A 55485-nucleotide genomic window follows, 5' to 3' on the forward strand; every position below is an offset into this window, starting at 1 on the left:
GCTGGCGACGGATCAAATTGATGGAGGAAGCGGGGATCATCAAAAGGCGCGTCGCGCTGGTCGATGCCAGCAAGCTGGGCTTCACAACGACCGTGTTCGTCAGCATCCGCACTCGCCGTCACGATGCCGAATGGCTTGCGGCCTTTGATAATGCGATCGCGGGAATCGAGGAAATCACAGAATGTCACCGCATGGCCGGCGACATCGACTACATGCTGAAACTGTGCGTGCGGGATATCGCAGACTATGATCGCATCTACCAGCGCTTGATCAAACGTGTGCCCGATCTGGCGGATGTGACCGCGAGCTTCTCCATGGAAGAGATGAAGAGCACGACCGCCTTTCCCAGACCCGCCTAGATCAGCAGCAGAGCTACTGCGAGTGCTGCCATGAACGAAGCCAGCGTGGCAGCAATCACCGGTACCAGCGGCCTCCACCCTGCTTCCAGCAACAATGAGAGACGCGCGCGCATTGCTGTGGCCGTCACCGCCAGCAGCAACAGGAACTTTGACGCTGCCAGGCCCGATTCCGCCAATTGGACCGGCAAGGTCACAACACTGTTCACAGCCACCAGAGCCAGAAATGCGATGATGAACCATGGCATGGAAAGCCGTCGCCAGACCGGTTTCGATTTTGCCTCGGCTCCCCCTGCCTCGCCCAACCACAAAGCGATCAGCGCGACCGCGGGCGCAAGCAAAGTTACCCGCGCAAGCTTGATGATTGTAGCCTGCGCGCCAGCCTCGTCTGATATTGCATACCCACCACCAATTGCTTGCGCGACATCGTGGATCGACGCGCCAACCAGATAGCCTGCTTGCGCGGCATCCAGCCCAAGTGACTGCGCTGCGGCAGGATAAATCGAAAGCGCCAGCGCGCTGGCTAATGCTATGCCCACAAGGGTGATCGTAAAGCGCGCCTGATCAAGGCGGTCACGCCCTATGACACTATAGATGGCCAACGCCGCCGATGCACCGCAAATTGCCGTTGCCCCGCCGGCAAGCACTCCTGCATAGCGACCTTGGCCAGAGAGCTTCGCGCCAATCAATCCAGCCCCGAAAGCCGCCATCATGATCGCGAGCAGACCCGCGAATGCTAACCAGCCAATCGCACCGATTTGCATCACAGTGACCTGCAAACCCAAGAGCACGATCCCGATCCGCAGGAAATGGCGCGCTGCGAAATCGAGGCCTGTTCCCAGCGCCGGATGGTCCGCCAGGAAATGCAGTGCCAAACCTATCAGCAACCCAAGAAGGATGGCCGGGAATCCGTAGTGCTCTGCCAGCCACATCGCGGCAAGCGCAGCAATCAGGCAGGTTAACAAGCCGGGCAGCAAACCAGCCAAAGTCTGTCGCTCGCCGGGATCAGCAATTTCAGACTGATAGACTTCGCCGAACAAATCGCCTGCGAACAGTGCTGGGTCTGGCTTTCGATCGCTCATACCGAAAATGTCACCCCGCATTGCCCCTACCAATTTGCGGCATATCGCCATGCCCTCATATAGCTTTAGCCAAAGCCGATCCGGACCGCAAAGTGAGTCCGACAATCTGCCCTTGAATGCACAGGCAGTCGGGGCCAGATCGATACAAGTTCAAACTCAGTTACCGTTGGAGTCGCCCAGTCTTGACCAAACTTCAGAACCTTGACCGAACTGCCCTTCGTCGTGCGTACCGGGAGGATGAACAATCCTGTGTCAAAGCGCGAGTGAAGCAGGCCGAGCCAGCGTCTGTGGTTCACGATCAAGCTGCTGATCTGGCTGGAAAACTCATTGTCGGTGCGCGCAAGGAAAAGGCGAGCGGGATCGACGCTTTCCTGCACCAGTATGGCCTGGATACCGAGGAAGGCATCGCACTGATGTGCCTGGCAGAGGCGTTGTTACGCGTCCCCGATGCGGAAACCGCTGACCTGTTGATCAGGGACAAGTTGGGCGACATCGACTGGAGCGAACATCTGGGCGAGAGTTCGTCCACGTTCGTCAACGCAGCGACATTTTCTCTGATGCTGACAGGTGAGATGCTTGATCCGCCGGAAGCCAAGCAACGCGGGATGGGCGCAACCTTGAAGCGCACCATGAACCGTCTGGGCGAACCGGTGGTGCGCAAGGCTACGCTGCAAGCGATGCGGATCCTTGGCCGACAGTTCGTCTACGGGCGCACAATCGACGAAGCCATGGATCGGGCAAAGCCCGAGCAGAAAAAGGGGCTTTCACACAGCTTCGATATGCTCGGCGAAGCGGCGATGACTTATGCTGACGCCGGGCGCTATGCGCAGGCGTATCACCTGGCGCTGGACCGGGTTGCCGCGGAGGCAACCGGACGGATCGAGGATTCTCCGGGAATTTCTGTCAAACTGTCCGCGCTGCATCCCAAATACACCTTTCTGCATGCGGATATCGCGCGCATCGGACTGGTGCCGATTGTTCGCGATCTGGCGATCAAAGCGCGCGATGCGAACATTCATTTCACCATCGATGCAGAGGAGGCTGAGCGGCTCGAGCTTTCGATGGATATCATTGAAGAATTGGCTGCGGATGACGCGCTTTTCACTCGGCCGGACGGGACAGTTTGGGAAGGTTTCGGCCTGGCGATTCAGGCGTACCAGAAACGCGGCGTGCCATTGTGTGACTGGGTAGGCAAGCTTGCTCGCCGCTATAACCGGCGCTTCTATGTTCGGCTGGTGAAGGGCGCGTATTGGGATACCGAGATCAAGCTGAGTCAGGTTGGTGGCTACGAAGATTTCCCGGTATTTACCCGCAAAGTGGCGACGGATGTCTCCTATCTTGCCTGCGCGGTGCGCCTGTTTGAGCATAGCGACGTTATCCTGCCAGCATTTGCAACGCACAACGCCTTGACCATCGGTTCGATCAAGGCATTGTCAGGCGGGAAGTCTTTCGAGTTTCAGCGGCTCCACGGCATGGGCGAGGAGGTCTATGAAGCTCTGGCCAGGCTTGAAGGCAATAATCGCACCAATGTGCGAATTTATGCCCCGGTTGGCGGGCACAAAGAGCTATTGGCGTATCTGGTGCGCCGCTTGCTCGAGAACGGCGCCAACACCAGCTTCGTCAATCGCATGGCTGATGCGGAAATCCCTGTTGAAGAGATGACAAGCGATCCGGTGGCCGAGCTCGCGGCAACCGAGCCTAAACGCAATCCGGCAATTCCCATTCCCGCGGACATATTCGGCAATCGGACAAACAGCGCCGGAGTGGATCTGGCAGATCCGCTGGTGCTTGCACCATTACAAGCGCAGCTGGCCCAAATTGCAGACAAACGCTGGTATGCCGGGCCAACATTTCCGGCCAAGGAAGCTGGTGAGGAAGCTCCGATCAATGCACCGCAAGACCTTACTCATGAAGTAGGTACCCGGCGGGATTCCACAGAGGAGGAAGTGCAAGACGCGATCACTCGCGCGCTCGCCATCCAGCCGGGCTGGGATGCTTTGGGCGGGCAAAAGCGTGCGGTAATCCTGGAAGCCGCCGCGGAACTGTTCGAAGCTCATACGGTTGAGTTTCTCTCTCTTTGCCAGCGCGAAGCGGGCAAGACGCTGGTCGATGCGGTGCTGGAACTGCGCGAAGCGGTCGATTTCCTTCGCTATTACGCCGTTGAAGCGCGACGCCAGTTTTCCGGCCCGATCACATTGCCCGGTCCTACCGGTGAAGAGAACCTGCTGCGCATGCATGGACGCGGTGTCTTCGCAACAATCAGCCCATGGAACTTCCCGCTGGCAATCTTTATCGGCCCAGCAGCAGCTGCGCTCGCCGCCGGCAATACGGTCGTCGCCAAACCAGCCGAACAAACCCCGCTGATCGCCGCGCTTGCGGTTAAGCTGTGTCATGAAGCCGGGATGCCCGAAGAAGCGTTCCAATTGCTGCCAGGCGCGGGCGACGTGGGTCAGATGATCACCAGCGATCCGCGCATTGCCGGCGTTGCTTTCACAGGCTCGACCGAAACAGCGCAGGCAATCAATCGCACGCTCGCTGCGCGCGAAGGGCCAATCGCGACATTCATCGCTGAAACCGGCGGGCAGAACGCGATGATCGTCGATAGCTCTGCCCTGCCCGAGCAGGTGGTCCGTGATGTCCTCGCCAGCGCGTTTCAGAGTGCCGGCCAACGCTGTTCCGCGCAACGCATGCTCTACATCCAGGAGGACGTCTATGACGAGATGCTGGCGATGATACGCGGTGCGTTTGATGCGTTGAATGTCGGCGATCCGGCGCTGATGCACACCGATGTCGGCCCGGTGATTGATCCTGATGCCAAAGCTGCGCTGGAACGTCACGTGGCCCGGCGCAAGAAGAGTGGTGCGGCTGTGTGGCGCCACAAATTACCTCGGGGGACGAGCAAGGGTTGCTTTGTTGCCCCGGCCATCATCGAGATTGACTCGATCCTTGATCTGAAACGTGAGAACTTCGGGCCTATCCTGCATGTCGCAAAGTTCGCTTCTGAAGATCTTGGCAAGGTGATCTCAGACATCAATGCGACCGGATACGGCCTGACGCTGGGCCTGCACAGCCGTATCGCAGCAACAAAGCGCTTTATCGAACAGCGCGCACGAGTCGGCAATTTCTACGTCAACCGCAACCAGATCGGCGCGGTAGTCGAAAGTCAGCCGTTCGGCGGCGAGGGCCTGTCAGGCACTGGCCCCAAGGCTGGCGGACCGCATTACGTTGCCCGCTTTGCTACAGAGCGTGTGACCTGCGTTGATACGACCGCTGCTGGCGGTAATGCGAGCCTGCTGGCAGGGTAGAACGGGTTGCAGCGCCGCAGAGCCGCGCTAGAACAGCGCACCATGGGGCGTATCCTCTCAATCCTGCTTGCTGTTTGCACACTCGGCTGGGCAACCCCTGCGCTGGCCGATGTCCAGCTCAGCTTTCACAGCTTCAACGGCTCGGTGTTGTTCGGGCGTTACCCACATGCGTTCATCGTTCTGGAAGGCGAGCTTGAGGAAACCGGCCAAGCCATCAATGAAAACTACGGCTTCACTGCGAAGACGGTCAGCACCCGTATCCTGAATGGCCCGGTTGAACATGATATCATGATCGAAGAGTCCAAATACATCCGTAAGACGAATCGCCACTTCACAGTGACAATCAGCGACGACCAATATCGCGAAGTAATTGCATTGATGCGGGCATGGCGTGATGCGCCAGGCGAATACTATGATCTCGACACGCGCAATTGCATCCATTTTGTCGGCGAGATCGCCAAGATTGCAGGGATCAGAATTGAGTATCCGGACAATATGCTGCGCCGCCCCAAGAAGTGGTTGAATTACATCACCAGCCTCAACCCGCAGCTGGGGGCCAATTTGATCGACTGACATGTTTAGTTCGGGGGATTAAGTCCTGCGCTTATCTTGCCCTGCACGCCGGCCTGCGGAATCACTAACTCATGGCGATTCTTTCCGACAAGTGGATTCGAGAAAAGGCTAAGAACGAAGGGATGATAGAGCCTTTCGTCGAGGCGCAGCGGCGCGATGGCGTCATTTCCTATGGCGTCAGCTCGTTTGGCTATGACGCGCGGGTCGCGGACGAATTCAAGATTTTCACCAATGTCGATTCGGCAGTAGTGGACCCGAAGAATTTTGACGGAAAATCACTGGTCGACCGGCAGACCGATGTTTGCATCATCCCGCCTAACTCGTTCGCTCTTGCACGCACCGTCGAATACTTCCGCATCCCGGACGATGTGCTGGTAATCTGTCTCGGCAAGAGCACCTATGCGCGCTGCGGGATCATCGTGAATGTCACCCCGCTGGAGCCGGGCTGGGAAGGCCATGTGACGCTGGAGTTCTCCAACACCACGCCGTTGCCTGCGAAAATCTATGCCAATGAAGGGGCGTGCCAGTTCCTGTTCCTGCAAGGTAATGAGCGGCCCGAGGTCACTTATGCCGATCGCGCGGGCAAATATATGGGCCAGCGCGGGGTCACGCTGCCTCGGCTGTGATGAGTTGCGCGCCGCTCTTTGACCAATGGCGCAGCCGCTCTCCGCATTACGATGAAACACATGAGGCGGTGTGCGACAGTGTGCGCACCTTCGTATCGCGCGAGATCATGCCGCATGTCGACACGTGGGAGCGTGACGGCGAATTGCCACGCGAGCTTCACCGGAAAGCCGCGGAAGCAGGCGTACTGGGCCTTGGGTACCCTGAGGAGTACGGCGGCAGCGGCACGCTTGAGCAGCGTGGCTTCGATATCTTTCACTCGCTTGTCCAATCTGAAGAGCTGTGTCGCCCGGGAGCAGGAGGAATACCTGCATCCTTGATGATTCACGGAATTGGTCTGCCCCCGGTGCTCGCAGCAGGCAGTGAAGATCTGAAACAACGGATCGCACCGCAAGTCCTCTCAGGCGAAAAGATCATCTGCCTCGGCATTACCGAGCCGGGTGGCGGGTCGGACGTAGCCAACCTGAAAACGCGGGCAGAACGGCGCGGCGATCATTACATCGTCAACGGAGCGAAAACACTGATCACATCGGGCATGCGCGCAGACTTTGTCAGTCTGGCCGTGCGCACCGGGGATGCGGGCATGGGCGGCGTGTCGCTGCTGCTGGTCGAGCTGGACCGCGAGGGCGTTTCGCGCACGCCGCTGGAGAAAATGGGCTGGCATTCCTCGGACACCGCGACGATTCACTTTGACGATGTAGAGGTGCCGGCTGAAAATCTGATCGGGCCGGAAAACGCAGGGTTTGGCGCGATCATGCGCAATTTCAACGGTGAGCGACTGGGCATGGCGCAGCAGGCGGCTGCTTACTCACGGCTGTGTTACGAGGATGCGCTGGATTGGGCTCGCGAGCGAGAGACATTTGGTCGCCCCCTAATCACGCGGCAGTCGATCCGTCACAAGCTGGCGCGCATGCTGCAAATGATTGGCGCGACACAGGCCATGATCGATCACGCGGCCTGGACGGTAAAGAACGGGTGTCCTTTCCCCGGTGACTTCGCACTGCTGAAAGTCCAAGCGACGCAAACCATGGAATACTGTGCGCGCGAGGCGTGCCAGATCATGGGCGGGGCCAGTTTCGTACGCGGCGGACGGGTCGAGCGTATCTATCGCGAGGTTCGCGTGATGGCGATTGGCGGCGGCTCCGAAGAGATCATGTACGATCTCGCCAGCCGTCAGTTCGGTTTCTGACTCCGGAACCGCCTGTTCCGTAGGGGCTTTGACTCTTTGAAGCGTGAAGCGCATGCAGCCACGCAAAGGAGAGCAGACATGGCCAACCCAGAATTTGACATCATCGTCTATGGCGCCACCGGATACACAGGCCGGTTGGTCGCTGAGTATCTTGACCAGCATTATGGCGGCCGGGGTGACGCCCCCAAATGGGCCATGGCAGGCCGCAGTCTGGACAAGCTGGAGTCCGTGCGTGACGAAATTGGTGCACCTGACACTACGCCGCTGGTGGTCGCTGACGCGAATGATCCAGCCAGTCTGGAGGCGATGTGCAACCGGACAAAGGTCGTTCTGACCACTGTCGGCCCGTACCAGCTGTATGGCGATGCGCTCGTTGAAGCTTGTGTCAAAACCGGCACGGACTATGCAGATTTGTGCGGCGAACCGGCATGGATGCGCGAACAGATCGACAAGCATGAGGCCGCAGCGAAGGAAAGCGGCGCGCGCATCTGTTTCTCAAGCGGTTTCGATTCGATTCCCTTCGATCTGGGTGTCCTGATGACTCAAAAGGAAGTCATCAAGCGCACCGGCAAACCATCACCGCGGATCCGCGGACGCGTGCGCGCCATGCAAGGCACATTTTCGGGCGGCACCGCAGCCAGCTTGACTGAGACGATGAAGGCGGTTGCGCGCAAGCCCGCTCTGCTCGCCGTTCTGCGTTCGTCGTTCGGCCTCACGCCAGGTTTTGAGGGGGCCGATCAGCCCTCCGGCATGATTCCGCGTCACGAGAAGGACTTGGACAAATGGGCGGCGCCTTTCGTGATGGCACCGATCAACACGAAAAATGTCCACCGAACCAATTTTCTCAGCGGTTTTCCCTATGGTGAGGACTTCCGCTATGATGAGATGATGCTCACCAGCCCGGGGGATGCGGGCAAGAAAATGGCGGAAGCGGCCGCTGAGATGATGAAGAACCCCTTCGGCGCGAAACCGCCAGAGCCCGGTGAAGGTCCGAGCAAGGAAGAGCGCGAGAACGGTTTTTATGACATTCTGTTCGTGGCCGACATGCCTGACGGTGCGTATCTGCATTACGGGGTCAAAGGCAAATATGATCCCGGTTATGGCTCCACCAGCCGGATGCTGAGCGAAACCGGCATCGCGCTCCTCTCTTGCGACAAACCGGGCGGGATTGGCACGCCGGGTTATTTTCTGGGTGAAGCGCTGGTCGACCGACTGCAAGAACATGCCGACCTGACCTTCGCTGTCGAGGGCTGAACAAGAAAGGGGAGCGGTGAACCACCACTCCCCTGATATTGATTTCCGGCTACAACGTTAGAAACTTAAGCGTACGCTGGCCTTGAAGTTGCGCCCGGCAAGCGGCACGAAATCTTTCGTAAAGCTCGCATGGCGGCGTCCGACAGTGTCGAAAACATTGTCTGCGTTAAGAACAACAGTCACATTTTCGCGGCTTGGCAGTGGGCGCCATGAGAGCGAGAAATTGACCAGGGAAAAGCTGTCCGTCGCCGTCTCAAACGCGTCGACATCGTCTTGTTTGCCGAACCATTGCACTTCGCCGCGCACATCGAATGCATCAGTCTGATATTCCAGCGCGCCCAGCAGTTCGACTGGCGGAATGCGCGGAACAGCTGTTCCATTGCTTAACTCAGCATCTACGTAAGATGCGCGCAAATCTGCCAACACCGTCGAACCGCCATCGCGGTAGAGCGGGAAGTTCAGTTCGCCTTCAAATCCGAAGTAGTCTGCATCCTGCTGCACGATCAGGAAGACAGGCAGTTCTTCTTCTTCCTCACCATTTGCGGCAAGGAAGATGTAATCGTCAAACCACTGGCGATAGATCGCGAAACTCAGGTTTGCCGCACCAACCTGGCCACGGACAAAGCCTTCGATGCCCCACGCGCTCTCCGTTTCCAGGTCCGGATCGCCGATCTCGAACTGCTGGGTGGCGATGTGCGGACCGCCGGCAAAGAGTTCTTCTGCCGATGGCGCGCGTTCGACCCGGCTCAAGTTGATGCCCGTGCGAAGTGAGGTGTCAGTCTCGTAGACAAATCCCAACGCTCCGGAAAAATTCGTGAAGTTTCTGGAAACACCCAGAACATCGGATTCGACATCGGTGAATTCCAAGCGGCCGCCAGCTTCGAGCTGGAACGGGCCCGGACCGAATTCCTGCAATCCGAAAAGGGCAATCTGGCTAGTGGTGTTAGGGGCAACGAATGCCTCTTCGCCGACAGCTGCAAAATCGCGATAGGTGTACTGCGCACCGACCGAGCCGGTTGCAGGGCCAGTCTCCGACTGTGCCAGCTCGATCCGCGCTTCAAAGCTTTCGACATCGAACACCGTGCCGGTTTCCGCGCCCTCAAATTCGGTATGGGTATAGTCAGAGTAGCCCAGACGCACCTTCAGGCGTTCGAAGAAGCCTTCGCCCAGATCGATGTCAGCCAATGCGTCTGCGCGCCATTGCTCGAGGCCGATGGTGACGATTTCTTCGCCTTCCTCTTCACCTTCTTCTTCGCCCTCTTCACCCTCTTCGCCCTCTTCGCCGTGATGATGACCAGCGCCCGGACGACCCGGTACACCATAATCGGTGTTGTAATACCCTATTGATGCGCCAAACACGCTGTCACCGGCAAAGACGCTCGCGCCTGCATTGATAGTGTAGGTTTCTGTTGCGGTGTTCGGAATGACACCGCGCTGTTCAGCGGCTTCGCGCAGCTCCTCAGCTTCTTCGAATTCGCCTTCGTCTTCTTCCTCGTCGGCTTCTTCAAGCAATTCCGCGCGCAGTTCCGGCGCGACCTGGAAGCCACCGATCTCCAGATCGTTGGTGTTCCGATAGCTGCCATCGATATGCAGCACGAAGTTCTCGGCCAGTGGTACGTCCAGAGACGCGCCGCCTGTGATCAGATCGCTAGCGGTGTCAGCCGCAAACAGCGCGTCGAGATGATACGCCTCGTCCGGGATACGGCGCGGAATGCGCTTGTCGATCACGTTTACCGCGCCGCCAATCGCCTGATTTCCGAACAGCAGTACCGCCGGACCACGCAAGACTTCGATCCGCTCAGCTGTCAGCGGGTCAATTGTCGTCGCGTGGTCAGCGGACGTATTGGAAACGTCAGCCGTGCCAAGGCCGTCGACCAGCACCCGAACACGCTCACCTTGGAAACCGCGCAGAACTGGACGAGAGGCACCGGGGGCAAAGCTGGTGGCGGAAACGCCAGGCAACTTGGCCAGCACTTCGCCCACTTGTCCGTCAAGATTGCGCTGAATATCCTCGATCTCCAGTACGGATGTGCCTGCCAGAACGTCGAGCTGCTTCAAACCAGTCGCGCTGACAATGATTTCGCCGGTCGCATCCAAACGGCGGTCGTGAAGGTCATCGTCAACGCGCTCTTGCGTTCCATCTTCGTTTGCCTGTGCTTCGGCGTTATCAGCGACCGCGGGGGCCGCGACTGCGCTGAACGCCAATGCAATCGATGAGGAAAGGTTCGGGAGGGAAAGTTTCATGTCTTGGCTCTCTATCAGTCTGATATGGCGTCAATGTAATGATGTAACATTGCGCATAACAACTCCGCGGTGGAGCGCAAGTTCCCATTTGAAAAATTCGACTAGCTGCGTTGCTGTTTGGGTTGGCGCCAACTTGGTGTCAGCGCCAGAAAATGCCAAGAATTCGAGCACCTTCGCATCTACACTCAGTAGTTATTGGCGGTACTGTTAGTTCCACAAACGACAAACGCGGCTATGATTCGTTTAAAGGGTTATGGAACCGGGCCCAGAAATGCCAATTTCGCAGGAGACGCATTCAAATAAAGAAAATGGAGCGGGCGAGGCGATTCGAACGCCCGACCCCAACCTTGGCAAGGTTGTGCTCTACCCCTGAGCTACGCCCGCTCACTGACGCTCCGCAGATTCGGCCAAAGACCATCTCTCTGCTGGGGAGGCGGCGCGATTAGCAGCGCTTTTGCGCCCCCGCAAGCGGAAAATGCGTGCCTTGCGCACTTGGCCGTCGCGCGCCTATGCCCCTCTTCACATTCGCGCGGCATACCCCACATGATAACAGCGCAACTGAGGCAGTGATTGCCTCGCTTAAATGAATTCAGGAGCAGTAACCTTGGCAAGCATGGGCCTCAATCTCGACGAGCAGAAAGCCGTCGACCGCTTCAAGACCAATGTCGTCGAACCCTCTATGACCAAGCTGGTCATTCTGGATTTCTGGGCGGAGTGGTGCGGACCGTGCAAGCAGCTGACGCCGGTTTTGGAAAAGGTCGCCGCCGATTATGCCGACAAGGGCGTGGTTCTGGTCAAAGTCAATGTCGATGAAGAGAAGTTCATCGCATCACAGTTTCAGGTCAAATCAATCCCGACAGTCTATGCCATGTTTCAAGGGCAACCGGTCGCAGATTTGACGCAGGCTCGCACAGAGGGACAGATCAAGCAGCTGCTCGATCAAATCCTGGCTCAAGTTCCGGTGCAAGCTGGTGCCGGAGATGATCAGCAGCAGCCGCAACAGGACGTTGGGCAATTCGTCGAGATGGCAGAACAGGTTCTGGCTGAGGGCGATGCCGCACGCGCTGTCACCATTTTTGCGCAAGTGGTCGAGATGGCGCCTGACAATGTCGAAGCGCACAGCGGGCTTATTCGCGCTCTGGTGATGTCAGGAGAGGCCGCCCAGGCACAGCAAGTGTTCGATGCATTGCAACCAACGATCCAGGAAGACCCAGCGATGGCACCCGCCAAGAGCGCGCTGGAACTCGCCGCGAACCAGGTTGACGACAGCGAACTTGCAAGTCTGCGCGAAGCAGCCAATGCCAATCCTGATGACATGGACGCCGGCTTCGCTTTTGCTGAGGCGGCATTCGCGGCCGGTCAGCGCGATGAAGCGGCTGATACGCTGCTCGCCATGATCGCCAAGGACATCGAATGGAATGACGGGGCGGCCAAGGCCAAGCTGCTGCAGATATTCGAAGCCGTCGGTCTGGAAGACGATTGGGTTGTCGCCAACCGCCGCAAGCTTTCACACATCCTGTTCGGCTAATAGATTGAGCACGCGGCTGTCCATCTTTCCGCTGCCTGGCGTGATCCTGTTCCCGGGATTGCAATTGCCTCTGCATATCTTCGAACCACGATATCGTGCTCTAGTGGGCGACGCGCTGGTACGAGATCGTAAGATAGCGATGATACAGCCGCAGAAGCCGGTCGACGGCGCGCCACTCTACAAAATTGGATGCGTAGGGCGGATCGGCGATATCGAAGCTATGGACGACGGACGATACAACCTCGTCCTTGAAGGACAATCTCGATACCGCATCCTGCGCGAGCTCGACGTTACGACCGCCTTCCGGCAAGTCGAGGCCGAGCTGATTGAAGAGGACGAAAGTGCAGTCTTGTCAGCTGTCGAGCGCGCCAGCTTTGAACGCGAGGCGCGCCGGTTTGCAGACAACCAAGGCTATAGCGTAGATTGGGACTCGGTCGAACGGTTGGACGACGAGTCGCTGATCAATGGTGTGTCACAGATTGCGCCATTCGATCCAGCCAGCAAGCAGGCATTGCTTGAAGCACCAGATTTGCCTGCACGTTGTGAGCTACTGATCCAGCTGATGTACTTTTACGGTCGCCGCGATGGCGACGACGATCGAGTTACCCTACAGTAAGAAGCCGAATTGCAGCCGAGCCTGAGCAAATTCTTGATGCTGGCCATTCCTGCCTGGCTATCATCGGATACCCCGAAACCCGCATTCCAGCTTTGAGCGACGCTTAGTCAGCCCCCAAATTGTCCAAGCGTTCAGAGCAGCCTGCCGGGTCGCAAACTTTTGGTGGGTGAGGGTTTCGGGGACATTCTCCCAACTACCAATCCAGAAATTGCTAGATCGCGAAACTGCCCTTTAGCCCGTCGATCACATATTGGGCGGCGAGCGCGGCCAGCAACACGCCAAGCAACCGTGTAATCACAGCTTCGACACGGTCGCCGAGCAAACGGATCAACGGACCCGCAGCGACCAGGGCCAGTGCCGTAATCAGCAACACTGCACCCAGCGCAGCCAGCACGACCAGAGTCTCCTCCATGCCGCTGGCCTCGTTCTGCAGCAACATCACCGCTGCAATCGCGCCGGGACCGGCAAGCATAGGCATTGCCATCGGGAAGACCGAGACGTCTTCGAATTCAGGCTGCGCTTTCAGCTTCTCGGCGCGTTCTTCGCGGCGCTGCTGGCGTTTCTCGAACACCATCTCAAATGCAATCCAGAACAGCATCAGACCGCCCGCGATACGAAAGCTATCGAGCTGGATATGGAGCGCGCTGAGCAGCTCTTCGCCAAACAGCGCAAAGAACAACAGAATAAGGCTGGCGATTAGGGTCGCCCGAAGTGCCATATTTCGTGCCTGCTTAGGCGGTGCATTCTTGGTCAGTCCGGCATAAATTGGTGCGCAACCGGGCGGGTCGATTACCACGAACAAGGTGATGAATGCGGAGATAAAAAGCTCTGTCATGGTGCCGGCGGCGATGTCAGCCCCTCTTCAATCGCAATCTGCCATTCGCCCTGATAAAGATAATCGGCCACGACATATTTTGTACCGTCGGTGCGGTGCTCCCAGCGCCAGCGCAGTGTTCCATCCGGCGAAACACCTCCCCCTTGCGGCACATCATCGGCAAGGGACACGGCTGGAGGAGCAGGCGAAGCTTCGCCGCGCTTGGGACAGTCGGCGATCAGTCCCCGAACGGCGTCGATCGATGTCACGACGATAGATGGGCCTTCGAATTCAGGCTCTTCGCGCTTCGGCGGTTGGGGCACATCTGGCCCGGCAACGTCATAAATCCAACGGTACTCACGGTCCGATTGCCGCTGCCAAACCGTTACATAATTGCCGACAATGCCCTCGGCGTCCTGATAGCGGCCCTGACTAACGGCGAGGGTGGCATCACAGCTGATTACTACAGCTTTCGGCTCCCATTGAACGCTCTTTTCCGGATCTGTCCCTAAGGTATCGAGCAACGTCAGCGCCGATACCGGTCCGTTGCGCCCGTGATATTTGGCGGCAGGCCCGGCGAATTCTCTGGCTGCCGTATATTGACCTCGCTCAGTTGCCGCCTGCGCATAAGCAATTTCCGCGACCACGATCTTGCTTGGTTGCGCTTCACCGGGAGCGCCAGTCAGAATGCGATCAATGACGTCCGGGCGCGGTCCGCGTGGTTTGGAGGCACAAGCGCTCAGCGCCAGCACAATCATCAAGGCAGCGACAATTCTCATAGCGCCTCCGGCACATCCAGCCCTTCGTTGCGATGCGCAGCTACCAGCGTATTCCTCAGCAGCACAGCGATGGTCATCGGACCGACACCGCCCGGCACAGGGGTAATCGCCGCCGCGACTTCGCTCGCCCCGCCAAAATCAACATCTCCCACCAAGCGCCCTTTTTCCTTACCTGGCTCTGGCGGCAAACGGTTGATGCCGACATCGATCACAGTTGCACCGTCCTTCAGCCAATCGGCCTTGACCATCTCTGGGCGGCCCACTGCGGCCACGACGATATCTGCACGCCGGACAACCGCGGGCAGATCCTTGGTGCGACTATGCGCAATCGTGACAGTGGCATTGGCGTCAAGCAGCAGCTGCGCCATCGGTTTGCCAACGATATTTGAACGGCCGATCACTACAGCCTCCAAGCCAGAGAGATCCCCCAACCTGTCAGCCAGCAGCATCATGCAGCCGAGCGGCGTACACGGCACAAACCCGCTCTGACCGACAGACAGCCGGCCTGCATTGATGACATGGAACCCGTCGACGTCTTTGTCCGGGCTGATCGCGGAAATGATTGCTTGCTCATCCAGATGATCGGGCAAAGGCAGTTGGACCAGAATTCCGTCCACCGCGGGATCATTGTTTAACTGGTCAACCAATGCAAGCAGGGCGGCTTCGCTGGTATCGGCTGGCCAACGATGCTCGAAACTGGCCATATTGGCGGCGACCGTGGCCTTGCCCTTGCTGCCGACGTAAACCTGGCTGGCCGGATCATCGCCCACCAGCACCACCGCCAGGCCTGCCTTGCGGCCTGCGGCCCTTTCAAATTTCTCTGCCAGGTCGCCGACGCGTTCGCGCAAGCCCGCGGCAAAGGCTTTTCCGTCAATGCGTGTCGCGGTCATCTGGGTCTTACCTGATCGAAGACAGGATGATCAAAACGATCTGCATCACAATGATCAAAACCAGAGGTGAAAAATCAATCGCCCCGGTTTGTGGCATCATATTGCGGATCGGCCGAAGAACAGGGTCAAGCAGGCGGTTGATCGATTCATAGACCGCGCCAAGAAACTGGTTTCCCTGATTGATTACGTTAAACGCGAACAGCAAGCCGATCACAAACTGGATGATGATCAACATCACCAGAACTCGGCTGAGCAGTCCTACGATTTGAATGATTGCGTCAAGACCGTCCATTACTCACTTCCATCTTTGCGTCCCGATATGCGTATTATATGACTAATACGCCTAAGACCAGTGTTTGGGTCCCGGTGATGTAAATTCCATGCAGCGCTAGCGGATTGCTCAGGCGCGCACCAGCGTTCCGGCCCCCCGTGCTGTGAAGAATTCAAGCAGCATCGCATGGGCAACCCGCCCATCAAGCACAACCGCAGCTTCGCAACCTGCCTCCACCGCAGAAACGCAAGTTTCCAGCTTGGGAATCATTCCACCTGATATCGTACCATCATCTTTCAGCTTCGCGATATCTGCCGGGGTAAGATCTGTCAGCAGCTGCCCCTGCTTATCGAGCACGCCTGCCACATCGGTCAGCAGGAAAAGCCGCGCCGCCCCCAATGCCGCTGCAATTGCGCCCGCCATCGTATCGGCATTGATGTTGTAGGTGTTGCCTTGTGCATCAGCGCCGATCGGTGCGATCACCGGGATCATCCCTGAGGCTACAGCAGTGTCGATAATGGTGGTATCGACATGTTCGGGCTCGCCAACAAAGCCAAGGTCAACTGCCTTTTCGATATTGCTGTCGGGGTCGCGCGTGGTGCGCTCCACCTTCTTGGCCCGGACAAGCCCGCCATCCTTGCCAGAAATCCCGATTGCCTTGCCACCGGCACCTGTCAGCCATCCGACCAACTGTTTGTTGATCGCGCCAGACAAAACCATCTCGGCAACGTCGGCAGTGGCTTTATCGGTGACACGCAATCCGTCGACGAACGTGCTTTCGACACCCAGCTTTTTGAGCATTTCGCCAATCTGCGGTCCTCCGCCATGCACGACCACTGGATTGATACCGACCGCCTTTAGCAACACGATGTCTTCAGCAAAATCGCGCGCAGCTTCTGGGTCGCCCATCGCATGACCGCCATATTTCACAACAAAGGTGCGCCCGGCATAGCGCTGAAAATAGGGCAATGCCTCTATCAGCACTTCGGCCTTCGCCAGCATATTGGGATCGCTACTCGCGCTCATCGCGCTTCTCCTGCCCGTACTTCGCTCTGAAAACGTCCGAGAGCGCTTAGCTGTTCAGACACAAAGTGAAAAGCGCGTTTCCCATATGTAACCTTTTCGACGAGAAACGCGAATTTCCCGATGTCTTCCCCATTCCGGGGGCGTCACGAAGTGAATGCCAAGGGAGCAAGAACGTGAACTCGAATCAGATCAAAGGCGGCTTTGCGGTCGCTATCGCTGCAGGTCTCGCGGCTGCATGTTCGCCGGCCGCTGAAGAATCAGGCGCGGCTGCGGACACAACCAGCATTTCCGAGGAAGCAACCGAAGTTGCGGTATCGGATATCAGCGTTGAAGGCGACGGCAAGCCGGACAAATGCTATGGTATTGCGCTTGCAGGCAAAAATGATTGCGCCGCAGGCCCAGGCACAAGCTGCGCAGGCACAAGTACAGTCGATTACCAGGGCAACGCCTGGACCTATGTGGACGATGGAACATGCCTGACAACCGACACGCCAAACGGCACCGGCTCACTGGCACCTATCGAAGCGTGACCCTGTCAAGAATTCGCGCGATCAGCGTGCTTTACAGGCCGCGGGAGCAATCCTGCGGCCTGTTCCTATTCCAGCATCGCCATGGTAGCCTCGTTGCATGCTCAAACGACGCTCTCGCAGATCGCGCAGGCAGCGCTGGTTAGGCTGGTGGGTGATCTGGCGCATACCGGTTTTGCTCATTGTCGTGATGCTTGCCTGGTGGTTCATTTACCGGCCGATAGCGGCGAGCATGGCGGATTGGGCCGAGGTACAATACGACTTTGATGTATGCGGTGAGCGTGGACGCGGCTTTGCTTGCGTATCCGACGGAGACACTGTGACATTGGGTTATGGCAGCAGCGCACGGCGCATCCGCCTGACCGGATTCAATGCGCCAGAGATCGAAGGCCAATGTCCGGCTGAAAGCGCGGCAGCACTGCGCGCGCAGGCCGAATTGCGCGCATGGCTCAATCATGGAGCATTTGAGTGGGATGGCGGATCGGAGCCTCCCCGTGATCGCTATGGCCGTGAACTACGCAGCGTGCGGCGAACTGCTCCCGATGGCTCAAGCGAAACCCTCGCCGAGCATATGATCGACGCGGATTTGGCCGAGGGACCAGGTCCCTGGCAGTACCAGAACTGGTGCAGCTAAGGCGCCGAACTACTTTTCGAGCTCAGCTGCCAATTCCGCAAAGTTCGCATGCCCAGTTACCGGCGTAACCCTCTCTGCCCACATCGCGTCAATCTGCTCAACGATCGACGCGGGAACCTGTTTCGGATCGCTGCCTTCGGCTTGAACCTTGGTTGAATCGCTATCAGCAGGGATACCGAGCTTCTGCTCCATAATCGCACACGCCATGCCGTCATCAAACCTGTCTTTGTGCGCGTACATGAATTCTCGGGTCGTCATCTTCTCGACCTCTGACACGATGTCTTCATCCGCATCGATTCCGCATAATTCGGCCAGCCGCTGGATCATTGCGCGCTTGTTCTTCACTGCCCAACGGTAACTTGTAACCAGCGAATCCGGCTCGTCGCGACGGGCATACCAGCTCAGCAAGTGCGTGAAATAATCGCATCCGCCCGGTCCGCCCGTCATCCAGAATGGCATGAAACCTTCCATCGAGACCGCGCCCGTCTCAATCCACCAGCCTTCAAAAAAGCGGTGGAAGCTCACATAGGTCTCATATGGATCGCGCAGTGTCACAACATAGCGCATTCCCGGTGGCAGCCGCTCATATTCGCGGTGAGACTTGAAACCACGCGGCTTGGCCCGCTGCTCCACATTCATATCGAAGTCGAGCATCACCGCAGTATCCTCCCACGGTGTCATCCGGCTGATATCATCGAAATCCATGTCGCCTTTGCCGGTCGCCGTAATCATCCTCAACTGATGGAACATTTGCTGCATCATGGTGGTGCCGCTCTTGCCCCAACAGGTGATGAAGACGTCGCCCGTTTGCGGCTGGTAAGGACGGAAATTTACCGGCTCATGCGCGTGCAAGGCCGCTATGTTGATCCCGAATTCTTCGATGTTGCGCGCGCGCCTGCCCAGGCCTGCAGTCATGATTGTCCCCTCAACGGCGCGACCCGTGTGATCCGACTTAGCTCAATATGGGTTGATACCAAAGCCCCGTCGTTGAAGCTCCGCGTGGGCGGCCGTACCACTGGGCGCCATTTTCACGCCGTCAAGCAGATGCGCGTTGCCGACACCGTGATATTTTGCCGCTACGCCGCACACCCAGATTTCCGCACCATAGCCGATCAGCTGTGCGATATCGTTATAGGCCTGATTGGTCTCGTCCTCATACTTCTCACCATAGCGCGCGTCATTGACGACATCGAAGACGGCAGGTCCGTGGACGACAATCGCCACCTTCACCCGCTCTGGGTCAACGCCTTCAGCTTCCATCGCGCGGATAAACCCAAGCGCGCGGCGAAATGCGGCATTTGGCTTGCCTGCTTCGCTTTCATACGCGTCAAAACTGTGCATCCATACTGCATCAGCGGGAAACTCCATACCGGACGTCACAACGACTTCTGCCGCTTCCTCCTCATGATGATGCGCAGCGGCGGGAACGCTGAAGGCCAGCGATGCTGCAGCGAGTGACAATGCTAATTTCATGGACTTCCCTTCTCTTGGATGCGGCCTGCCTTGTGACAATCTCTGGGTCTGTCAGCAAGAGCGGACTTGCAACCGGTTGGCCGGACGTTAGCATGAGCCGCAAGGGGAGATATCCATGACCAATCAACCTGCACCGGGCACCAGTGGCGGCCCGCCCGCCAAATCAAACGGTTTCGATCTTAATCGCCCAACAATCATCAGCCTGCTTTACATCCTCAGTTTTGCAACCGGCATCACCGGGGTTATCGGGATCATTATGGCCCATGTCTGGGGCAGCGAGCCGGAGGCCGAGTGGCAGAGATCGCATTATAGCTATCTAATGCGCACATTCTGGTATGGCTTCCTTGCGTCGATCATTGCTGGCGTCCTCTCGCTGGTTTTCATCGGATTGTTGATGTTCCCGCTGATCGCGGTCTGGTTTGGCGTGCGCAGTGTGATGAGCCTGGTCAAGGCACAGCGACGCGAGCCGATGCCTGATCCCGAAACGCTATGGGTGTGAGTCTTCGCGCAGGCGCGGCGCTTGCGCTCGCACTGGCGAGTTGCTCGGCGCCCGAGACGCGATCCGACACCACCGATCCGCAAGACGCATTCTGGGATACGCTGTCCAGCCATTGCGGAAACGCCTATGCGGGCGAAATCGTCAGCGAGGATGAGCGAGATGCCGACTGGCAAGGCCGCGATATGCTCGCGCATTGGGCTCAGTGCGACGAGAGGGTGATCGCGATTGCCTTCCACATGGAATACCCCGAGCGAGAGAATGGCTGGGACCGGTCGCGCACATGGGTGGTGACGCGGACCGACGCAGGATTACGCCTGAAGCATGATCATCGCCACGATGATGGCGAGCCGGATGCGGTGACCATGTATGGCGGTGATACAGCCGATGATGGCTCAGCCACGGCTCAGGATTTTCCAGTGGATCAGGAAAGTATCGCGCTGTTCACCCGCGAAGGCTTAGACGCCTCGCTCACCAATGTCTGGCGGCTGGAAGTCACACCCGTTGACAGCGAGGACCCGCATTTCGTGTACCAGCTGACGCGCAGGAATGACTCCACGCGTCGGTTCCGTGTACTCTTTGATGCGAGCAAGAAAGTGGAGCCGCCGCCACCCGCCTGGGGAAGGAAATGAGCAGGCAGGACGGCTCCAAACTTTTAATCGCCTGAGGGAAGTTCGTCCCCATCGGCGGCAGGTACATTGGTCATTTCGGTTTCGGGCAGATCAACCGGCACAGCGTTGGGATCCGGCTGTGTCACGATCAGCTCGCCACCGCTTTCATCGACAAAGTCGGTTTCGTAGCTCTTTTCTTCCTGCGCCTGGCTGCAAGCTGCAACCGCCAGCGTGGCGACCATGGCCAGCGTGATACGCGGGGGATGTTCGTCAAACTTCCTTATGCGGTGACTCCTCTCGCCTTGGTGACAATGCCTGTGATCTCGTCGAGCAGCGCCAGCCGCTGTTTCTTCAGCGTTTCCGTGCGCTCATCGCTCGCGGCTTCGGTTTCGGCCTCGATGCGGTGCACTTCACGATTGACCTCGTGATATTGATCCGCGAGCCGCGCGTAATGCGCATCTTCAGCCTTCAGGCGGGTCAGCAGATCGCGATCACGCTTGAAAATTGCGGTCAGTTCATTGGGCGTGTGCTGGGACATTTGCGTGTCTCTCCTTCGGTGGTGATGGAGGCACTATGGCGCTGAGCCGCGTACCACGCTTTGATCGGGATCAAATTCAAGCGTGCGAGGAAAGCCAAGTGAGCGGATGCGAACGTCGGCGTTTGAGGCTAAGACAAACTAATGACCAAGGTCACCGCCTGTGAAGTGCCGGAAGGCAGCTTGCTTGCCCAGTATGGCGGGCCGGGGGACTATCGCGACTGTTTCTGCCGCGAGGTGCCGGGTGAAGTGTCGTTAGCGCAATATATCGAGCGGTTCTATTCCAGCATGGCCTTCGCGCCGGAGCGGGTGATCCTTGGCCTTATCGGGAGAGGAGCAACGGCTGAGAGCATCCGCGCGCTGGCTCGCGGCGACACAGACAAAATCGCGGTGTGGCAACTGGTCAAGCGTACACCCGATCAAATTCTCTTGCTCTCCAAGGACACCAACACAGCGAGTTGGCTCTCCACTCAACCGGTGGAGGGCAATACGAAGCTTTACTTTGGATCATGGGTTGGCGGGATCGAGCAATCCGGCTGGCGCGAAATGCTCGGCGCGCATGTATGGTATTCGTGCGTGCTGCTGGGCGAGGCCTAATGGAGGTCTAAATTACGACCATACAACGTGTTTCGCGCTGAGATCTGTGCACGGAGTTGCCTTTTTAGTTCAGACAAATCTATGCCAGCTGCGCAAGTCAGCCCGATGTAAAGCGTAGGCTCCTTAGCAAAACCCTACTCCGCTGCTTCGGTATCTCCGAACATATCCGGGCCATCGTCGACAAGTTCTTCGTCGTTCGTCGCTTTCGCCTTCTGGCGTTTGTCGAAGCTCGACCACACGTCGTTCCAGTTACCCTTGGTCGCAGCCTTTGAGTATTCGGTCGCGCGGGTTTCGAAGAAGTTGGCGTGCTCCACACCATTCAGCAGCGGGGCGAGCCATGGCAGCGGGTGATCATCAACCATATAGATCGGCTGCAGCCCCAGCTGGCCCAGGCGCCAGTCCGCGATGTAGCGGATATACTTCTTGATCTCTTTCGCGGTCATGCCGGAAACCGGCCCCATCTCGAACGCGAGATCGATGAAGTTGTCTTCCAGCCGCACCGACTTCTGACAGATGTCGATGATGTCTTCCTTCACCGCCTTGGTGTAGCAATCCCGCTCACGCACGAATTCGTGGAACAGCCGCACGATGCCTTCGCAGTGCAGGCTTTCATCGCGCACTGACCAGCTGACGATCTGGCCCATGCCCTTCATCTTGTTGAAGCGCGGGAAGTTCATCAGCATGGCGAAGCTGGCGAACAGCTGCATCCCTTCGGTGAAGCCGCCGAACGCGGCTAGCGTGCGCGCGATATCTTCATCTGTGTCGACGCCGAAGACCTGAAGGTAATCGTGCTTGTCCTTCATTTCCTCATATTCAAGGAAGGCGCTGTATTCGGATTCCGGCATGCCGATCGTGTCGAGCAAGTGAGAGTAGGCCGCGATATGCACTGTCTCCATATTGGAGAACGCGGTCAGCATCATCTTCACTTCGGTCGGCTTGAACACGCGGCCGTATTTGTCGTGGTAGCAATCCTGCACCTCGACATCAGCCTGCGTGAAGAAGCGGAAAATCTGCGTCAGCAGGTTACGTTCATGCTCGGTGATTTTCTGAGCCCAGTCGCGGCAATCCTCTCCCAAAGGAACTTCCTCTGGCATCCAGTGGATCTGCTGCTGGCGTTTCCAGAACTCGTAGGCCCATGGATATTCAAAGGGCTTGTAGGTCTTACGAGCTTCGAGCAACGACATCTTGTGGTCTCCGGTTAATCAGTGCGAACGAATTATATAGGGAATCATTTCGCCGATTCGATAGCAAGCGCGCGCGATCTGCTGGGGATAGAACGTGCTTTTTTTGAGTCGAACGGGGACGAGTTGCAGCGCCTGCAATCTACAAGTTGCAAATGGGGCAAACTGCGGTGCGCGCGCCGAAGTATGAGCCAGGCAGAATCCGAAATGCGACACTGATTCGCCGTCCTTATAATCGCGTTAACCATTATTCACGGTTTGGAGCCCGATGTTAACCATCGAGACCCGCAGAAATCGTGCATTTTCGGGGCTTTAGGAGATGTTTAACGGGTCTGGCGGTAAGAATTGGGCATGGCACGTGACCCATCACCACATACCTTTGCATTGCGCGAGGAAATTGACACGGCTCTTAGAAGCACGGTCGATTTCGATTCGTGGTCGGCAGAGCTGAAAGAAGCGCAGGCGTATCATACACGCAGAGACGAATTTACCCTGCTGCGTTTCCAGTTGGTCGTCGGTCTGGTGATCAGTGCAGTGACACTGGTGTGGGACTGGTTCGCAGTGCCAGGCCAGTTCGACACCGCGATTGCATGGCGGCTGTTGACCAATGTGCCATTGGGTGTTTTTGGCCTGACTATGCTGCGCCGTGGCCAGGTCCGCGAAATGAAGATAGTCGTCTCGCTCAACCTGATCAGCCTAGGCGTACTCAGCATGTTTCTGGCGAGCTATGGTTCGGATGAAGTCATGGCACGCTATACGATGGCCGCCAGCTTTATACTGGCCTTATCTTGCTTGGCGCTGCCTTTCGCGCCGGCCGATCTGAAGCGGTATGCGCTGGCCTATGGGCTGATCACCGCGCTCGCCGGAATATGGCCGAACCCATTGCCCGTAAACGAAATGGCTCTGTTCTTGGTCTTCTCTTCGTTGCTGGGCATACCATGCTGGGTGATTGCGCGGCGCAACTGGAACCTTAGGGCGCGTGCCTTCCTGCTTGATATGCGTGACGATCTGACCCGGGCGGAGCTGGAACAGAACAACGAACTGCTGCGTCAGTTGTCAGAGCAAGACCCGCTGACCGGCATGCCCAACCGGCGTCATTTCGAACGTGTGGTTGTCGAGCGCCTTGAAGACCGCAAACCCGAACAGGTATCGTCGGGCAGGCTGGCGCTGATGATGATCGACCTTGATCACTTCAAGGCATTCAATGACCGCCACGGCCACCAGGCGGGCGATCGTTGCCTGACACTGGCCGCGTCACAGCTGCAGTCGGTCTTCCCGCAGGAATACGGAATTCTGGCGCGATACGGGGGTGAGGAATTCATCGCCGCGGTGCGCGAGAGAGTGCCAGGCGAAGCCACCAGACTGGCTGAAAACATGCGCGCTGCAATTGCGGAAATGCTGGTGCCGGTGCGTGACGACAGCAAGCCGCTAATCACGACCAGTATCGGTGTCGCGCTTGCTCCGGCAGATACCCGGCTGGAGCTGGACGATCTGATCGAGATGGCCGACGTTGCGCTCTACAGCGCGAAACGTGCGGGACGAAACCGTGTGGAAATCATCGAAACCGGTCTGGATGCAGATTTTTTAGACTTACTGATCGGGGAACAGCGCCGCGCCTGACTGTATAACTCAGACGGCCATGGCCAATACAATGGTTGCGAGAGTGGCCACGATCGGCACCACCACTGTCACCACGCCAACGTCTTTGTAAGCCTGCTTGTGAGTCAGCTGGGTGATAGTGAGCATCGCGATCACCGCGCCGCAATGCGGGAGTGAATCGAGCCCTCCGGATGCCATGGCAACCAACCGGTGCAGCTCTTCAGGTGCGATCCCCAAAGCCAGATAGTCATCTGCCAACGTAGCCATGAATATCTGTAACCCGCCGGAAGATGAGCCGGTGATCCCTGACACAGTGCTGGCAGCCGCGAACATCGACATCATAGGCGGCAAGTCCAGCCCGAGTACTGTTTCAGTAAAAAGCGTAAAGCCGCCAGTTTGCGCCACCACGCCGCCAAATCCGATAACCGCGCTGGTTGCCATCAACGGCATAATCGCATCCTGTGTGCCTTCGCCCAGAATCTGCAGCGGTTTGCGCCGGACCGCCGGGAAAATCGCGAGTGCCACGAGGCTGGCGATGAGCAATGCGAAACTGGGCCAGATAACCGGCTGCGCATTGGCAAAAGCGATTATGGCATTCTCACTATCTGCTCCGCCCAGCAGACGCGGAGCCAGTATGGTGGCAATCACCAGAGCCAGCGGCAGCACCGCAAGCGGCCATGGCGGAACGTCACGCGCAATCTCGTTGAGATCCGGAATGACATCGCGCGGGCCCGGGGCGAACCCTTCACCATTGGCGCACGCCTTTACCCGTTCCCGTTCAAGGTACACCATGCCCAGTGCGAACATCAGTGCGCCACCGAACAGCCCAAGCAAGGGGGCCGCAAACAGGTCTGTTCCCAACTTCAGCGTCGGAATGACATTGTGGATCGAGGGTGTACCGGGCAGCGCGGTAAGAGTAAACGTACCTGCGCCCAAAGCTGCCGCACCGCAGAACAGCCGCTTGGGAATGTCCGCTTCTTTAAGCAAACGCAGACCCAGCGGATACATCGCGAAAATCACTACGAATACGACCACGCCGCCATAAGTCAGCAGCGCACAGGCAAGCACAGTGATCCACAATATGCGCTCTTTCCCCATCGCGCGGACCATCGCCATCGCGACCGAAGTTGCCGCATGGCTCTCGCCCATGATCTTGCCGAACATGGCGCCTGCTGCAAACAACAGGAAGAAACGCCCTGCGAAGGTGAACGCACCCAGATCGCCAGAGAGGTATGCGCCCATCAGACTATCTGCCAGGGGCAGGGCATTGGTCACGATCACCACCAGCGCGCAAATGACCGATGCGAAGATGATGTTAACATCGCGCAGTGCCAGCCAAATGAGCAGGCCAAGCCCTGCAACCAATCCCAGTAAGCCGATCATCGCTGCACCCGCCCCGCGCTAGTCCTTGCGTCGTTTCTTTTTCGAGCTGAACCAGCTCCCACCGCCCAACACGGTGATTCCCAGAAAGAAGCCAAAGTCGTACCAGCCGCCATTATTGGGCACGGCGTAGACCGCGATGTCGGGATCGAACAGCGATCCGACCCACGCGAAAGGGAAGACAAAGCCGTGCCACAGCCCCCACAGGAAACCCGGCGTGCCGGCATCTTCTGCCACGCCCGCATCGATCTGGCTGGCACAGGCCGAAACCAGAAGAATGATGACACTGGCTGCAAGAATTCGGGTCGTCTTGGTCATGTCGATTGCTCCTAAGCGGCGGGCATGAGCTTGAGAATTATGAACCAGATGACGCCAATAAACATGGCTGCCATGATCGTGTACATCAGCATCAGACCGCGGCCCTTTTGCTGCCCACGCATAGTGAGCATCGCCTTTCCGATAATCGCCAATGCGATGAGTGTGCCGACAACGCCGATCCAGAACGGGTCCAAAAGCTTCTCCCCCTAACGCCGGCGGGTAATCAGAACATCTGAACCGCGCCTGCACTCGGCACGATAACGGTCAGAATAATATAGGCAAGCAGAGGAAGCGAGACTGATGCAAGGCTGAGCAGATTGAATAGGCGCTCGCTGATCTTACCACGCGCCAACATCATGCGGAATGCGACGAGATCGATGATCGCGACCGCCGCGAGGACGAGGGGGAGGAAAATGCCAAGGGTCATGGCTCGGGCTCCCGATTATGCATCGATTGCCATACAAACGCCAACGCAGCCCACGTTACAATCATCACAATGGTGCTCATTGCTGCAGTTTCGAAGGCCCTGTCGCCACGCAGTGGTGTGTCGACATTGACGAGCAGGAATTGCGCACCGCCCAAAGCAGCGGCTGCATGCCAGCCATTGCCGATCTTGCGTGCGGTCCAGTCGAACAGCCAAACCATCAGCCCGATATAAACCGTGAAGCCGAAGATGGGATGCAGAAATGCTTCGCCCGATCCCTCTATCTGAGAGACCGGGCGATAAAGCGTCATCACAAGGACGAGATTGGTGACTCCGAATGCGACAAATCCTGCAAGCAATCGGATCATATCATCACCTCACTGACGGGCCGAGATCACTGACAGGCCAGGCATTCCTCGTAATCGGTCTGCTGCTCGCCCAGTTCGGCCTTGAGCTCGATCTTCGACGGATCGGCGGTGTTATCCGCTTCCACGCCGCCGGCAAAGCCTGCGCGCTGGACTGACTTCGAACGCAGGTAATAGAGCGACTTGATGCCTTTCTCCCATGCCTGGAAGTGCAGCATCATCAGGTCCCACTTGTCGACGTCAGCCGGGATAAACAGGTTCAGCGACTGCGCCTGATCAACATAGGGTGCGCGGTCCGCTGCGAATTCGAGCAGCCAGCGTTGATCGATCTCGAAGCTGGTCTTGAAGGTCGCTTTCTCTTCATCGCTTAGGAAATCGAGATGCTGGACCGAACCACCCTTTTCCAAGATCGAGTTCCATACCGCGACCGAATCCTTGCTCTTCTCGCGCAGCACCTTCTCAAGATACGGGTTCTTCACGATGAAGCTGCCTGACAGCGTCTTGTGCGTGTAAATGTTCGCCGGGATCGGCTCGATACATGCGCTGGTACCGCCGCAGATAATCGAGATCGACGCGGTTGGCGCGATCGCCATCTTGCAGCTGAATCGTTCCATCGCGCCCATTTCTTCAGCGTCCGGGCATGCGCCGCGTTCCTGCGCCAGCAGCATGCTCGCTTCCGAAGCCTTGCCCTGAATATGCTTGAACATCTTCAGGTTCCAAACCTTCGCCATCGGGCTTTCAAAGCCGATCTGCTTCGACTGCAGGAAGGAGTGGAAGCCCATGACACCAAGGCCAACCGAACGCTCACGCTCGGCAGAGTATTTCGCACGGGCCATCTCGTCCGGCGCGCGGTCAATGTAATCCTGCAGAACATTATCGAGGAAACGCATGACGTCTTCGATGAAGTTCTTCTCGGTTGACCACTCGTCCCACTTCTCAAGGTTGAGCGAAGAGAGGCAGCAAACAGCCGTGCGGTCATTGCCCAGGTGGTCGATGCCGGTTGGCAGCGTAATTTCCGAGCACAGGTTTGACGTAGACACCTTCAGCCCCAGCTCTCGGTGATGCTTGGGCATCATGCGGTTCACTGTGTCTGAGAACACGATGTAGGGCTCGCCCGTTGCCAGGCGAGTTTCGACCAGTTTCTGGAACAGGCTTCGCGCATCCACCTTGCCACGCACGCTGCCGTCGCGCGGTGACTTCAGTTCGAACTCGGCGCCATCGCGCACCGCTTCCATGAATTCATCGGTCAGCAGCACACCGTGGTGCAGGTTCAGCGCCTTGCGGTTGAAGTCACCCGAAGGCTTACGGATCTCGAGGAACTCTTCGATTTCCGGGTGCGAGACGTCGAGATAGCACGCGGCCGAACCGCGGCGCAGCGAGCCTTGCGAAATCGCCAGCGTAAGCGAGTCCATCACGCGGACAAACGGGATGATACCGCTGGTCTTGCCATTAAGGCCAACCGGCTCACCAATACCGCGCACCTGCCCCCAATAGGTGCCAATGCCGCCGCCCTTCGAGGCCAGCCAGACGTTCTCGTTCCACGTGCCGACGATGCCGTCCAGACTGTCGTTTACTGAGTTGAGGTAACAGCTGATCGGCAAACCCCGCGTCGTGCCGCCATTGGACAGCACCGGCGTTGCCGGCATGAACCACAGATTAGAGATGTAATCATAAAGGCGCTGGGCATGCTCCTGATCATCAGCATAGGCGTCAGCTACGCGGGCAAATAGATCCTGATAGCTTTCGCCGGGCAGCAAATAACGATCAGTCAGGGTTTCCTTGCCGAACTCTGTCAGATTCGCATCGCGCGCATCATCGGTCACCACATTGAAGCGGCGATCATTGACCTTCTTGCTGTCACCATCAGATGCAGAACTTGCCGCCGCCGCCATCGCGCCGGCGAGTGCTTCGCCGGCCTTCTCTGCAACCAGCGCATCTGAACCCTTGTCTTCACTTTCCATTGCCACTGCCTTCTTGGCCTTATCTGTCTTGCCTGAGATCGAGGCTTTCTTCTTTGCCTTGGTCTCTGTTTCCACGGTATTGTCCGCGTCCTGATCCAGTCCCATTGCAGCCTCGTCGCCAGTCCGAAAATCCATATTTGCCCCGCCTATTCGCCCCGTGTTTTACCCTCATGCGGTGCTCGCTCTTGGATAAGCGATGTTCCGCATGTGTTCGATTCGGCGGGAAGCCTCCCACCTACCAGTTTCGTGGGGGTTATTGGGAATTAGTTTTCCCCTTTTTCCCCACAGTTCCTGTTCGATTGCACGACCCGAAAGACCCGAATCTCTCCCCGCCATCGGAGATAAGCACTCCGGAACGAATAACTAGGTCTTGTAGGTGCCCCCGCGTTCGGAACCACTAGATACTGAATCAGACGCTCGAATCGCGCAAGAGGGTAAATGCCAATTTAATGCGGGATCGGGTTCAAATGAGGAGGTGTATTATCATGCTGCAACGCAGCGACGCGTGGGAAATCCTAGGGTCTTGAGCAACGCAACCCCAAAAATGAATCTGCGAAAAAATTTTTGCGGGCAAAACGGGTGAAAGAGGCTTGTGAATCTTTCGAATCACAGTGCGCAATTTTTGAATCCTGCTTTCGTGACAGAAACGGCCCGGGCAATGCCCGGCTCTCCCGCAGATCGAGCCGGACAATGCCAGAGCCAACCACGCCGAAGCGCGGAACGCTTGCTTTGGCTCAGCGCTGAACCATCAGAGCGAGAACAACCCGGTCATTCGGCTGAGCTGCCGCAAGGCGAGCTTGCTCATCGCGGTCCAGTTTCTTGAGCAACCGGTCTCCCTGCCCTCGGGTTGTTGCGATCACGACATTGGCCTGGATAACGGTGTCTTCGGGGTAGCCTATCGATGCTAGATCAATGCCTTCAAGCCGGTTGATGGCGTTTACGGCGATGCGGTTTACTTGGCGATCCCGCGCCTTTTTGTAGAACCAGACGTCAGTCGGGTTGCCATCTTCGTCGACGTGAAAGCGAACTTGAGCGACGCCTCCATATAGCGACATCGAATTCATCCGGACGTTGCGAAGTTGATCATCAAGATCATTCGAGACATTCTCAATGAATGTATTAACAGTTGTCCTTTTCGGTTCAACGATAATGTCCTGCGATAAGGCGGGCACTACCATCAAGCTGCCGACAAAAAAGGCTGAGATCGCTTTTCTAATTGAATTTTTCATGGGATCATCCTCTCATTAGATTAGATGATCGGCCGCAGAGGGTATCGCACTCAGAGCGCGACCTCTTTCTTAATTTAAAGCGATGACGGTCATTGGTCGATCGGGTCAGCGAACGCCTGCGGGCGCATCCGTCGATAGGCGGTAGAATACGCCGATGAACGATATTGTCAAATGCGTGTTAGAATCTTGTCGCATTCTTACAATGGCGTGTCGCTCCTTGCTTGTTGCAGTAATTTTATTTGGCGGCCGCACACCAGGATTTGAACCAAAGGTAATTTTCAAACAGCTAGATGAAATCGACTCGTGAACGCTATTCACGACGGATGGCCACGCCCGGTGCACTCATACAAACAGCTTATCGCCCTTCAATGACTGTGTCAGCGTATCAATAAAGGCGCGCGCCCGCGCGTTCGGAGTTCGGCTCTCCGGATAGGCCAGATGGATTGGCAGCACGCCCCCTGTCCAACGGGGCAGTAAACGCCATAATTGTCCCCGCGAAATCGCATCCTGCACCAACCAAAGCGGCACCAGTCCGACACCCGCTCCTTCGATCAGGGCTGCAAGCATCGCCTCCGAGCTATCACTGCGTAGCCGAGCATCAGGCACAATCTCGCGAATTTCAGCGCCCCGTTCCAGCCGCCAGCTGTCATGCACCATGTCGGGACCGATAAAGACCACGGCCGGGAGATCCGATATCTGGTCAATCCGTCGCGGCGTACCGTGCCTGCGAATGAAATCGGGCGAGCCACACAAAACGAGCGGTACATCGCCTAACTTGCGCGCACGATCGCTCCGGCGGCGCGGAAAGCCGACCGATAGCGCCACGTCGATACCAGTTTCGACCAGATCGACAGGCTGGTCTGACAAAAGCAGATCGGCTTCAATGTCAGGATGTTGTTCCAGAAACCGGCACAGAAGTGGTGCCAGCACGACCCGGCCCAGCGATACTGGCGCGAAGATCCGCAAGCGCCCGCTAAGCGCTTCGGCCCGCGCGCCAACCGATTGTTCTGCATCCTCGATCAAACGCAAGACCTCGCGCGCTTTGACCAGAAACTCCTGCCCCTCATCGGTCAAGGAGAGTGAACGCGTCGTGCGGTTGATAAGCTTCGAACCAAGATAATCTTCAAGCTCTGCCAGCCGCCGACTGACTGTTGGCTGGCTCTGCTGAAGCTCGCGCGCAACCGCACTGAAGCTGCCCCGCTCTGCTAGCCGGACAAAAATACGATAGGCAGCGATAACGTCCATATCACGCTCTATTTATCCACATTTCGGATAAAAGCCAGTTGAATCATGCGGATTGGGCCGACATACAAAATAACCTACTCAAACCCTAACGGATCTGGGCGGCAATCTGGAAAGCATTTGGTAAGGTTTCAGACCTCCGCCATCACGCTCTTGGCGTGCTCGGCTATGTCATCAGCCAGCGGATGAACCAGTTCTTCTGGCAGATCGTGACCCCAGCCAGGATAGGTCTTGATCTTGGCCCCTGGGATCGCGGCAGCCGTTGCATGACCGCCCTCCACTTTGACCAACGGATCGGCCTCACCGTGCAGCACCAAAGTAGGCGCAGTGATCGATTTAAGTCGCTCTGTCCGATCGCCATCATCAATGATTGCCGCCACCTGACGGTGCAAGCCGGCCGGATAGACCGAACGGCGCACTGACTCGCGAACACGTTCGCGCTGACGCTCAGCGTCTGGTCGGAAGCCCGGACTACCGATCGCGTTCGAAATCTTGATGCCGTGCTCAATCAGCACCTCTTCATCGAGAGATGCAGGCGGATTGGTAAGCGGTTCAATCGCAGCCTTATCCGCTTGAGGCAGTTTCGCGTTCCCGGTGGTCGAGAAAACAGACGTCAGGCTTAGCAATCGATGGCCATGCTCAACCGCCATCAACTGCGCGATCATGCCACCCATTGATGCGCCAACCACATGGGCCCGATCAATGCCCAACGCATCCAGCACGCCCATTCCATCAGCTGCCATGTCCGACAGTGTGTAAGGAACGCGGGGCGGGAAACCGAAACGCTTGCGGATCACATGCCACATTACTCCAGGTGCCTTTGCCCCTTCGAACTTCTGGCTCAATCCGATGTCTCGATTGTCATATCGGATCACGTGAAATCCGCGATCCGCCAGCGCCTGAACGAACTCGATCGGCCACAGTGTCATCTGCGCGCCCAGCCCCATTACCAACAACATCGGCGGGTTAGCCGGATCGCCGTGTGTATCATATTCAATCTCGAGACCATTGGCTGTGACTTTAGGCATCTATCGCTTCCCCAGGTTTGTATGCTTGTCCTTATGTCACTGTTGTGTCGCACGACCTGCAAAGGTGCAAGCCGCAATGCAAAACGGCAGGCCCACCGGGCCTGCCGCTCGCATCAAGGTACCCTGCGGGCCCGTCGTTATCGGATGTGTTTTACAGTCCGAAGCTGATGACACTGCTTTCGCTGTCAGCGCGCGCGAAACGGGCTTGCTCTGAAGCAGTCAGCGCTTTCGCCAGTTTCTTGTGTGTGTCGGCATTGTCAGCGAAAATGATATTCGCCTGGAAAGTCTGAGATTCCGCGTCGGCAACCGGCGCGTCGGCCAGCTGCGTGAGGCCACGGACAGCGCGCTTTGCAACAAAGTCTGTACGTCCGTCACCCGAAGAATTCACCACTTCAATGTTGTGCGGCATGCCGGCACCATCGAGCGTGAAGCGAAGCTGGACAATTCCACTAACGGTGGCAGTCCGAGTCTGGCGCGCAGCGTTGACAAGACGGCGGTCAAGCGCATTGCCAACGTCCTGCTGCCATTCCTGCATTGCAGCCTGCGACTGGACGACGATTTCCTGCTCTCCAGCGAAAGCAGGAGAAGCTGCTGCGAAACTCAACGCAACTGCGATTGTAGTATTCATAAAAGTTTTCATTGGATCATCCTCTTTGTTTGTGTGGATGATCGGCCACTTTGACCAACGTCAGCGAGCACAGTCCCAACACTCGTGCCGCGGTTGAATTGGTCGATCAGGAAGCAAGGCCGCTAGGGGGTTTGCGGGGTTTGCGAGCCTCGCTTCCTGCTTATGAAGATGGCAGGGCCGCACGAATTCTCAATCCGAACTCGGCGAGCGGCCGCACATTTCGGATTGATGGCAGGATTTGCCGATGAACGGCATAATGCGTTCGATCAGTGGTCTGGCTAAGGCACCAGAACCGTATCGCGCGCCTCATCCAGCAGTTCAGGGTAATCCAGCGTATAGTGCAAGCCGCGGCTTTCCTGCCGCCTCAATGCGCTTGCGACGATCAGCTCAGCCGCTTTCAAGAGATTGCGCAGCTCAATAAGGTCAGTCGTGACAACAAAGCTGCCGTAATAATCTTCGACTTCGTCCTGCAGCAATTTGATCCGGTTCGCCGCGCGCTCAAGCCGTTTCGTGGTGCGCACGATCCCGACATAGTTCCACATGAAGCGGCGGATCTCGGTCCAGTTCTGTTTGATGACCACTTGCTCGTCGGAGTCCGAAACGCGGGTCGCATCCCAATCCTTGATTGCGGGCGGTTCTTCGAGAGCGTCCCAGTTTTCGAGAATATCCTTCGCTGCTGCTTCGCCAAAGACAAAGCACTCCAGCAAAGAGTTCGATGCAAGACGGTTTGCGCCGTGAAGCCCGCTCTCCGTGCACTCGCCCGCCGCCCAAAGACCCGGCAAATCGGTGCGTGCATCAAGCCCGATCAATACTCCGCCGCAGGTATAGTGCTGTGCCGGTACAACCGGGATCGGCTCTTTCGTCATATCGATGCCGAGGCCCATCAACTTGTCATAGATTGTCGGAAAATGTTCCTTCACGAACTCAGGCGGCTGGTGGCTGATGTCCAGATGTACGTAGTCCAGACCATAGCGTTTGATCTGGTCGTCGATCGCGCGGGCGACCACATCGCGCGGGGCCAGTTCCATCCGCTCCGCGTCGTAATCTGCCATGAAGCGATGCCCGGTTTCCGGGTGCAGCAGATGCCCGCCCTCACCGCGCACCGCTTCTGTAATGAGGAAGTTCTTGACCTCCAAATTATAGAGGCATGTGGGGTGGAACTGCATCATCTCCATATTGGAAACGCGACACCCCGCGCGCCATGCCATTGCGATCCCATCGCCGGTGGCGCCACGCGGCGCCGTGCTGAAGAGGTAGCATCGACCGGCGCCGCCCGCTGCCAACACAGTCGCGCGCGCAACTTGCTTTTCAACTTCGCCGGTATCTTCATTTAGCGCGTAAGCACCCCACACGCGCCCGCCGCCAGAGAATTTCTCGCCATGGCGCCCGGTAATTAGGTCGATGCAGCTGCGCCCCGGCAACATGGTGATATTGGGGTTGTCTTCCGCTGCCTTGAGCAATGCCGATTGCACAGCCCATCCGGTCGCATCGTTCACATGAACAATGCGGCGATGACTGTGTCCCCCCTCGCGCGTCAGGTGCAGATCGCCTTCTTCCGTGTTGAACGGCACGCCGAGTTCAACCAAACGCTCGATCGACTTTGGCGCGTTCTCGATCACGAATTCAACGGTCTCGCGGCGGTTGAGCCCAGCGCCCGCCACCATGGTATCGCGTATATGATTCTCGAAAGTATCGCCTGCGTCGAGTACGGCCGCGATCCCGCCCTGCGCCCAGGCCGTGCTTCCGCCGGTGAGCGAGCCCTTGGCCAGCACCAGCACTTTCTTCGTTTCAGCCAGGGCCAATGCGGCAGTCAGACCAGCGGCGCCGGAACCAATGATCAGGACATCGTGCTTGACCGCACTCATATGTCAGAACTCGTCAACTGCACGAACACATCTTCAAGGTCTGGCTCTCGGGTCGTTACATCTTCGATTGTGTAGCCATGCTCTTGCACCTTGGCGAGGACCTGACCTGCGCTCGCCTGATCGCGGTCATATGTAATCTCAAGAATGCGCGGTTCGATCACTTCTGCCTTGTGGAAACCTTCCTCGACAACCGGCCCGGCGAGATCCCGGTCAACCGTAACCCGCACAATCTTCTCGCGCGCCATCTCGATCAGCTCCCGCGTAGGCTTCTTCGCGATCAGTTCGCCATGATTGATGATCGCGATCTGGTCACACAGTTCCTCAGCCTCTTCGAGATAATGTGTCGTCAGGACGATCGTGACGCCATCATCATTAAGGCCGCGCACCAGATCCCAAAGCTGCTTGCGCAACTCGACATCAACGCCCGCGGTCGGCTCGTCGAGCACCAGGATCGGCGGCGAATGCACCATTGCCTTTGCGACCATCAAGCGCCGCTTCATCCCGCCAGAAAGCGTGCGCGCATAGGCATCGCGTTTATCAGCCAACCGCACCGCTTCAAGCAATTCCTCGCTACGCCGCAGCGCCTTGGTTATGCCGTAAAAACCACCTTGGTTCTCTAGCACTTCAAAGGGCGTAAAGAACGGGTCGAATACGATCTCCTGCGGCACAATCCCGATCGAGGCGCTGGCATTGCGGCGGTGCTCGTCGATATCGAAACCCCAGATTTCGGCGCTGCCGCCGGTCTTGTTTACTAGGCCTGCCAGAATATTGATCAGCGTCGACTTGCCTGCACCGTTGGGGCCGAGCAGACCGAATATCTCCCCCTCTGGTACATCAAAGCTTACGCCCTTTAGCGCTTCCTTGCCCGGTTGGCCTTTTGCCCCGGCATAGGTCTTTTTCAGGTCGCTGATCGAAATTGCGGGTAAGTTGGTCATCGCCAAGCGCACTAGGGCTTAATCGGCTGAATGCAAAGGGTGCAGCTGCCCCGTTGCGAATCTGGCGCATCCGCATTATCGGCAAGTCCCATGAGCATGGAAACTCCAGAGGTCGTTACCGTCGAAACCAAGCGCGTAAGCTGTGACGGAGCTAGCGCCATTCGCGGCGGAGCGAATTACCGCCCGGCAGCCTTGGGCCACCCCAAGATCTACCTCGAGATTGACGAGCATGGCTACGTTGACTGCGGCTATTGTGATCGCCGCTTTGTGCTGAAGGGCGGCCCGGTTGATGGCGCAGACCATTCGCAGCTGCCGGACATCTCTGAAGGTGCAGATCCCGGTCGCCGCTAGGCAAAGCTGCTGCTCGCCTGGCTTTGACTCATCGCCGGTTCATGACAAACTGCTATAATGCGCAGCGCAAATGGGAGACTCGCGCCTAGGAGAGAAGTCATGACCAGTCTAATCCACCCTGCATTGATCGCCGCTGCATCGCTTGGCTTGTTGGCTGCGCCGGCGCTTGCCAATGCACAAGGGCAAGCCAAAGATACACCGGTCGAACAAACCAAGGGCGAGAAGAAGCTGGCAAAGATTCTTGAAGGGCGCGTCGCCGGTGAAGCCCGTTCATGCATCTACACCCGACCCAGCGAGAGCATGCGTATCATTGATGATACCGCGATTGTTTATGGCCGCGGCAAGACGATCTACGTAAATCGTACCGCTCATCCGGAAGATTTGGACGACCGCGACATCATGGTTGTGCGGAGGTTCAGCGGCTCTCAATTATGTCGTCAGGACATCGTCACGACAATTGACCCCGGTAGCAGAACGTTCAGCGGGTCAATCTTCCTGAGCGAGTTCATACCTTACACGAGAGTTGAAAGCGACCCTGCCGCGGAAGGCAATTAATCGCGCTCCGTCTAAGTTCCAGAGAGTTTCGGCAGGTTATCGTGGAGGCCCTTCAGCCTGCCGCTACGTAGCCATTCATCCGAGCAAGAATGTCTTCCGCTTGCTGCATAATACCGTCGATTAATTCCTTACACGTCGGAATGTCATTGATCAGGCCAGCTACCATGCCGCATGACCACGCGCCTGCATCCATATCGCCTTCCATCATGATGCGCGGATAGACGCCAGCGACCTGTTCGATGATGTCTTCGAATTTCAGATTCGCACCCTTTTCCTTCTCGATCCGCAGCAGTTCTTCCACGGCATCATTGGTCATCACGCGTTCGGTATTGCGCAGCGGACGCATGACCAGTCGCGTGTCGAGCTCGCTGGCAGCCACGATTGCCGCTTTCACGTTTTCGTGAACCGGCGCTTCTTTTGTGGCGATAAAGCGTGTGCCCATGTTCATGCCCTGTGCTCCCAGCGCGAGCGAGGCGACAAGGCTGCGCCCGTCTGCCATACCGCCAGAGGAAACGAACGGAATTTCCAACTCGTCTGCTGCGCGCGGCAAAAGGATAAAGTTCGGGATATCATCTTCGCCCGGATGACCGCCGCATTCAAAGCCATCAACCGACACTGCATCGCAGCCGATGCTTTGCGCTTTCAAGGCGTGCCGCACTGCGGTGCATTTGTGGATCACCTTGATCCCCGCATCCTTCAGATAGGGCAACACCTGAGCAGGATTGTTGCCAGCAGTCTCCACCACAGTAACCCCGCCTTCGATGATCGCCTTGATAATTGCCGGGTAATCGGGCGCATTCACGGTCGGCAAGAACGTCACATTCACGCCAATCGGTTTGTCCGTCATGTCCTTGCAACGCGCGATCTCATTCGCGAGATCAGCCGGGGTCTTTTGCGTAAGCGCGGTAATGATCCCAAGCCCGCCAGCGTTGGAAACTGCCGCCGCCATTTCAGCAAAGCCGACATAGTGCATGCCGCCTTGGATAATCGGATGCTCAATGCCGAACATTTCTGTGATGGCGGTTTTCATGGCGAATCTCCCTGCTGAAAGTATCTGATTTTGAGCTTACCTTGCGGAGAAATTCGCACCGTGCAAGCGTCGCTTTTGTGAGTGAGCATGCCGTAGCGTCAGTTGAAAGCTTGACCTGTCTTGCAGTCAGCCCGCGCAAAGCAGTTCGCGCAATCGGGCGAGCGAGGTCGGCACAGAGTCTGACCGAGTTTCTTCAGCAGCAGATGATGCTCGTCCATATCTTCGGCTGACCACTCTTCGGGCAGGATCGGCATCAATTCGTTATAGGTCTTCGCGGTGTCCGCTTTGGCCGGCACGATGCCCATGCGCTGCATGATGCGGCGGTGATGCCCGTCGATCACCATGGCTTTGCGATTGAAGGTGGAGGCGTTCATCACGCCCGCACTGTTCTTTCGCGCGACGCCGGGTAATTGCTCTAGCCAGACGAGCGCGTCTTCCAAGGGCAGATTGCCAAGATGGCGCAGGTCCACAGCGCCGCGCTCGGCAACGATGGCGTTAAGGCAGTCCTTGAGGCGTTTGGCGGCAACGGATGGAAAAGTCTGGCGCTTCAACCTCGCTTCCAGTTCTTCGACGGGAACCTCAGCGACCGCTTCCCAGGTTCCGAATTCAGCCAGCAGGCCATCGGTGGACGCATTGCTCACCGCGGTCTTGGTCTGCGCGCCGATGACGCCGTGAACCAGCACCCATTCCGGGCTGCGACGCTTTTCCGGTGGGCGAACAATCCGTCCGAACGTTGTGATCATGCCAGCGTGCAAGCGCCGGAGAATATCGGTGCGAGGGTCTGAACCCAGATTAAGTTGCAACGGCTCGTCCGGGTTCACCGTTCAAAAGTCAGCGCGAATGTCACAGGAACCACAGGGGTGATCGACGGAAGCCCGGCAAGCTCCTGAAGCTGGGCAAGTTCGTCGATCAATTCAAAGCTGGCTGCGTTTACAATCACCGGCGCATCCGCAACCGCTAGTATGCGGTCTTCCCCAGAACGGGTCACGGTGACTTGCGCGGCTACTGGTGCCTCTACCCCTTTCAGCGACAAAGTGCCTTCAAGCGAGGTCTGCGTGCTCTCGCCAACACCCAGCGCTTCGAAGGGCGCAGGATCAATGGTCGCCGTGATTGTGGCTTCGGGATTGTCAGCCACAACGAAGAAGATTTCGCGCATGCGTTCATCGCGAATGTCGACACCGGTGCTTACCGAGGCGAGATCGATTGTGACGGTGGTAGTGCCATCTTGCGCAACGCTTCCACCTAACGTTTCGAAGGTGTTGGTCTCGGCAATTTCACCTGCCTTGATCGAAACATAAGACAGGGTAGAGGCGTCTCCATTAAGTCTCCACGCGCTGTCTGTAAGCGGCGTCGGCTGTGCGGGCTCCCCGGAACAGGCAGCAACTGCCAGAAGTGCAGCGGCCGATTTGATGCGGTGCAAAAGTGTCATAGATCTGTCCTCTACAAGCCTGACTACGATACGCACAAACCGCTTAGAAGTTGCAGGCTTATTCCCATTCGATCGTGCCCGGGGGCTTTGACGTGTAGTCATACACCACGCGGTTGATGCCTTGCACTTCGTTGACGATCCGGGTCGCACACTGGGTCAGGAAGCTCGCGTCGAAGGGGTAAACGTCCGCGGTCATGCCATCGGTGCTTGTTACAGCGCGCAAGCCGCAGACGCTGTCGTAAGTGCGGCCATCACCCATCACGCCCACGGTTTTAACAGGCAGCAGCACCGCAAACGCCTGCCAGATCGCGTCATAGAGCCCAGCATTGCGAATTTCCTCAAGATAGATCGCATCTGCCTTGCGCAGGATGTCGCAGCGTTCCTTGCTCACTTCGCCCGGAATTCGGATCGCTAGGCCCGGCCCAGGGAACGGGTGGCGGCCAACAAATTGTTCATTGAGGCCAAGCTCCCGGCCCAGTGCGCGCACTTCATCCTTGAACAGTTCGCGCAGTGGCTCAACCAGTTCCATATTCATGCGTTCAGGCAGGCCGCCAACATTGTGGTGACTCTTGATCGTGACGCTAGGCCCGCCGGTGAAGGAAACAGACTCGATCACATCGGGATAGAGCGTGCCTTGCGCAAGGAAGTCCGCCCCGCCCAGCTTGGACGCCTCTTCCTCGAACACGGCGATGAATTCGCCGCCGATGAACTTGCGCTTCTTCTCAGGGTCGGTGACGCCGGCAAGGCCCGCCATAAAGCGCTCCTCCGCATCCACGACAACAAGCGGAATATTGTAGTGGTCGCGGAACAGGCTCTCGACCTGTTCGCGCTCGTTAAGCCGCAGCAGGCCATGGTCAACGAACACGCAAGTGAGCTGATCGCCAATCGCCTCGTGGATCAGGATCGCGGCAACCGAGCTGTCGACCCCGCCCGACAGACCGCAAATAACGCGGCCATCGCCCACTTGCTCGCGGATTTCAGCCACCTTGGTTTCGCGATACGCGGCCATGGTCCAGTCGCCTGCCAGCCCGCAGACCTTGTGGACGAAATTCGCGAGCAGCTTTGCGCCATCAGGTGTGTGAACCACCTCGGGGTGGAACTGCGTGCCGTAGTATTGGCGATCCTCGTCAGCAATCACAGCGAAGGGTGCGCCATCACTGGTGGCGACGATTTCAAAACCCGGTGCGAATTGGGTCACTTTATCGCCGTGACTCATCCACACTTGGTGCCGTTCGCCTTCGCTCCAAAGACCGTCAAACAACGCGCATGACTTCGTAACAGTCAGATAAGCCCGGCCAAACTCGCCGCCATCTCCCGTCTCGTGCCCGGGGCGAACTTCTCCGCCAAGCTGTTTGCTCATTACCTGCTGGCCATAGCAGATGCCCAGAATGGGTAGTCCGCTGTCAAACAGCACCTGCGGCGCGCGCGGACTATCGTCATCGCAAACGCTGGCTGGCGAACCGGACAGGATAATGCCCTTGGGCTTCATCCGGTGCAACGCTTTCTCCGCTTCGCTGAAAGGGGAAATCTCGGAATAAACACCCGCCTCGCGCACTCGGCGCGCAATCAGCTGCGTTACCTGGCTGCCGAAATCGACGATAAGGATGGAATCGGGAATGTGCTGTGGGTCCATGGCCGCCGATTAAGGACGTGCGGGCTGGCTGGCAAGCTTGGAGCTGGCGCTATTCACGACGTGATAACTATGCGCTTGAAATCGGCAGAATGGCGATGTTGCACTGCACGCAATCACTGTGCAATTCTTCGCAACTGCAGCATCGGGAACGTTGCAGTGCAGCATGAGTATCTCTTTGCAACCCGTCAGCGAATGTGGGCGGACATTACTCAAGGAGAATATTCATGCGTACCATCTTTGCTTCCGCTGCTGCGCTCACGCTGATTGCAGCACCTGCTGCAGCCAACGCCGACACTGTCGAAGTCCGTGTTTCGGTTGCTGACCTTGATCTGAACACTGCCGCTGGTCGTGCCGCTCTTGAAGAACGCGTAGAGCGCCAGGCTCGCAAGGCCTGTAAGGTAGAAACCGCTTTGGATCGCGCGCCTGAAATGACAGATTGGTCGTGCGTGGAAGCTGCAAAGACTGCTGCTTTGGCGAAGGTCGATGCCTCTCAGAACGGCGGCACGGGAATGGCTGCTGAGTAAACACTCAGCCAATCACCTGGACTTTCAAACCGGTCCCCGATCAATCGATCGGGGGCCGGTTTTGTATTTCCAGCAATAGCAATTCTTTTGTTGAATGTTTTGCAACACATCTCCGCGTTTTCTCATTTGTGTTTAACGTGGAGCAACATTATTTCACTCCCATCGCAGCGGCACGGTTCTCTCTCCCCCTCCCGGTCGCTGACGAGCCCCAGGACTTCCGGTTCCTCTCCCCCGGAATTCCAAAGCGCCCCAGCTGGATGTCTGGCTCAATAGAGCCGCCCAGCCTCAGGGCAGCGAGCGAGACGCGGTCACACCAGTCCCCCAAACACTTTGTGACCGCGTCTCCATCGCAACCTCACAAACTCCAAAATTTTTTGTGTCCTGAGTAACCGACCCGCGTTTGCCAACGAATTCCCATTCGACACTACGACTGCCTGAGCGCCCCCTCAGGCACGCGAGGCGCGGCCAGCGTGCGAATAGACCCCTCCCCCATCGGACGCCGGTCGCGCCTCACCTTTTCTCCGACGGCAAAGTTCAGAATGTTTGACCGCTCGCGGCGACGAGATCGCGAAGATGAGTCTTCAGCAGCTTGCCAATATGGCTGCGGGGCATTTCTGATATCGCTTCCAGCGCTGACAAACGCTGGGTCTTGCCCAGCCGCGCGTTGACCACACCAAGAATATCTTCGACATCCTGGTCGGCGACGCCGGGTAGCAACCGCACGAATCCGTAGGGCGTCTCGCCCCAACGTTCGGATGGCACTCCGATCACTGCAGCTTCAGCGACGCGCGGGTCTTTTTCGAGCTCTGCCTCAAGATCGCTGGGATAGATATTGAAGCCACCCGAGATGATCATGTCCTTGGCGCGGCCAACGAGCTCGACAAAACCGTCTTCGTCGACCCGTCCGATGTCGCCCATCCGCTGCCAGACTTCTCCGGTCTCAGGGTCTGTCCAGTATCCTTCGCGGGTTTTGTCGGGCTGGTTTTTGTAACCGCTCATCATTGTCTGAGAGCGTCCAATGAGATTACCTGGAGTCCCCGGGGGAACCGGCTGATCGTTATCGTCGAGAACCTTCAGCTCGCTACCTGGCGCAGGTCGTCCGACTGTGTGGAGCTTATCGGGGAATTCGTGGCACGCCAGCAGGCAAACGACCCCGCCTTCGGTCATCGAATAGATTTCGATTAACCCGCCCGGCATGCGGCGCAGAACTTCTGCCTTCAGCTCTGCAGGAAACGGCGCGCTGGTACAGTATTTGAGCGCAAGGGCGGTAAGGTCGAAGTCATCAAACCTCGGCTCCGCCATCAGCCGCTGATATTGCACCGGCACCAGCATCGTGGTGGTAACCTTGTTATCTTGCGCGCGCTGAAGCCAGCCAACGGTGTTGAACTTGCCCATGATATTTACCGTACCACCGGCAAGTAGTGGCGGCAGGAAAGCCACCATCGTGGTGTTCGAATAGAGCGGCGTTGATGCCAGTGCACGAACCGGCAATCCTGCGTCGAGATAACTTGCGGCGGTACTCGCAAACTGTCGCCAACGCATCAGGTGCGAATGAACAATCCCCTTGGGAATTCCCGTCGTTCCACTGGAATAGATGATGTTGAAAGGATCTTTGGTGCCCGGCTCAAGTACGGGCGCACGTGTGCCTTCGGGCGCCATCCAATCATCAACATCTTCCAACGCGAGACGATCAAGCTCTTGCACAAAGTCGGCCCCCAGTTCGGCAGACTTCGCCTGATCGATAAAAAGATGCTTCGCACCGCTGTCGCGCGCCATGCCGATCAGTTGCTCTTTCGAAGCACTGGTAGTGAGCGGGGCCGCGACACCGCCTGCACGAACCGCCGCAAGGAATACCAGCGCGTAATTGATGCAACTGGTTCCAAGCACCGCAACTGACTGACCGCGCTGAAGACCGGTCTCAAGCAGCTGTGCCGCCAGCCGCTCAATCCGATCATGAAGCTGATGCCAGCTCAGCTCACGCGTATCATCTCGCAAGGCGATCGCTTCGGGTTGCAATTCAGCCCAACGACCAAGAACCGCAGAGAAATTTCCGAAATTGTTCTGGAGCAGAGCCAGCATCCCATGATTTTTCATTGCGCAAAACTAGCCCACGACGGTGATGCTGCAAGCCCTCAAAACAAACAATCGCTCAACATTCAATGACATTGACTGCCAGCCCGCCCTGGCTTGTTTCCTTGTACTTGGATGACATGTCTAACCCTGTCTGGCGCATGGTCTCGATCACTTGATCCAGGCTTACGGTGCCCTCGGCACCTGTGCGATGCAGTGCAAGTCGAGCGGCATTCACTGCCTTCACTGCGCCGATTGCGTTGCGTTCAATACATGGAACCTGCACCAATCCGCCAACCGGATCGCAGGTCAGGCCCAGATTGTGCTCCATGCCGATTTCCGCTGCACTGGCGATCTGTTCCGGCGTACCTCCCCAGAGCGCCGAAAGCCCGCCGGCTGCCATTGAGCACGCTACGCCGACCTCGCCCTGACAGCCCATTTCAGCTCCGGATATCGACGCACGCTGCTTATACAGCAGGCCAATTGCCCCGGCCGTCAGCAGGAAAGTGCGCCGTCTTTCGCGGCACGGTCCGTCGTCGGAGGTTACGCAGTAGAAACGGATTACAGCGGGTATGATTCCGGCTGCACCGTTGGTTGGGGCAGTGACTACGCGCCCGCCAGCCGCATTCTCTTCATTGACGGCCATGGCAAAACAATTGAGCCAGTCAAACAGCTGCTCGCGCTCATTCGACTGTGGATTGGAGGATAGCTTCTCCCAAAGGTCTGGTGCGCGGCGTTGCACCTTGAGCCCGCCAGGCAAGGTACCCCGCTGGCTCAGCCCACGATCGATACAGGCCTCCATCGCCTGCGCAATGGCGTCTAATCCGGCGATGGTTTTTGCTCGCGGCCGCATGGCATCTTCATTGGCAAGCATGATCTGCTCGATGGATTTCGCTTTCACCCGACAGGTTTGGAGCAATTCGGCTGCTGAACCGAAGGGGTATGGGACGTCCGAACCGCTTGCAATCCGGTCACCCTTTGCAGGCCTTTTCAGCTGCGCCTCTGAGGCTACAAACCCGCCACCGGTCGAATAATATGTCCGCTGCAGCAATGTTTCATCCGCTGCGTTTAGCGCGGTCAGTTTCATGCCATTGGGGTGAAGCTCCGGGATTATATGGCTGGCCAGATCAATATCGCGTGCCTGCCGAAATACGACTGCCTGTTTTCCGCCCAACAGCAGTTTTTCATGCGCCCGCACTTGCTCCAAAGCGTCGGCTGCTTCGTCAGGATCAGTCATTTCCGGATTTGTACCCATCAGGCCAAGGATGGCCGCATCGACCGTGCCGTGTCCGACGCCGGTGAGCGCGAGCGAACCTTGCAGCTCAACAACAACGCGAGCAGTTCGCTCCAACTTGCCCGACTTTCTGAGCGCGCGAATAAACATGCCTGCAATCCGCATCGGCCCGACCGTATGGGATGATGATGGGCCAATCCCGATACGAAAAATGTCGAGCACCGACAGCATGTAATGATCCCTCCCGCAGCGCCATCCAGTTACATTTGAAACCAAATCGCGTAAAGCACGAATTGCTCGCCGCAAACGCGGTGGAAAAGCTCCGCCATAAGCGGCATTCTGATTTGGGTTTTCCCCTTCTAGCGCCTATATAATCGACATGTCTGAAACTCCCGAAAATCAGCCGGAGAAAACCGTCCAGAAGGGCGAGTACGGCGCCGATTCAATCAAGGTTCTCAAAGGTCTGGATGCCGTTCGCAAACGCCCGGGCATGTATATCGGTGACACCGATGACGGATCGGGCCTTCACCACATGGTGTTCGAAGTGTCGGACAACGCCATCGATGAGGCGCTGGCCGGTCACTGTGACCTTGTTCTGATCGAACTCAATGCCGACGGCAGCGTGTCCGTAGAGGACAACGGGCGCGGCATCCCGGTTGGCATGCACAAGGAAGAAGGCGTGTCTGCAGCCGAAGTCATCATGACGCAGCTGCACGCGGGCGGTAAATTCGAGAATACCTCTGACGACAATGCCTACAAGGTGTCGGGTGGCCTGCACGGTGTGGGCGTTTCCGTGGTCAATGCGCTCAGCGAATGGCTGGAGCTGACGATCTGGCGCGACGGTAAAGAACACTGGATGCGCTTCGAGCATGGCGATGCCGTGAACAGCCTGGAGGTCAAGGGTGACGCGCCCGGGGTTGAACAGAATCCGGATGCGGACGGCTTCAAAAAGGGTACTCGCGTTACCTTCAAGGCATCGACCGACACATTCAAGAACGTCACTGAATTTGACTTTGACAAGCTTGAGCACCGTTACCGCGAGCTCGCTTTTCTGAACTCTGGCGTGCGCATCCTGTTGCGCGACAATCGCCATGAAGAGCCGCTGGAGCATGACCTGTTTTACGAAGGCGGGATCGCTGCATTCGTGAAGTATCTCGACCGCAACAAGCAACCGCTCGTTCCGGAACCGATTGCTGTTTCAGCGGACAAAGACGGCATCGGGATCGACGTGGCGCTGCAGTGGAATGACAGCTACTACGAAAACGTCCTCGCCTTCACTAACAACATCCCGCAGCGGGACGGCGGGACGCATATCTCTGCATTTCGCACGGCGTTGACCCGCACGCTAAACAACTATGCGTCTAACACCGGCCTCTTGAAGAAAGAAAAGGTCAGCCTCTCAGGCGAGGATATGCGCGAAGGCCTGACCGCTATTGTCAGCGTGAAACTGCCTGATCCGAAATTCTCCAGTCAGACGAAGGACAAGCTGGTTTCGTCTGAAGTCCGTCAGCCGCTTGAGGGCCTGATGGGCGAGAAGATGACCGAGTGGCTTGAAGAAAACCCAAACGACGCAAAGGCGATCGTCCAGAAGATTATCGACGCTGCCGCGGCACGCGAAGCCGCGCGCCGTGCACGCGAGATGAGCCGCAAAGGTGCGATGAGCGTCGCCTCTCTGCCCGGCAAGCTCGCCGATTGTCAGGAACGCGATGCAGCCAAGGCCGAACTGTTCCTGGTAGAGGGCGATTCCGCAGGCGGCTCAGCAAAGCAGGGCCGTGATCGCAAGACACAGGCCATTCTGCCGCTGAAGGGCAAGATCCTGAATGTTGAGCGCGCGCGGTTTGACCGGATCATCTCATCCAAGGAAGTCGGTACGCTGATCCAGGCAATGGGAACTGGCATTCGCGACGAATTCGATCTTGAGAAGCTGCGCTATCACAAAATCGTGATTATGACCGACGCTGACGTCGACGGGGCGCACATCCGTACGCTGCTTCTCACTTTCTTCCATCGCCAGATGCCGGAGATAGTGAAGGCCGGGCACCTCTTCATTGCGCAGCCGCCGCTCTACAAAGTGAGCAAGGGCCGCAGCGAAGTCTACCTGAAAGATAATGCCGCTCTTGATCGCTATCTGGTGGATGGCGGTCTTTACGGGCGCGTGCTGGAAACAGCCGGCGGCGCGCGCTCCGGCGACGATCTGCGTGGTCTGGTTGAACATGCGCTGCGTTTCCGCAACCTGCTGGCTTTCGTTCCGCGACGTTATGATACCGCGATAATCGAGCAGATGGCGCTTTCCGGGGCACTTGATCCATCGCTTGACCGGAATACACGGATCAAGGCTCTGGAATTCACCGCCCAACGGATTGGACTAGGTGATCCGGAATCCAAATGGTCAGCGTATCTTGGCGAAGACGGCAATGTTCGCTTCGAGCGCCTGTGGCGCGGCGTGACCGACGTGCACGAGATCGAAGGGAAATTCCTTGTCAGTGCTGAAGCGCACAAACTGCATGGCCTCGCCGGCGCGCAGGCAGAGACCTACGCCCAGCCTGCGCGGCTTGTAAAATCGACAGCCGACGCTGACACTGTGCCGGACGACGACGTCGAGGCTGATGATTTGCCGCCAGCAAGCGCAGATGACGCGATTATGCGGCCGACTCAGCTGCTGGATGCAGTTTTGGCGGCCGGTCGCAAGGGGCTCTCGATTGCCCGCTACAAAGGTCTGGGCGAAATGAATGCTGAGCAATTGTGGGAGACCACTCTTGATCCCGAAGCGCGGGTCTTGCTGCAGGTAAAAGTCGAGGATGCCGATGTCACCGACGAAATCTTCACCCGACTGATGGGCGACGTTGTTGAGCCGCGGCGCGAATTTATTCAGGATAACGCACTGAACGTCGCCAACCTCGACGTCTGAGCGAAGGAGTAATCGCCCCACATGTCACAAGATCCCGAAGCAGACGGCTACGAGCATCTTGGTTTCCTGTTGCTGCTCGGGCTGTTGACGATTGGTGTCGTCTTCGTCGTCTGGCCGTTTGCGACACCTCTGTTATGGGCAGCATTGGCTGCGATCATGTTCCAGCCGCTCTATCAATGGTTTCTGAAACGGCTCGCCAATGGCCCTAACAAGGCCGCAATCGCGACGCTTCTTTTCATCACTTTCGTGGTTCTTTTGCCGGGTTTTTTCATCGGCAGCATGATTGTAGAACAGGCCGCAGGCGTGGTGCGCGCGTTCCAGCAAGGCGATTTGGACGTGGCCTCTTGGGGGGATCAGATTCTTGGCGCGTTGCCCGCTGTCATTCGTGAACAGATGGACGCCTATGGCCTTGCTGATCTGCAAGATGTTCAGACACGCGCGCAGGAACTGATCACGGAAAGTGCCGGATTGATCGCGCAACAGGCAATCGCAATCGGCGGCGGCCTGTTCAGTTTTGTCCTGTCTTTCCTCATGGGCCTGTATGTGGCCTATTTCCTGCTGCGCGATGGCAAGCAAATCGGTGAAGCAATCCAGCGCGGGCTACCGCTGGACAATTCGATCGCCGCAAAACTGGCCGAACGGTTCCTGTTGATCGTCCGCGCGACGATCAAGGGATCGGTCCTCGTCGGGCTTGTTCAGGGTGGACTTGGCGCCATTACATTCTGGATCGTCGGGGTCGAAGCTGCCTTGTTGCTGGGCCTGTTGATGGCGATTTTCTCGCTTCTGCCAGCAGTAGGTACCGGCATCGTCTGGCTTCCAATGTCGATCTATCTGCTCGCAACCGGCTATATTTGGGAAGGCGTTTTCGTGATTGTGTCGGGCGTGGCCGTGATCGGCATGGCCGACAATGTGTTACGCCCGATTCTGGTGGGCCGTGATACCGGGATTCCCGATTGGATCATCCTGATCACAACGCTGGGCGGTATCGCAACAATGGGCTTGTCAGGTGTGGTCCTTGGCCCACTTCTCGCTGGGCTCTTCCTGGCCGGTTGGGGCATCGCGCAAGAGTATTTGCTGCACCACAACAAAGCTACATCCGAAAGTTGATTGAGGCCCAATGTACCGCGCAACCCCCGGATCACAGTCCGAACAGGTTGGGCGCCTGCTGACTGCTGGAGTGCTGGTGGTTTTTGCGCCAACGCTGCCTTTCGGGAATTACCTGATCTACCCCTTCATGATCCTTGCCACCTGGTTTCATGAAATGGGGCATGGTTTGACCGCCTTGGCCTTTGGGTACGAATTTGAACGGTTGGTAATCTATTCAAATGGATCCGGCTTGGCGGAGAGCAGTCTTCCTGCAGATGCTTCCCGCTTTTCGCGCGCTCTGATCGCCGCAGGGGGACCGCTGGGGCCAAGCCTTATCGGAGCTGCGCTGATACTTGCCAGCGCCAAGGAAAAGTTCTGGCGGCCTGCGCTCTATCTGCTGGCCTTCGCTATCGCGATCTCCACGGGGATCTGGGTCCGCTCCAGCACCGGGTGGTTCGTTCTGCCGGCGATTTCTGTAGGGCTTGGACTGCTCGCCTGGCGAGGCAAGGCAGGCTTGGTGCGCTTTATGCTTCAGTTTCTTGGCATGCTGGCCGCGCTCAGCATGTTCATGAGTTGGGATTACCTATTCATGGAAAGTGCGCGGATTGGTGGGCAGGTAATCCTTTCTGACACCGGCGCGATCGAAGCCAATCTGTTCTTGCCGCACTGGTTCTGGGCGCTGACGCTGATCGCAATCGCAACGCTGTTGATCGGCGCGAGCCTGAAATATGCGCTGCGCCGGAACGCGCGGTCGACACGCTGGCGGTAATCCAGCCTCAGGTTGCGATGCGGATCGTATTCACCCCGCTGGCGCCGCCATTCTCGGCTGAAAGGCCAGCGAATATCGCATCGATAATATGCGCAAGCTTCTCTTCGCTCAGCTTTTCGTCGATGTGGATCAGAACGTCTGGGAAGGTGTAATTGTTGACCATCTGATTGATCAGCGAAAGCGCTTGATCGATCTCAAAGCCCGGGAAATACCCTTCCGCCTGCGCTTGCGCGATAAGTTCTGACAGATAGTGATCGGCCAGATCAACAAAGCCGCGGACGCGCTCAAACCGCGCGGCACCTGCTTCACAGATCAAAGCGAAAGCCTTGGGGTCGGCGCGGAAACGTTCACGGTTGACGCGGAAACGGCGAACAAAGAATTCATACATCTTCCGGTTTGGCGGAAGATCGATGGCGACGACTTCTTCCATGATCGCGACGTGCGGCTCAAACCATAGTTCGGCCATCGCCTCAAACAGATCGTCATCGTCTTCGAACAGCTCTTGAAGCTTGCGACGCGAAACGCGGCCTGATGCGGCGAGCTCGGCAAGGCCAACCTCTTCTCCGCTTTCTTCGAACAAATCCTGCACATGCATGGCAGCTCGTCTTCGTTCGATTTGCCGTGTCTCAGCGGCCATCATTGCTTCATCCTCCTGATCTGAAGCAATTTAGGGGCTGATAGTCTTCGCTTAAACCCGTTTCATACGAATTCTTTGCAAGTTAACGCGCAAAAACCACACGGGAACTCTAAATAAGGGCAAGAATATCAAGTTTCGCGATCTTCTTCGATTATGGAGCGCGCTTGTTTTTCGAGTACCTTGAACCGTTCGTTGTCAGGCAATTTGCCTCGATACCATGCTGAAAGTTTGAGCAAGTCCTCACCATAATTGCCGGTCGGGTAAAACGGCTCGCCAAAGCCGATAACCATGTGCTCGTTGTCAGCAATCGCGGGCACGATGGGAACACCCCCGGCCTGCGCGATCCGGTAGAAACCCGATTTCCAGCTGCCATCGGTAGTGCGGCTTCCCTCCACCGCGATCACCAGCGCCAGTTCCTTACGCTTCTCGAATTCGGCCTGCATCTGTTCGATGATGCCGCCCGGCGCACTGCGGTCGACGGAGATACCGCCCATATCGAGCATGAAATTGCGCATGATCCCTTGAAACAGAGTGTGCTTGCCCATGAAATTGGGCTGAACCTGCTCATGCTTGGTCGCGCCCGCAAAGAACACGAAGTCCCAGTTCGACGTATGCGGCGCGCCTGCGATCACATACTTTTTGATGTCCTTGGGCAAATGCCCTTCGATCTTCCAGCCCTTCCACTTGTAAAGGAACAGGATGATCCGGTTCACCAGCCGCGAAAGCAGCGTGACGTTACGGGTTTCGTTATGTCGCAAGGCTCTTGGGTCCCTCTCTCCTGCGTAACCTTCTAGCAGCTACGCAAAACAAAGCGAATTGGTTTCAAAGAGTAAACTGCGGCAGCAAATCCTCGCCCAGAACAACAAGCGCATAACCAGCCGACATGCCGAACCAGGCGCTCAGGTACCACCAAAGTCCCAGCTTGCGTTCTCTTGCCGCAATGAAAAAGAGCGTGAGAAGGAAAACGCAGACCATCGCCGGCAAGGTCCAGTCCCCTAAACCTAGGTTTGCGCTCACCGCTGCTTCGTCATTGGGATGCTTCAGGCTGACTACTGCTGCTAGAAGCCGCATGGTCAGCGTGTTCCAAAGGATGATCGGAGCGAGAAACTTCAGCTTGGCTCGCAAGATGAAAGCCGCTGTGGCAATGACTATCGTCGCAATTGGGCCTGCCAATGAAATCAAGTTGCTATGCAACTCGCTTTGATACGCACCAGCAAGCGGCCTCACGACATTGGACGTCATCGAAACTTCGTAGCCAAGAGCTACCGCCGTAAGGGCATGACCTAACTCATGTAGATAATGGGTAATCAGGATACAGAGGAACAACGAACCCGCTACTTTTGCAAACTGTGTCAATATTGACCCCCCCCTTCGGCCTTGCCAGCTTTATCACATCCGGAACACGCCAAATGCGGGCCGCTCTGCAATCGGCGCTTCGAGCGTCGCTGCGAAGGCCAGGCCCAGCACATCGCGGGTTTGCACCGGATCAATCACGCCATCATCCCACAGGCGGGCTGTAGCATAGTAGGGATTGCCTTCATCTTCGTACTTCTGGCGGATTGGAGTCTTGAAGGCCTCGGCCTCCTCCTCGGTCCATGTGTCCGCATCGCGGTGGACCGTGGCGAGGACCGATGCGGCTTGTTCGCCGCCCATCACCGAGATGCGCGCATTGGGCCAGGTGAACAGGAAGCGCGGAGAGTACGCACGTCCGCACATGCCGTAATTTCCTGCGCCGAAGCTGCCCCCAATCACAACCGTTACCTTTGGCACCGTTGCGGTCGCGACGGCGGTGACGAGCTTCGCGCCATGCTTGGCTATGCCTTCCGCTTCGTATTTCCCGCCGACCATAAAGCCGGAGATATTTTGCAGGAACAGCAGCGGAATTCGGCGTTGGCATGCGAGCTCGATGAAATGCGCGCCCTTTTGCGCGCTCTCTGAAAACAATACGCCATTGTTGGCGAGTATCGCGACAGGCATGCCCCAGATATGAGCAAAGCCGCACACCAGCGTCGAACCGTAATGCGCCTTGAATTCGTGAAACTCGCTGCCGTCGACCAGCCGCGCGATCACTTCCTTCACATCGTAGGGCGCACGGACATCTTCTGGCACAAGAGCGTAAAGATCGTCCGCATCAAACTTGGGCGGACGCGGGTCTTTCAGAACGACATCCTTCGCTGCATCTGTGTTCGCGCCAAGCTGGCTCACGATATCGCGCACGATGGTGAGCGCGTGCTCGTCATTCTCCGCCAGGTGATCGGCCACGCCTGATTTTTTCGCATGAAGATCGCCGCCGCCTAGGTCTTCAGCGCTGATCTCCTCACCCGTCGCGGCCTTCACCAGCGGCGGTCCGGCCAGGAAGATCGTGCCTTGATTGCGCACGATCACAGTCTCGTCTGACATGGCAGGCACATAGGCCCCGCCCGCGGTGCAGCTGCCCATGACGCAGGCGATCTGCGGAATGCCCAGAGCGGACATATTCGCCTGATTGAAGAAGATCCGGCCAAAGTGGTCACGATCAGGGAAAACCTCCGCCTGGTGCGGCAGGTTCGCCCCGCCGCTATCGACCAGATAGATGCACGGCAGCCGGTTTTCCTGCGCGATTTCCTGCGCGCGCAGGTGCTTCTTGACTGTCATCGGATAATAGGTGCCGCCCTTCACCGTGGCATCATTGCACACGATCATCACCTGACGGCCCGATACACGCCCGAGCCCGCAGATCAGCGAAGCGCCGTTGATGTCACCTTCGTACATGCCGTTGGCGGCCAGCTGGCCAATTTCGAGGAAAGGCGAACCCGGATCGAGCAAGCGCTCGACGCGTTCGCGCGGGAGCAGCTTGCCACGCGAGACATGCCGCTCCCGGCTGCGCTCTGGCCCGCCCGGTGCGGCTTCAGCGACGCTTGCACGCAAATCATCGGCCAGCGCCTTGTTATGGTCAAACCGCGCCTTGGCGTCGGGTGCCTCGCGGTCGAGCTTCGAAGTGAGAACAGGTGCGGTCATCCAGCAGCCCCTATCAGCTCTCGCCCGATCAGCATTCGCCTGATCTCATTCGTGCCCGCGCCGATATCGAGCAGCTTCGCATCGCGCATGTAGCGCTCCACCGGCCAGTCGAGCGTATAGCCGGCGCCGCCCAGCGCCTGCACGCTTTCCGCCGCAACCTTGAACGCGTTCTCTGACGACAGCAGGATCGCGCCCGCTGCGTCGAAGCGCGTGGTCTGGTCCGCATCGCACGCCTTCGCCACCGCATAGGTATAAGCGCGTGCCGACTGCAGCGCGACATACATGTCGGCGACCTTGGCCTGCATCAGCTGGAAGCTGCCGATCGGTTTGCCGAATTGCTTGCGCTCGCGCAGGTAGGGAATGACTGTGTCGAGGCAAGCCTGCATGATGCCGAGCTGCAGTCCGGCGAGCACCACGCGTTCATAGTCCAAACCGCTCATCAGCACGCCGACGCCGCCATTGAGCGGTCCCATCACGCGATCCTCTGGAATATGGCAATCGTCAAACACCAGCTCTGCCGTGGGCGAGCCGCGCATGCCGACTTTCTCGATCTTCTGACCGATGGAAAACCCTTCATCACCCTTCTCGATCAGGAAAGCGGTGATGCCGCGCGATCCGGCGCTGCCATCGGTCTTGGCATAGACCACGAGCGTGTCGGCATAGGTGGCGTTGGTGATCCAGAACTTGGTGCCGTTCAGCACATATCCGCCCTTTACCGTCTCTGCCTTGAGCTTCATCGAGACAACGTCTGACCCCGCGCTCGCTTCTGACATGGCGAGCGAGCCAACATGCTCGCCGGAAATCAACCCGGGCAGATATTTCGCCTTCTGCTCTTCATTGCCCCAGCGGCGGATTTGATTGACGCAAAGGTTTGAGTGTGCGCCATAGGACAGGCCCAGCGATGCGCTCGCCCGGCTGACTTCCTCGACCGCGATCACATGCTCGAGATAGCCGAGCCCCAACCCGCCATCCTCTTCGGATACAGTCAGGCCATGCAGGCCGAGCTCGCCCATTTGCTGCCACAGTTCATCGCGCGGGAAATAGTCCTCGCGATCAATCTTGTCCGCCAGCGGCGCGATCTGCTGGTCCGCAAACCGGCCAACGCTGTCACGGATCATCTCTGCCGCTTCACCAAGCTGGAAATCGAAATCAGGTGTGGCACGCATTGTCTGAACTTCTCCTCATCAACGCCCATAACAGCGCGCGCGGATTGCGCAAACCGGTTGCAGCTGAAATCATCTGGCAATTGCAGGTCATGCCTTGGCCTAGCTGCAGGCTTTCCCTAGGGTCTGATCAACCAACCGAGGCGAGACCATTTCCGACGCATTCCCAGATAGCATGATCGAGCTAAGCCGGGTCACACGGCATTTCGGTGCAGTTACCGCTGTAGGCGGCGTCAGTTTCTCGATCGCCGCTGGCGGTTTTGTTGCGCTGGTGGGAGCGTCCGGCTCTGGGAAATCGACTCTCATGAAGATGATAAATGCTCTGGAGGTACCCAGTTCCGGGCGGGTCCTTGTCGCTGGCGCTGATGTGCAGGCGCAGCCGGCCGCGGAACTACGCCGCCGCATCGGCTATGTTTTCCAGTCTATTGGGCTGTTTCCGCATATGAGCGTGTCGGAAAATATCGGCATCGGACCGCGCCTGACGGGCCAGAGGACCAGCGATGCCCGGATCAACGAGCTGCTTAAGCTGGTTGATCTTGAGGCTGATATGGCGAGCCGCATGCCGGACGAGCTATCAGGTGGACAACGCCAACGTGTTGGCGTTGCGCGCGCGTTAGCGAACGAACCAGAGCTGCTGTTGATGGATGAACCTTTCGGCGCGCTTGATCCGATTACGCGTGATGCCTTGGGCGAGCGCGTGCGCGAGCTTCACGACGAACTTGGCCTCACCACAATAATGGTGACGCATGACATGGCCGAGGCTCTGCTACTGGCGGATCGCGTGCTGGTGATGGATCAGGGGCTGGTCGTGGCCGACCAAACGCCCGCTGAATTGCTCGCCGGGAAAGGCGGAGAGATTGCGCAGGGGCTGGTCTCTGTGCCGCGCGCGCAAGCAGAGAAGCTGGCACGGATGGAACGCGAAGGCAGCGCGCCATGAACGGGTTCTGGGACGCGCTGATGGGCCTTGGCCCGCAATTGTCCGCCCATGTGCTGCTTTCCGCATCGGCTATCGCGCTCGGCATTCTGGTTGCGCTGCCGCTGGCCGTTTGGGCCAGCCGGTCACCACCTGTCGCACGTGTTGCTCTAGGGTTTGCCAGCCTGGTCCAGACCATACCCGCGCTGGCGCTGCTTGCGCTGTTTTTCCCTATCCTGCTCAGTTTACGCGTCATCTTTGGCGAAGGCCTGCCAACGCTCGGATTCTTGCCGGCATTGCTGGCACTGGCGCTTTACGCTGTGTTGCCGATCTTGCGAAATGCTGTGACGGCTCAGGCCAATCTTGACCCCGGCGTGCTCGAGGCCGCCGATGGCGTGGGAATGACAGGCTGGCAAAAGCTGCGGCTGGTCGAAGCGCCGCTTTCCGCACCATTCATCATGGCGGGTATTCGTACGGCGAGCGTATGGACAATTGGTGCGGCGACACTCGCGACTACGATCGGTCAGCCGAGCCTGGGTGATCCGATCTTCGCCGGATTGCAAACGCAGAACTGGGTGCTGGTGCTCGCCGGCTGTTTTGCGTCCGC

General features: G+C 57.6%; 57 protein-coding genes and 1 tRNA gene (2 of these 58 cut by a window edge). 22 read left to right on the forward strand and 36 right to left on the reverse strand.

Features of this window, described 5'->3' with window-relative positions:
* A protein-coding gene (locus tag A6F69_RS00850; protein ID WP_144573556.1) for an Lrp/AsnC family transcriptional regulator crosses the window boundary here: on the forward strand, nt 1–359 show its 3' portion. Its footprint begins 118 nt before the window's first position; the window shows 359 of its 477 coding nt (coding positions 119–477); the start codon falls outside the window, past its left edge; the stop codon is at nt 357–359.
* On the opposite strand, the gene A6F69_RS00855 is transcribed toward A6F69_RS00850, so the two are convergent.
* A complete protein-coding gene (locus A6F69_RS00855) occupies nt 356–1438 on the reverse strand; it encodes a YeiH family protein (protein ID WP_067602144.1) in 1083 nt (360 codons plus the stop codon). The genes A6F69_RS00850 and A6F69_RS00855 overlap by 4 nt on opposite strands.
* Before the next feature lie 182 nt (nt 1439–1620).
* Between A6F69_RS00855 and putA the strand changes: the two genes are divergently transcribed.
* From putA to A6F69_RS00880, 5 genes are all read left to right on the forward strand, one after another.
* Nucleotides 1621–4743, forward strand: a complete 3123-nt coding sequence (gene putA, locus A6F69_RS00860; RefSeq protein ID WP_067596521.1) for a bifunctional proline dehydrogenase/L-glutamate gamma-semialdehyde dehydrogenase PutA — start codon at nt 1621–1623, stop codon at nt 4741–4743.
* 42 nt (nt 4744–4785) lie between these two features.
* Complete coding sequence (locus A6F69_RS00865) at nt 4786–5316, forward strand: hypothetical protein (protein WP_067596522.1); 531 nt, start codon at nt 4786–4788, stop codon at nt 5314–5316.
* A 71-nt stretch (nt 5317–5387) separates the two neighbouring features.
* Nucleotides 5388–5942 carry a dCTP deaminase gene (gene dcd / locus A6F69_RS00870; RefSeq protein ID WP_067596523.1) on the forward strand — a complete coding sequence of 185 codons (555 nt, stop codon included), beginning with the start codon at nt 5388–5390 and terminating at the stop codon, nt 5940–5942.
* On the forward strand, nt 5942–7129 hold the full coding sequence (locus tag A6F69_RS00875) for an acyl-CoA dehydrogenase family protein (protein WP_067596524.1): 1188 nt from the start codon (nt 5942–5944) through the stop codon (nt 7127–7129). Before dcd ends, A6F69_RS00875 begins: the two co-directional genes overlap by 1 nt.
* 78 nt (nt 7130–7207) lie before the next feature.
* On the forward strand, nt 7208–8383 hold the full coding sequence (locus tag A6F69_RS00880; protein WP_067596525.1) for a saccharopine dehydrogenase family protein: 1176 nt from the start codon (nt 7208–7210) through the stop codon (nt 8381–8383).
* A gap of 57 nt (nt 8384–8440) precedes the next feature.
* Here the strand turns inward: A6F69_RS00880 and A6F69_RS00885 are convergent, their stop codons facing one another.
* Nucleotides 8441–10627, reverse strand: coding sequence for a TonB-dependent receptor (locus A6F69_RS00885; protein ID WP_067596526.1), 2187 nt, complete (start codon nt 10625–10627; stop codon nt 8441–8443).
* Between the two features lie 309 nt (nt 10628–10936).
* A tRNA-Gly gene (locus tag A6F69_RS00890) sits at nt 10937–11011 on the reverse strand.
* A gap of 229 nt (nt 11012–11240) precedes the next feature.
* Between A6F69_RS00890 and A6F69_RS00895 the strand changes: the two genes are divergently transcribed.
* Nucleotides 11241–12155 (forward strand): tetratricopeptide repeat protein, encoded by a 915-nt coding sequence (locus A6F69_RS00895; RefSeq protein ID WP_067602146.1) that lies wholly within the window; start codon nt 11241–11243, stop codon nt 12153–12155.
* 4 nt (nt 12156–12159) lie between these two features.
* Complete coding sequence (locus A6F69_RS00900; protein ID WP_067596527.1) at nt 12160–12771, forward strand: LON peptidase substrate-binding domain-containing protein; 612 nt, start codon at nt 12160–12162, stop codon at nt 12769–12771.
* A 211-nt stretch (nt 12772–12982) separates the two neighbouring features.
* Here the strand turns inward: A6F69_RS00900 and A6F69_RS00905 are convergent, their stop codons facing one another.
* The 5 genes from A6F69_RS00905 to argB form a co-directional block, all read right to left on the reverse strand.
* Nucleotides 12983–13606, reverse strand: coding sequence for a MarC family protein (locus tag A6F69_RS00905; protein WP_067596528.1), 624 nt, complete (start codon nt 13604–13606; stop codon nt 12983–12985).
* Entirely contained in the window at nt 13603–14364 is a 762-nt protein-coding gene (locus A6F69_RS00910; protein ID WP_067596529.1) for a hypothetical protein, read from the reverse strand. The genes A6F69_RS00905 and A6F69_RS00910 overlap by 4 nt, the downstream gene beginning before the upstream one ends.
* A complete protein-coding gene (gene folD / locus A6F69_RS00915) occupies nt 14361–15254 on the reverse strand; it encodes a bifunctional methylenetetrahydrofolate dehydrogenase/methenyltetrahydrofolate cyclohydrolase FolD (protein ID WP_067596530.1) in 894 nt (297 codons plus the stop codon). The genes A6F69_RS00910 and folD overlap by 4 nt, the downstream gene beginning before the upstream one ends.
* A gap of 7 nt (nt 15255–15261) precedes the next feature.
* Nucleotides 15262–15546, reverse strand: a complete 285-nt coding sequence (locus tag A6F69_RS00920; protein WP_067596531.1) for a YggT family protein — start codon at nt 15544–15546, stop codon at nt 15262–15264.
* Nucleotides 15547–15654: 108 nt separating this feature from the next.
* On the reverse strand, nt 15655–16551 hold the full coding sequence (gene argB, locus A6F69_RS00925) for an acetylglutamate kinase (RefSeq protein ID WP_067596532.1): 897 nt from the start codon (nt 16549–16551) through the stop codon (nt 15655–15657).
* Nucleotides 16552–16835: 284 nt separating this feature from the next.
* Here argB and A6F69_RS00930 point away from each other — a divergent pair, with 284 nt between their 5' ends.
* Both A6F69_RS00930 and A6F69_RS00935 read left to right on the forward strand, forming a co-directional pair.
* A complete protein-coding gene (locus A6F69_RS00930) occupies nt 16836–17081 on the forward strand; it encodes a BufA1 family periplasmic bufferin-type metallophore (protein WP_083984813.1) in 246 nt (81 codons plus the stop codon).
* A 97-nt stretch (nt 17082–17178) separates the two neighbouring features.
* Nucleotides 17179–17712: a thermonuclease family protein gene (locus tag A6F69_RS00935; RefSeq protein ID WP_144573554.1), complete on the forward strand. Its 534-nt coding sequence runs from the start codon at nt 17179–17181 to the stop codon at nt 17710–17712.
* Between the two features lie 9 nt (nt 17713–17721).
* Here A6F69_RS00935 and A6F69_RS00940 read toward each other — a convergent pair whose 3' ends face one another.
* Nucleotides 17722–18627, reverse strand: coding sequence for a sulfotransferase domain-containing protein (locus A6F69_RS00940; protein ID WP_067596534.1), 906 nt, complete (start codon nt 18625–18627; stop codon nt 17722–17724).
* A gap of 42 nt (nt 18628–18669) precedes the next feature.
* A complete protein-coding gene (locus A6F69_RS00945) occupies nt 18670–19185 on the reverse strand; it encodes a DsrE family protein (protein WP_067596535.1) in 516 nt (171 codons plus the stop codon).
* 115 nt (nt 19186–19300) lie between these two features.
* On the opposite strand from A6F69_RS00945, the gene A6F69_RS00950 reads away from it, so the two are divergent.
* Both A6F69_RS00950 and A6F69_RS00955 read left to right on the forward strand, forming a co-directional pair.
* Nucleotides 19301–19684, forward strand: coding sequence for a DUF4870 family protein (locus tag A6F69_RS00950; protein ID WP_067596536.1), 384 nt, complete (start codon nt 19301–19303; stop codon nt 19682–19684).
* Nucleotides 19681–20313, forward strand: a complete 633-nt coding sequence (locus tag A6F69_RS00955; RefSeq protein WP_245638258.1) for a hypothetical protein — start codon at nt 19681–19683, stop codon at nt 20311–20313. The genes A6F69_RS00950 and A6F69_RS00955 overlap by 4 nt, the downstream gene beginning before the upstream one ends.
* 23 nt (nt 20314–20336) lie before the next feature.
* Here the strand turns inward: A6F69_RS00955 and A6F69_RS00960 are convergent, their stop codons facing one another.
* Nucleotides 20337–20534, reverse strand: a complete 198-nt coding sequence (locus A6F69_RS00960; protein WP_067596538.1) for a hypothetical protein — start codon at nt 20532–20534, stop codon at nt 20337–20339.
* Between the two features lie 38 nt (nt 20535–20572).
* Nucleotides 20573–20830 carry an HP1242/YdcH family protein gene (locus A6F69_RS00965; protein WP_067596539.1) on the reverse strand — a complete coding sequence of 86 codons (258 nt, stop codon included), beginning with the start codon at nt 20828–20830 and terminating at the stop codon, nt 20573–20575.
* Between the two features lie 141 nt (nt 20831–20971).
* Here A6F69_RS00965 and A6F69_RS00970 point away from each other — a divergent pair, with 141 nt between their 5' ends.
* Nucleotides 20972–21424: a hypothetical protein gene (locus A6F69_RS00970; protein ID WP_067596540.1), complete on the forward strand. Its 453-nt coding sequence runs from the start codon at nt 20972–20974 to the stop codon at nt 21422–21424.
* A gap of 134 nt (nt 21425–21558) precedes the next feature.
* Here A6F69_RS00970 and A6F69_RS00975 read toward each other — a convergent pair whose 3' ends face one another.
* Nucleotides 21559–22608, reverse strand: coding sequence for a ribonucleotide-diphosphate reductase subunit beta (locus A6F69_RS00975; RefSeq protein WP_067596541.1), 1050 nt, complete (start codon nt 22606–22608; stop codon nt 21559–21561).
* 348 nt (nt 22609–22956) lie between these two features.
* Between A6F69_RS00975 and A6F69_RS00980 the strand changes: the two genes are divergently transcribed.
* Nucleotides 22957–24225: a GGDEF domain-containing protein gene (locus tag A6F69_RS00980; RefSeq protein ID WP_067596542.1), complete on the forward strand. Its 1269-nt coding sequence runs from the start codon at nt 22957–22959 to the stop codon at nt 24223–24225.
* Nucleotides 24226–24234: 9 nt separating this feature from the next.
* Here the strand turns inward: A6F69_RS00980 and A6F69_RS00985 are convergent, their stop codons facing one another.
* From A6F69_RS00985 to A6F69_RS01040, 12 genes are all read right to left on the reverse strand, one after another.
* Nucleotides 24235–25587: a GntP family permease gene (locus A6F69_RS00985; RefSeq protein WP_067596543.1), complete on the reverse strand. Its 1353-nt coding sequence runs from the start codon at nt 25585–25587 to the stop codon at nt 24235–24237.
* 18 nt (nt 25588–25605) lie between these two features.
* On the reverse strand, nt 25606–25902 hold the full coding sequence (locus A6F69_RS00990) for a hypothetical protein (protein WP_067596544.1): 297 nt from the start codon (nt 25900–25902) through the stop codon (nt 25606–25608).
* A gap of 11 nt (nt 25903–25913) precedes the next feature.
* Nucleotides 25914–26096 carry a hypothetical protein gene (locus tag A6F69_RS00995; RefSeq protein ID WP_067596545.1) on the reverse strand — a complete coding sequence of 61 codons (183 nt, stop codon included), beginning with the start codon at nt 26094–26096 and terminating at the stop codon, nt 25914–25916.
* 29 nt (nt 26097–26125) lie between these two features.
* Nucleotides 26126–26329 (reverse strand): hypothetical protein, encoded by a 204-nt coding sequence (locus A6F69_RS01000; protein WP_067596546.1) that lies wholly within the window; start codon nt 26327–26329, stop codon nt 26126–26128.
* The gene (locus A6F69_RS01005; protein WP_067596547.1) at nt 26326–26694 is read right to left on the reverse strand and encodes a hypothetical protein; all 369 of its coding nucleotides are present in this window, start codon (nt 26692–26694) and stop codon (nt 26326–26328) included. Before A6F69_RS01005 ends, A6F69_RS01000 begins: the two co-directional genes overlap by 4 nt.
* 26 nt (nt 26695–26720) lie before the next feature.
* Nucleotides 26721–28787 carry a ribonucleoside-diphosphate reductase subunit alpha gene (locus tag A6F69_RS01010; RefSeq protein ID WP_067596548.1) on the reverse strand — a complete coding sequence of 689 codons (2067 nt, stop codon included), beginning with the start codon at nt 28785–28787 and terminating at the stop codon, nt 26721–26723.
* A 599-nt stretch (nt 28788–29386) separates the two neighbouring features.
* Complete coding sequence (locus A6F69_RS01015) at nt 29387–29881, reverse strand: hypothetical protein (RefSeq protein WP_067596549.1); 495 nt, start codon at nt 29879–29881, stop codon at nt 29387–29389.
* A gap of 342 nt (nt 29882–30223) precedes the next feature.
* Nucleotides 30224–31126 (reverse strand): LysR family transcriptional regulator, encoded by a 903-nt coding sequence (locus A6F69_RS01020; protein ID WP_067596550.1) that lies wholly within the window; start codon nt 31124–31126, stop codon nt 30224–30226.
* Between the two features lie 128 nt (nt 31127–31254).
* Complete coding sequence (locus tag A6F69_RS01025) at nt 31255–32151, reverse strand: alpha/beta fold hydrolase (protein ID WP_067596551.1); 897 nt, start codon at nt 32149–32151, stop codon at nt 31255–31257.
* 151 nt (nt 32152–32302) lie between these two features.
* Nucleotides 32303–32791: an energy transducer TonB family protein gene (locus tag A6F69_RS01030; RefSeq protein WP_144573552.1), complete on the reverse strand. Its 489-nt coding sequence runs from the start codon at nt 32789–32791 to the stop codon at nt 32303–32305.
* Between the two features lie 266 nt (nt 32792–33057).
* Nucleotides 33058–34644 carry an L-aspartate oxidase gene (nadB, locus tag A6F69_RS01035; protein WP_067596553.1) on the reverse strand — a complete coding sequence of 529 codons (1587 nt, stop codon included), beginning with the start codon at nt 34642–34644 and terminating at the stop codon, nt 33058–33060.
* On the reverse strand, nt 34641–35579 hold the full coding sequence (locus A6F69_RS01040) for an ABC transporter ATP-binding protein (RefSeq protein WP_067596554.1): 939 nt from the start codon (nt 35577–35579) through the stop codon (nt 34641–34643). The genes nadB and A6F69_RS01040 overlap by 4 nt, the downstream gene beginning before the upstream one ends.
* Before the next feature lie 90 nt (nt 35580–35669).
* On the opposite strand from A6F69_RS01040, the gene A6F69_RS01045 reads away from it, so the two are divergent.
* The gene (locus tag A6F69_RS01045; protein ID WP_067596555.1) at nt 35670–35930 is read left to right on the forward strand and encodes a zinc-finger domain-containing protein; all 261 of its coding nucleotides are present in this window, start codon (nt 35670–35672) and stop codon (nt 35928–35930) included.
* 99 nt (nt 35931–36029) lie between these two features.
* Nucleotides 36030–36485 (forward strand): hypothetical protein, encoded by a 456-nt coding sequence (locus tag A6F69_RS01050; RefSeq protein ID WP_067596556.1) that lies wholly within the window; start codon nt 36030–36032, stop codon nt 36483–36485.
* A 52-nt stretch (nt 36486–36537) separates the two neighbouring features.
* On the opposite strand, the gene A6F69_RS01055 is transcribed toward A6F69_RS01050, so the two are convergent.
* The 4 genes from A6F69_RS01055 to guaA all read right to left on the reverse strand — a co-directional run bounded on the left by A6F69_RS01055 (nt 36538) and on the right by guaA (nt 40577).
* The gene (locus tag A6F69_RS01055; protein WP_067596557.1) at nt 36538–37515 is read right to left on the reverse strand and encodes an NAD(P)H-dependent flavin oxidoreductase; all 978 of its coding nucleotides are present in this window, start codon (nt 37513–37515) and stop codon (nt 36538–36540) included.
* Between the two features lie 98 nt (nt 37516–37613).
* On the reverse strand, nt 37614–38258 hold the full coding sequence (locus A6F69_RS01060) for an endonuclease III domain-containing protein (protein ID WP_245638259.1): 645 nt from the start codon (nt 38256–38258) through the stop codon (nt 37614–37616).
* A gap of 74 nt (nt 38259–38332) precedes the next feature.
* Nucleotides 38333–38944, reverse strand: a complete 612-nt coding sequence (locus A6F69_RS01065; protein ID WP_067596558.1) for a YceI family protein — start codon at nt 38942–38944, stop codon at nt 38333–38335.
* A 58-nt stretch (nt 38945–39002) separates the two neighbouring features.
* Nucleotides 39003–40577: a glutamine-hydrolyzing GMP synthase gene (gene guaA, locus A6F69_RS01070; protein ID WP_067596559.1), complete on the reverse strand. Its 1575-nt coding sequence runs from the start codon at nt 40575–40577 to the stop codon at nt 39003–39005.
* Nucleotides 40578–40801: 224 nt separating this feature from the next.
* On the opposite strand from guaA, the gene A6F69_RS01075 reads away from it, so the two are divergent.
* On the forward strand, nt 40802–41101 hold the full coding sequence (locus A6F69_RS01075) for a UrcA family protein (RefSeq protein WP_067596560.1): 300 nt from the start codon (nt 40802–40804) through the stop codon (nt 41099–41101).
* A 534-nt stretch (nt 41102–41635) separates the two neighbouring features.
* On the opposite strand, the gene A6F69_RS01080 is transcribed toward A6F69_RS01075, so the two are convergent.
* A complete protein-coding gene (locus A6F69_RS01080) occupies nt 41636–43195 on the reverse strand; it encodes a class I adenylate-forming enzyme family protein (RefSeq protein ID WP_245638260.1) in 1560 nt (519 codons plus the stop codon).
* Between the two features lie 55 nt (nt 43196–43250).
* Nucleotides 43251–44636: an L-serine ammonia-lyase gene (locus A6F69_RS01085; protein WP_067596561.1), complete on the reverse strand. Its 1386-nt coding sequence runs from the start codon at nt 44634–44636 to the stop codon at nt 43251–43253.
* A gap of 148 nt (nt 44637–44784) precedes the next feature.
* Between A6F69_RS01085 and gyrB the strand changes: the two genes are divergently transcribed.
* From gyrB to A6F69_RS01100, 3 genes are read left to right on the forward strand one after another with little or no spacing between them, the layout of a single operon-like run.
* The gene (gene gyrB, locus A6F69_RS01090; protein WP_067596562.1) at nt 44785–47313 is read left to right on the forward strand and encodes a DNA topoisomerase (ATP-hydrolyzing) subunit B; all 2529 of its coding nucleotides are present in this window, start codon (nt 44785–44787) and stop codon (nt 47311–47313) included.
* 21 nt (nt 47314–47334) lie between these two features.
* Nucleotides 47335–48420: an AI-2E family transporter gene (locus A6F69_RS01095; protein ID WP_067596563.1), complete on the forward strand. Its 1086-nt coding sequence runs from the start codon at nt 47335–47337 to the stop codon at nt 48418–48420.
* Nucleotides 48421–48430: 10 nt separating this feature from the next.
* On the forward strand, nt 48431–49168 hold the full coding sequence (locus A6F69_RS01100; RefSeq protein WP_067596564.1) for a M50 family metallopeptidase: 738 nt from the start codon (nt 48431–48433) through the stop codon (nt 49166–49168).
* Nucleotides 49169–49175: 7 nt separating this feature from the next.
* On the opposite strand, the gene A6F69_RS01105 is transcribed toward A6F69_RS01100, so the two are convergent.
* The 5 genes from A6F69_RS01105 to A6F69_RS01125 all read right to left on the reverse strand — a co-directional run bounded on the left by A6F69_RS01105 (nt 49176) and on the right by A6F69_RS01125 (nt 53968).
* Nucleotides 49176–49808 carry a TetR/AcrR family transcriptional regulator gene (locus A6F69_RS01105; protein WP_067596565.1) on the reverse strand — a complete coding sequence of 211 codons (633 nt, stop codon included), beginning with the start codon at nt 49806–49808 and terminating at the stop codon, nt 49176–49178.
* A gap of 125 nt (nt 49809–49933) precedes the next feature.
* Nucleotides 49934–50563, reverse strand: coding sequence for a 1-acyl-sn-glycerol-3-phosphate acyltransferase (locus A6F69_RS01110; protein WP_067596566.1), 630 nt, complete (start codon nt 50561–50563; stop codon nt 49934–49936).
* A 64-nt stretch (nt 50564–50627) separates the two neighbouring features.
* Nucleotides 50628–51161 (reverse strand): hypothetical protein, encoded by a 534-nt coding sequence (locus A6F69_RS01115; RefSeq protein WP_144573550.1) that lies wholly within the window; start codon nt 51159–51161, stop codon nt 50628–50630.
* A 33-nt stretch (nt 51162–51194) separates the two neighbouring features.
* Nucleotides 51195–52802: a carboxyl transferase domain-containing protein gene (locus A6F69_RS01120; RefSeq protein WP_067596568.1), complete on the reverse strand. Its 1608-nt coding sequence runs from the start codon at nt 52800–52802 to the stop codon at nt 51195–51197.
* Complete coding sequence (locus tag A6F69_RS01125) at nt 52799–53968, reverse strand: isovaleryl-CoA dehydrogenase (RefSeq protein WP_067596569.1); 1170 nt, start codon at nt 53966–53968, stop codon at nt 52799–52801. Before A6F69_RS01125 ends, A6F69_RS01120 begins: the two co-directional genes overlap by 4 nt.
* Before the next feature lie 172 nt (nt 53969–54140).
* Here A6F69_RS01125 and A6F69_RS01130 point away from each other — a divergent pair, with 172 nt between their 5' ends.
* Nucleotides 54141–54902, forward strand: a complete 762-nt coding sequence (locus A6F69_RS01130) for an ATP-binding cassette domain-containing protein (RefSeq protein ID WP_067596570.1) — start codon at nt 54141–54143, stop codon at nt 54900–54902.
* Nucleotides 54899–55485: the 5' portion of an ABC transporter permease/substrate-binding protein gene (locus A6F69_RS01135; RefSeq protein WP_067596571.1), read on the forward strand. The gene runs 949 nt beyond the window's last position; 587 of the gene's 1536 nt are visible here — the first part of the coding sequence; it begins with the start codon at nt 54899–54901; its stop codon lies beyond the right edge, outside the window. The genes A6F69_RS01130 and A6F69_RS01135 overlap by 4 nt, the downstream gene beginning before the upstream one ends.

The sequence above is a fragment of the Altererythrobacter ishigakiensis genome (assembly GCF_001663155.1).
GTDB classification, from domain to species: Bacteria; Pseudomonadota; Alphaproteobacteria; order Sphingomonadales; family Sphingomonadaceae; genus Erythrobacter; species Erythrobacter ishigakiensis.

What these genes read in the sequence shown, in the direction of transcription:
- A6F69_RS00885 (WP_067596526.1), bottom strand. Translation starts at nt 10,627, where the DNA reads ATGAAACTTTCCCTCCCGAACCTTTCCTCATCGATTGCATTGGCGTTC.
- A6F69_RS00895 (WP_067602146.1), top strand. Translation starts at nt 11,241, where the DNA reads ATGGGCCTCAATCTCGACGAGCAGAAAGCCGTCGACCGCTTCAAGACC.
- A6F69_RS01045 (WP_067596555.1), top strand. Translation starts at nt 35,670, where the DNA reads ATGAGCATGGAAACTCCAGAGGTCGTTACCGTCGAAACCAAGCGCGTA.
- A6F69_RS00950 (WP_067596536.1), top strand. Translation starts at nt 19,301, where the DNA reads ATGACCAATCAACCTGCACCGGGCACCAGTGGCGGCCCGCCCGCCAAA.
- A6F69_RS01105 (WP_067596565.1), bottom strand. Translation starts at nt 49,808, where the DNA reads ATGATGGCCGCTGAGACACGGCAAATCGAACGAAGACGAGCTGCCATG.
- A6F69_RS01015 (WP_067596549.1), bottom strand. Translation starts at nt 29,881, where the DNA reads ATGAAAAATTCAATTAGAAAAGCGATCTCAGCCTTTTTTGTCGGCAGC.
- A6F69_RS00910 (WP_067596529.1), bottom strand. Translation starts at nt 14,364, where the DNA reads ATGAGAATTGTCGCTGCCTTGATGATTGTGCTGGCGCTGAGCGCTTGT.
- A6F69_RS01065 (WP_067596558.1), bottom strand. Translation starts at nt 38,944, where the DNA reads ATGACACTTTTGCACCGCATCAAATCGGCCGCTGCACTTCTGGCAGTT.
- folD (WP_067596530.1), bottom strand. Translation starts at nt 15,254, where the DNA reads ATGACCGCGACACGCATTGACGGAAAAGCCTTTGCCGCGGGCTTGCGC.
- argB (WP_067596532.1), bottom strand. Translation starts at nt 16,551, where the DNA reads ATGAGCGCGAGTAGCGATCCCAATATGCTGGCGAAGGCCGAAGTGCTG.
- A6F69_RS01125 (WP_067596569.1), bottom strand. Translation starts at nt 53,968, where the DNA reads ATGCGTGCCACACCTGATTTCGATTTCCAGCTTGGTGAAGCGGCAGAG.
- A6F69_RS00880 (WP_067596525.1), top strand. Translation starts at nt 7,208, where the DNA reads ATGGCCAACCCAGAATTTGACATCATCGTCTATGGCGCCACCGGATAC.
- A6F69_RS01025 (WP_067596551.1), bottom strand. Translation starts at nt 32,151, where the DNA reads ATGCCTAAAGTCACAGCCAATGGTCTCGAGATTGAATATGATACACAC.
- A6F69_RS01030 (WP_144573552.1), bottom strand. Translation starts at nt 32,791, where the DNA reads ATGAAAACTTTTATGAATACTACAATCGCAGTTGCGTTGAGTTTCGCA.
- A6F69_RS00975 (WP_067596541.1), bottom strand. Translation starts at nt 22,608, where the DNA reads ATGTCGTTGCTCGAAGCTCGTAAGACCTACAAGCCCTTTGAATATCCA.
- A6F69_RS00855 (WP_067602144.1), bottom strand. Translation starts at nt 1,438, where the DNA reads ATGAGCGATCGAAAGCCAGACCCAGCACTGTTCGCAGGCGATTTGTTC.
- A6F69_RS00970 (WP_067596540.1), top strand. Translation starts at nt 20,972, where the DNA reads ATGACCAAGGTCACCGCCTGTGAAGTGCCGGAAGGCAGCTTGCTTGCC.
- A6F69_RS01010 (WP_067596548.1), bottom strand. Translation starts at nt 28,787, where the DNA reads ATGGATTTTCGGACTGGCGACGAGGCTGCAATGGGACTGGATCAGGAC.
- A6F69_RS00985 (WP_067596543.1), bottom strand. Translation starts at nt 25,587, where the DNA reads ATGATCGGCTTACTGGGATTGGTTGCAGGGCTTGGCCTGCTCATTTGG.
- A6F69_RS01085 (WP_067596561.1), bottom strand. Translation starts at nt 44,636, where the DNA reads ATGCTGTCGGTGCTCGACATTTTTCGTATCGGGATTGGCCCATCATCA.
- A6F69_RS01100 (WP_067596564.1), top strand. Translation starts at nt 48,431, where the DNA reads ATGTACCGCGCAACCCCCGGATCACAGTCCGAACAGGTTGGGCGCCTG.
- A6F69_RS00960 (WP_067596538.1), bottom strand. Translation starts at nt 20,534, where the DNA reads ATGGTCGCCACGCTGGCGGTTGCAGCTTGCAGCCAGGCGCAGGAAGAA.
- A6F69_RS01130 (WP_067596570.1), top strand. Translation starts at nt 54,141, where the DNA reads ATGATCGAGCTAAGCCGGGTCACACGGCATTTCGGTGCAGTTACCGCT.
- A6F69_RS00980 (WP_067596542.1), top strand. Translation starts at nt 22,957, where the DNA reads ATGGCACGTGACCCATCACCACATACCTTTGCATTGCGCGAGGAAATT.
- A6F69_RS00905 (WP_067596528.1), bottom strand. Translation starts at nt 13,606, where the DNA reads ATGACAGAGCTTTTTATCTCCGCATTCATCACCTTGTTCGTGGTAATC.
- nadB (WP_067596553.1), bottom strand. Translation starts at nt 34,644, where the DNA reads ATGAGTGCGGTCAAGCACGATGTCCTGATCATTGGTTCCGGCGCCGCT.
- A6F69_RS01120 (WP_067596568.1), bottom strand. Translation starts at nt 52,802, where the DNA reads ATGACCGCACCTGTTCTCACTTCGAAGCTCGACCGCGAGGCACCCGAC.
- A6F69_RS01005 (WP_067596547.1), bottom strand. Translation starts at nt 26,694, where the DNA reads ATGATCCGATTGCTTGCAGGATTTGTCGCATTCGGAGTCACCAATCTC.
- A6F69_RS01000 (WP_067596546.1), bottom strand. Translation starts at nt 26,329, where the DNA reads ATGACCCTTGGCATTTTCCTCCCCCTCGTCCTCGCGGCGGTCGCGATC.
- A6F69_RS01055 (WP_067596557.1), bottom strand. Translation starts at nt 37,515, where the DNA reads ATGAAAACCGCCATCACAGAAATGTTCGGCATTGAGCATCCGATTATC.
- A6F69_RS01040 (WP_067596554.1), bottom strand. Translation starts at nt 35,579, where the DNA reads ATGACCAACTTACCCGCAATTTCGATCAGCGACCTGAAAAAGACCTAT.
- A6F69_RS01060 (WP_245638259.1), bottom strand. Translation starts at nt 38,258, where the DNA reads ATGATCACAACGTTCGGACGGATTGTTCGCCCACCGGAAAAGCGTCGC.
- A6F69_RS01080 (WP_245638260.1), bottom strand. Translation starts at nt 43,195, where the DNA reads ATGAAAAATCATGGGATGCTGGCTCTGCTCCAGAACAATTTCGGAAAT.
- A6F69_RS00920 (WP_067596531.1), bottom strand. Translation starts at nt 15,546, where the DNA reads ATGGACGGTCTTGACGCAATCATTCAAATCGTAGGACTGCTCAGCCGA.
- A6F69_RS00945 (WP_067596535.1), bottom strand. Translation starts at nt 19,185, where the DNA reads ATGAAATTAGCATTGTCACTCGCTGCAGCATCGCTGGCCTTCAGCGTT.
- dcd (WP_067596523.1), top strand. Translation starts at nt 5,388, where the DNA reads ATGGCGATTCTTTCCGACAAGTGGATTCGAGAAAAGGCTAAGAACGAA.
- A6F69_RS00940 (WP_067596534.1), bottom strand. Translation starts at nt 18,627, where the DNA reads ATGACTGCAGGCCTGGGCAGGCGCGCGCGCAACATCGAAGAATTCGGG.
- A6F69_RS00875 (WP_067596524.1), top strand. Translation starts at nt 5,942, where the DNA reads ATGAGTTGCGCGCCGCTCTTTGACCAATGGCGCAGCCGCTCTCCGCAT.
- A6F69_RS00865 (WP_067596522.1), top strand. Translation starts at nt 4,786, where the DNA reads ATGGGGCGTATCCTCTCAATCCTGCTTGCTGTTTGCACACTCGGCTGG.
- A6F69_RS00935 (WP_144573554.1), top strand. Translation starts at nt 17,179, where the DNA reads ATGCTCAAACGACGCTCTCGCAGATCGCGCAGGCAGCGCTGGTTAGGC.
- A6F69_RS00965 (WP_067596539.1), bottom strand. Translation starts at nt 20,830, where the DNA reads ATGTCCCAGCACACGCCCAATGAACTGACCGCAATTTTCAAGCGTGAT.
- A6F69_RS00990 (WP_067596544.1), bottom strand. Translation starts at nt 25,902, where the DNA reads ATGACCAAGACGACCCGAATTCTTGCAGCCAGTGTCATCATTCTTCTG.
- A6F69_RS01050 (WP_067596556.1), top strand. Translation starts at nt 36,030, where the DNA reads ATGACCAGTCTAATCCACCCTGCATTGATCGCCGCTGCATCGCTTGGC.
- A6F69_RS01095 (WP_067596563.1), top strand. Translation starts at nt 47,335, where the DNA reads ATGTCACAAGATCCCGAAGCAGACGGCTACGAGCATCTTGGTTTCCTG.
- guaA (WP_067596559.1), bottom strand. Translation starts at nt 40,577, where the DNA reads ATGGACCCACAGCACATTCCCGATTCCATCCTTATCGTCGATTTCGGC.
- A6F69_RS01020 (WP_067596550.1), bottom strand. Translation starts at nt 31,126, where the DNA reads ATGGACGTTATCGCTGCCTATCGTATTTTTGTCCGGCTAGCAGAGCGG.
- gyrB (WP_067596562.1), top strand. Translation starts at nt 44,785, where the DNA reads ATGTCTGAAACTCCCGAAAATCAGCCGGAGAAAACCGTCCAGAAGGGC.
- A6F69_RS01075 (WP_067596560.1), top strand. Translation starts at nt 40,802, where the DNA reads ATGCGTACCATCTTTGCTTCCGCTGCTGCGCTCACGCTGATTGCAGCA.